This is a genomic window from Micropruina sp. (genome assembly GCF_047606365.1).
GTDB lineage: Bacteria > Actinomycetota > Actinomycetes > Propionibacteriales > Propionibacteriaceae > Micropruina.
This window is the reverse complement of record NZ_JASGEN010000109.1, coordinates 1-44401: the sequence shown is the minus strand read 5'-3', so window position 1 is coordinate 44401 and position 44401 is coordinate 1. Positions and strand designations below refer to the sequence as shown.

40 protein-coding genes are annotated in these 44401 nt (G+C 69.2%); 18 read left to right on the top strand and 22 right to left on the bottom strand.

Annotated elements, in window-relative coordinates:
* Positions 1-227: 227 nt before the first annotated feature.
* The 5 genes from QM624_RS13030 to QM624_RS13010 all read right to left on the bottom strand — a co-directional run bounded on the left by QM624_RS13030 (position 228) and on the right by QM624_RS13010 (position 3675).
* Positions 228-923, bottom strand: coding sequence for a DUF6498-containing protein (locus QM624_RS13030; RefSeq protein ID WP_415092478.1), 696 nt, complete (start codon positions 921-923; stop codon positions 228-230).
* Positions 924-1074: 151 nt separating this feature from the next.
* The gene (locus tag QM624_RS13025; protein WP_415092476.1) at positions 1075-1962 is read right to left on the bottom strand and encodes a DUF4031 domain-containing protein; all 888 of its coding nucleotides are present in this window, start codon (positions 1960-1962) and stop codon (positions 1075-1077) included.
* A gap of 1 nt (position 1963) precedes the next feature.
* Entirely contained in the window at positions 1964-2524 is a 561-nt protein-coding gene (locus tag QM624_RS13020; RefSeq protein WP_415092474.1) for an NADPH-dependent FMN reductase, read from the bottom strand.
* A gap of 157 nt (positions 2525-2681) precedes the next feature.
* Entirely contained in the window at positions 2682-3209 is a 528-nt protein-coding gene (locus QM624_RS13015) for a DinB family protein (protein WP_415092472.1), read from the bottom strand.
* Between the two features lies 1 nt (position 3210).
* Entirely contained in the window at positions 3211-3675 is a 465-nt protein-coding gene (locus QM624_RS13010; RefSeq protein ID WP_415092470.1) for a YbhB/YbcL family Raf kinase inhibitor-like protein, read from the bottom strand.
* A gap of 45 nt (positions 3676-3720) precedes the next feature.
* On the opposite strand from QM624_RS13010, the gene QM624_RS13005 reads away from it, so the two are divergent.
* The 6 genes from QM624_RS13005 (at position 3721) to QM624_RS12980 (ending at position 10870) form a co-directional block, all read left to right on the top strand.
* Positions 3721-4323, top strand: a complete 603-nt coding sequence (locus QM624_RS13005) for a hypothetical protein (protein ID WP_415092468.1) — start codon at positions 3721-3723, stop codon at positions 4321-4323.
* A 142-nt stretch (positions 4324-4465) separates the two neighbouring features.
* On the top strand, positions 4466-5392 hold the full coding sequence (locus tag QM624_RS13000; RefSeq protein ID WP_415092466.1) for a hypothetical protein: 927 nt from the start codon (positions 4466-4468) through the stop codon (positions 5390-5392).
* Positions 5393-5481: 89 nt separating this feature from the next.
* Complete coding sequence (gene pgi, locus QM624_RS12995) at positions 5482-7155, top strand: glucose-6-phosphate isomerase (RefSeq protein WP_415092464.1); 1674 nt, start codon at positions 5482-5484, stop codon at positions 7153-7155.
* Between the two features lie 172 nt (positions 7156-7327).
* Positions 7328-8170 (top strand): ABC transporter permease, encoded by an 843-nt coding sequence (locus QM624_RS12990; RefSeq protein WP_415092462.1) that lies wholly within the window; start codon positions 7328-7330, stop codon positions 8168-8170.
* A complete protein-coding gene (locus tag QM624_RS12985) occupies positions 8163-8927 on the top strand; it encodes an ABC transporter ATP-binding protein (protein WP_415092460.1) in 765 nt (254 codons plus the stop codon). Before QM624_RS12990 ends, QM624_RS12985 begins: the two co-directional genes overlap by 8 nt.
* A 14-nt stretch (positions 8928-8941) precedes the next feature.
* The gene (locus QM624_RS12980; protein ID WP_415092458.1) at positions 8942-10870 is read left to right on the top strand and encodes a CDP-glycerol glycerophosphotransferase family protein; all 1929 of its coding nucleotides are present in this window, start codon (positions 8942-8944) and stop codon (positions 10868-10870) included.
* Between the two features lie 85 nt (positions 10871-10955).
* Here the strand turns inward: QM624_RS12980 and QM624_RS12975 are convergent, their stop codons facing one another.
* The 4 genes from QM624_RS12975 to QM624_RS12960 are packed head-to-tail and all read right to left on the bottom strand — an operon-like array spanning position 10956 to position 17155.
* The gene (locus QM624_RS12975) at positions 10956-11645 is read right to left on the bottom strand and encodes a glycosyltransferase (protein WP_415092456.1); all 690 of its coding nucleotides are present in this window, start codon (positions 11643-11645) and stop codon (positions 10956-10958) included.
* A gap of 31 nt (positions 11646-11676) precedes the next feature.
* Positions 11677-14043 (bottom strand): hypothetical protein, encoded by a 2367-nt coding sequence (locus QM624_RS12970; protein ID WP_415092454.1) that lies wholly within the window; start codon positions 14041-14043, stop codon positions 11677-11679.
* An 11-nt stretch (positions 14044-14054) separates the two neighbouring features.
* A complete protein-coding gene (locus QM624_RS12965; protein WP_415092452.1) occupies positions 14055-15680 on the bottom strand; it encodes a fibronectin type III domain-containing protein in 1626 nt (541 codons plus the stop codon).
* Between the two features lie 17 nt (positions 15681-15697).
* Positions 15698-17155 carry a phospholipase D-like domain-containing protein gene (locus tag QM624_RS12960; protein WP_415092450.1) on the bottom strand — a complete coding sequence of 486 codons (1458 nt, stop codon included), beginning with the start codon at positions 17153-17155 and terminating at the stop codon, positions 15698-15700.
* A gap of 174 nt (positions 17156-17329) precedes the next feature.
* Here QM624_RS12960 and QM624_RS12955 point away from each other — a divergent pair, with 174 nt between their 5' ends.
* Positions 17330-18025, top strand: coding sequence for a copper resistance CopC family protein (locus QM624_RS12955; RefSeq protein ID WP_415092448.1), 696 nt, complete (start codon positions 17330-17332; stop codon positions 18023-18025).
* Between the two features lie 13 nt (positions 18026-18038).
* On the opposite strand, the gene QM624_RS12950 is transcribed toward QM624_RS12955, so the two are convergent.
* Positions 18039-19748, bottom strand: a complete 1710-nt coding sequence (locus QM624_RS12950; protein WP_415092446.1) for a glycosyltransferase — start codon at positions 19746-19748, stop codon at positions 18039-18041.
* Positions 19749-19848: 100 nt separating this feature from the next.
* Here QM624_RS12950 and QM624_RS12945 point away from each other — a divergent pair, with 100 nt between their 5' ends.
* Together QM624_RS12945 and QM624_RS12940 are read left to right on the top strand one after the other, a co-directional pair.
* Entirely contained in the window at positions 19849-21186 is a 1338-nt protein-coding gene (locus QM624_RS12945) for a Gfo/Idh/MocA family oxidoreductase (protein ID WP_415092444.1), read from the top strand.
* Between the two features lie 8 nt (positions 21187-21194).
* Positions 21195-23717 carry a CDP-glycerol glycerophosphotransferase family protein gene (locus QM624_RS12940; RefSeq protein WP_415092442.1) on the top strand — a complete coding sequence of 841 codons (2523 nt, stop codon included), beginning with the start codon at positions 21195-21197 and terminating at the stop codon, positions 23715-23717.
* Between the two features lie 126 nt (positions 23718-23843).
* Here the strand turns inward: QM624_RS12940 and QM624_RS12935 are convergent, their stop codons facing one another.
* Both QM624_RS12935 and QM624_RS12930 read right to left on the bottom strand, forming a co-directional pair.
* On the bottom strand, positions 23844-25442 hold the full coding sequence (locus QM624_RS12935; RefSeq protein ID WP_415092440.1) for a fibronectin type III domain-containing protein: 1599 nt from the start codon (positions 25440-25442) through the stop codon (positions 23844-23846).
* 576 nt (positions 25443-26018) lie between these two features.
* Positions 26019-27416 carry an endonuclease/exonuclease/phosphatase family protein gene (locus QM624_RS12930; RefSeq protein WP_415092438.1) on the bottom strand — a complete coding sequence of 466 codons (1398 nt, stop codon included), beginning with the start codon at positions 27414-27416 and terminating at the stop codon, positions 26019-26021.
* 7 nt (positions 27417-27423) lie between these two features.
* Here QM624_RS12930 and QM624_RS12925 point away from each other — a divergent pair, with 7 nt between their 5' ends.
* The 3 genes from QM624_RS12925 (at position 27424) to moaC (ending at position 29564) form a co-directional block, all read left to right on the top strand.
* Positions 27424-27825, top strand: a complete 402-nt coding sequence (locus QM624_RS12925; RefSeq protein ID WP_415092436.1) for a hypothetical protein — start codon at positions 27424-27426, stop codon at positions 27823-27825.
* A 76-nt stretch (positions 27826-27901) separates the two neighbouring features.
* On the top strand, positions 27902-29095 hold the full coding sequence (gene glp, locus QM624_RS12920; protein ID WP_415092434.1) for a gephyrin-like molybdotransferase Glp: 1194 nt from the start codon (positions 27902-27904) through the stop codon (positions 29093-29095).
* 4 nt (positions 29096-29099) lie between these two features.
* Positions 29100-29564 carry a cyclic pyranopterin monophosphate synthase MoaC gene (gene moaC / locus QM624_RS12915; protein ID WP_415092432.1) on the top strand — a complete coding sequence of 155 codons (465 nt, stop codon included), beginning with the start codon at positions 29100-29102 and terminating at the stop codon, positions 29562-29564.
* 3 nt (positions 29565-29567) lie between these two features.
* On the opposite strand, the gene QM624_RS12910 is transcribed toward moaC, so the two are convergent.
* Both QM624_RS12910 and QM624_RS12905 read right to left on the bottom strand, forming a co-directional pair.
* Positions 29568-30065, bottom strand: coding sequence for a MogA/MoaB family molybdenum cofactor biosynthesis protein (locus QM624_RS12910; protein ID WP_415092430.1), 498 nt, complete (start codon positions 30063-30065; stop codon positions 29568-29570).
* Complete coding sequence (locus QM624_RS12905) at positions 30062-30712, bottom strand: spermidine synthase (RefSeq protein WP_415092428.1); 651 nt, start codon at positions 30710-30712, stop codon at positions 30062-30064. The genes QM624_RS12910 and QM624_RS12905 overlap by 4 nt, the downstream gene beginning before the upstream one ends.
* A 47-nt stretch (positions 30713-30759) precedes the next feature.
* On the opposite strand from QM624_RS12905, the gene QM624_RS12900 reads away from it, so the two are divergent.
* The 3 genes from QM624_RS12900 to QM624_RS12890 are packed head-to-tail and all read left to right on the top strand — an operon-like array spanning position 30760 to position 32365.
* Positions 30760-31290 (top strand): hypothetical protein, encoded by a 531-nt coding sequence (locus QM624_RS12900; RefSeq protein WP_415092426.1) that lies wholly within the window; start codon positions 30760-30762, stop codon positions 31288-31290.
* Positions 31287-31841 carry a hypothetical protein gene (locus QM624_RS12895; protein ID WP_415092424.1) on the top strand — a complete coding sequence of 185 codons (555 nt, stop codon included), beginning with the start codon at positions 31287-31289 and terminating at the stop codon, positions 31839-31841. The genes QM624_RS12900 and QM624_RS12895 overlap by 4 nt, the downstream gene beginning before the upstream one ends.
* Positions 31838-32365, top strand: coding sequence for a hypothetical protein (locus QM624_RS12890; RefSeq protein ID WP_415092422.1), 528 nt, complete (start codon positions 31838-31840; stop codon positions 32363-32365). The genes QM624_RS12895 and QM624_RS12890 overlap by 4 nt, the downstream gene beginning before the upstream one ends.
* Before the next feature lie 19 nt (positions 32366-32384).
* Here the strand turns inward: QM624_RS12890 and QM624_RS12885 are convergent, their stop codons facing one another.
* On the bottom strand, positions 32385-33629 hold the full coding sequence (locus QM624_RS12885; RefSeq protein WP_415092420.1) for a hypothetical protein: 1245 nt from the start codon (positions 33627-33629) through the stop codon (positions 32385-32387).
* Between the two features lie 13 nt (positions 33630-33642).
* Positions 33643-34257, bottom strand: coding sequence for a phosphatase PAP2 family protein (locus tag QM624_RS12880; protein ID WP_415092418.1), 615 nt, complete (start codon positions 34255-34257; stop codon positions 33643-33645).
* A gap of 81 nt (positions 34258-34338) precedes the next feature.
* Here QM624_RS12880 and QM624_RS12875 point away from each other — a divergent pair, with 81 nt between their 5' ends.
* Positions 34339-34881: a DUF4245 domain-containing protein gene (locus tag QM624_RS12875; RefSeq protein WP_415092416.1), complete on the top strand. Its 543-nt coding sequence runs from the start codon at positions 34339-34341 to the stop codon at positions 34879-34881.
* Here the strand turns inward: QM624_RS12875 and QM624_RS12870 are convergent.
* Complete coding sequence (locus QM624_RS12870) at positions 34878-35261, bottom strand: DUF4440 domain-containing protein (RefSeq protein ID WP_415092414.1); 384 nt, start codon at positions 35259-35261, stop codon at positions 34878-34880. The genes QM624_RS12875 and QM624_RS12870 overlap by 4 nt on opposite strands.
* Positions 35262-35384: 123 nt before the next feature.
* Here QM624_RS12870 and acs point away from each other — a divergent pair, with 123 nt between their 5' ends.
* Positions 35385-37274 carry an acetate--CoA ligase gene (gene acs, locus QM624_RS12865; RefSeq protein ID WP_415092412.1) on the top strand — a complete coding sequence of 630 codons (1890 nt, stop codon included), beginning with the start codon at positions 35385-35387 and terminating at the stop codon, positions 37272-37274.
* 132 nt (positions 37275-37406) lie between these two features.
* Here acs and QM624_RS12860 read toward each other — a convergent pair whose 3' ends face one another.
* The 3 genes from QM624_RS12860 to xseA form a co-directional block, all read right to left on the bottom strand.
* Positions 37407-38627, bottom strand: a complete 1221-nt coding sequence (locus QM624_RS12860) for an MFS transporter (RefSeq protein ID WP_415092410.1) — start codon at positions 38625-38627, stop codon at positions 37407-37409.
* A gap of 463 nt (positions 38628-39090) precedes the next feature.
* Positions 39091-39309 (bottom strand): exodeoxyribonuclease VII small subunit, encoded by a 219-nt coding sequence (locus QM624_RS12855; RefSeq protein WP_415092408.1) that lies wholly within the window; start codon positions 39307-39309, stop codon positions 39091-39093.
* Positions 39302-40531, bottom strand: coding sequence for an exodeoxyribonuclease VII large subunit (gene xseA, locus QM624_RS12850; RefSeq protein WP_415092406.1), 1230 nt, complete (start codon positions 40529-40531; stop codon positions 39302-39304). The genes QM624_RS12855 and xseA overlap by 8 nt, the downstream gene beginning before the upstream one ends.
* Positions 40532-40705: 174 nt before the next feature.
* Here xseA and QM624_RS12845 point away from each other — a divergent pair, with 174 nt between their 5' ends.
* Positions 40706-41665, top strand: a complete 960-nt coding sequence (locus tag QM624_RS12845; protein ID WP_415092404.1) for a 4-hydroxy-3-methylbut-2-enyl diphosphate reductase — start codon at positions 40706-40708, stop codon at positions 41663-41665.
* A 6-nt stretch (positions 41666-41671) separates the two neighbouring features.
* On the opposite strand, the gene ilvA is transcribed toward QM624_RS12845, so the two are convergent.
* On the bottom strand, positions 41672-42943 hold the full coding sequence (gene ilvA, locus QM624_RS12840) for a threonine ammonia-lyase IlvA (RefSeq protein ID WP_415092402.1): 1272 nt from the start codon (positions 42941-42943) through the stop codon (positions 41672-41674).
* Positions 42944-42964: 21 nt separating this feature from the next.
* Positions 42965-44401 (bottom strand): DNA recombination protein RmuC (locus QM624_RS12835; RefSeq protein ID WP_415092400.1); only part of this gene is annotated, 1437 nt, incomplete at its 5' end.

Below are 44401 nucleotides of genomic sequence, written 5' to 3'. Positions count from 1 at the left end.
GGTGCCGGACGGGACGGCCGGGCTGGCCGAGGCAGCTGGCGACGGGGGAGCCGGGGCGGTGCTGACGGCCGGTTGCGCGACCGCGCAACCGGTGAGTGCGGCGGCTGCGAGCGCGGCGAGGCAGACCCGGAGGCGTCGTCGATGGGTGACGGGCGGAAGCACGGCGTCACGATAGTCCGGCGTTCCGCAGCCGGCGGATGGTGTTCGCGCGCCCGGAGCCGGCCGGTTCAGTCGGCGGGGCGCAACCGGCTGGTCCAACCGCGGATCGTGGCCAGATCGGCCACCGTCTTGAGAATCATCAGCAGCGCGACCAGCAATACACCGGTGCTGAGCGAGTAGCCGAAGGACGCCAGCCAGGCTCGCACTCCGTCGACGGCGGCCGACCAGGGTGCCCGGGCGAGACCGCCACTGCCGAACGGGAACGCCACGAAGAAGCCCAGCAGGGTGGCGACGTGCAACACGATCAGCCGCGGATAGGGCGACCAGAATGCCTGCTCGGCGTTCACCCGGCGGCGCCGTCCGCCCAGGAACCAGTCCCGAACCAGATCGACGACGTAGCGCAGCGCGATCAACAGTGCCGGCATGCCGAGCGCCCAGAAGCTCCACTCGACCCCGGCCCCGATCGCCAGGATCGTCACGAAGACGAGATGGACGAACGAGAAGATCCCGTAGTGGACGACGAAGAAGCCGACCCGGCCCCAGGTGGGGAACCTGAGTATCGAATCGGACCGGGGTTGCCCCTCCACGGGGCCCTCGGCGGTGGCGATCCGCACCGCGGTGGTCACCCCGAGGATCGCGTTCTCGATCCAGAACACCAGGAAGACGTTGCCCGCCGGCCAGTCCCAGACGATGACGCCGGCCAGCACGAACAGATTGGTCGCCAGCACCCAGCCGATGTCGAGGAGTCGGTAGCGGGAGGTCATGCGGAAACGGTAGAGCGCGGTGGGTCAGGCCGCGCCCAGGCCAGCCGGAGGTCAAGGACGTACTGACCCATCGCTGATCGAGCTTGTCGAGATCCCTTCCTCCGGGTTTCGACAAGCTCAACCAACGGTGGTCACGTTGGTCAGCGTTTCCTCAACGGGTCAGCCGGGCCTGCTCCTCGGTGAGGTTGACCTCGGCGCGGGCGGCCCAGAGCCGGCGTCCGGTCTCGGTGGAGTACAGCGGACGCCGCGTCAGCAGCCCGCGCACCACCGCCAGCCGGCCCTGCCGGAACTGCTCATCGTCGTAGCGGGCGTACTCTTCGCGCACGTCGCGCAGATAGACGTGGTAGCGGCCGCGCAGCTGGCCGAGGATGGACAGGTCGGCGTCCACCAGCAGGGCCGCGTCGAGGTCGCCCGGATCGGGGTCGTGGGCGATCGTGGTGCGCACCAGCCGGCCCACTTCAGCGGCTTCTGCGGTGCCGACCAGCGGGGTCAGCGAGTCCTGCGCCAGCTCTGCCGAGGCCTCCTCGTCGCGCTGCGGTTCGCCCTGGTGCACCGCGTCGTGGAACCAGGCGGCCAGCGTCACCGGGCGTGGCACAGCGGTGTCGGCCGCCAGCTGATCCAGCGCGGCCAGGCATTGCGCCAGGTGCCGGACGTCGTGGTAGCGCCGGTGTGGCTCCGACCAGCGTGCGAGCAAATCGTCGGCCAATGCCGGGGCGTTCGGCAGCAGCGCCTGCCAGGACGCCTGGGCCGAGGCGAGCGCGACGGTTCGCTTGGGCGTCCGATCCCGCGGCCGGACGCGCAGCCCGGCGTCCACCAGGCGGCGCAACAGCTCACCGGACGGCACCTGCAGCGCGCCGGCGTCGATCAGATCCGGGTAACGCGCGACCGGGACGTCGTAGTGGTCGTGGTCGAACGCCCGGGCCGGTACGCCGGCCGCCTGGGCGAAGGCGTGCAGCTCGTCCAGCGAGGAGTCGGACACCAGGTGGCCGAACTCGGTGCCGTGGGCCGGCCACCGGGGCGGATCGAGCAGGATGGCCACGTCAGGCGCCGGTCAGCCCGCGGGTCAGGGTGAGCAGTGCGGTGTGGGTGGCCTCGATGGCCTGGTCGACCTGCGGGTAGCCGACGAAGCGGCCGTCGCTGAGGTGCGACTGGACCATCGGAATCGCCACCGCCACGTTGGACACGATCATGCCGAGGGTGACCAGCACCTCGGTGATCGCGGACGCCGCCCGGGTGCCGCCGCTGACGCCGCCGTAGCTGGCGACGGCGACCGGCTTGCCCCGCCATTCGGCGTTCAGGTAGTCGAGGGCGTTCTTCAGCGCCGCATTGAACGAGTGGTTGTACTCGGGCATCACGATCAGGTAGGCGTCGCCGCGGCTGATGGTGGCGCTCCATGCCTTGGTGTGCTCGTGTTCGTAGCGGCCCAGCCGCGGGTGGTGCGGCTCGTCGAGCAGCGGCAGGTTGACCTCGGCGAGGTCGACCACCTCGATCTCGAAGCCGCCGTGGGCGGCGAATCGTTCGACGATGTAGTCGGCGACCGAGCGTCCGACGCGGCGAGGGCGGGTGCTGGCGACGATGACCTGCAGGGTGGGATTGGGCACGTCCGGAGCCTTTCTTGAAATCTCAACCACAGTATCGTGAGCGACTCGGAGAGTGCCGTGTCGCTCGCTGGTTGAGCTTGTCGAAACCGGGTCTGACGGTGGTGGGTCTCGACAAGCTCGACCGGCGGGGTCGAACTCGACCAGCGGTGGCCGGGGCTCAGCCGTCGACGTCGACCAGGTGATGCTCCAGGTCGTGCAGGAAGTACGCACCCAGGGTGGCGACGGTGAACAGCGAGCCGTTGCTGCGGGTGCCCTTGCGTTCCCACTGATCGGCCCGGACGGCGGCGAAACCCGAGGCGATCTGCTCGGAGTCGCGTTCGTAGTCGTCGGCGACCCCGGCCGGATCCTCGGCGTAGTAGCGGCCCTCGTGGGCGGCGGCGTCCTGATCCCAATCGGCGAAGGTGGGGTTGTCCTCGGTCAGCAGCTGGTCGAGCCGGCCGGCGAAGACCCGGCAGACGTCACGGACGTGACAGCCGTACTCCAGCGCCGACCAGCGTTCGGGCCGGGTCCGGACGGCAACGTCGTCGCGGTTCAGCACCGCTCGCCAGCGCGGAACGGTGGCCCGGACGCGGGGCGCGATCTCGGCGGACGGCGGTGGCGTCCAGCCACATTCGGGGCAGCCCTGGGCGATCACCCAGGTCCAGTCCTTGGAGTCGGCGGGAAGGGCGGGCGGCTCGGCAGGCATCTCAGCCGGCCACGGCGAAGGTCGCGGTGAACGAGGCGCTGGCCAGCACGTGGGCGAGCAGGTTGAACCGGCAGACCGCGCTGGTGGCGCCCTCGGGGACGCCGAGTTCGGCCACGTCGAGGGCGTACACGGTGAAGACGTAGCGGTGTGCTGGGCCGGGCGGGGGACAGGGGCCGCCGTAGCCGTCGTAGCCGTAGTCGTTGCGCCACTCCCGGGCCGCCGCCGGGAGTGGCGCACCCGCGTCCAGCGCGGTGACGTCGGTCGGGATGTCGAAGGCGATCCAGTGCCACCAGCCGCTGCCGGTCGGGGCGTCCGGGTCGTAACAGGTGAGCGCGTAGCTCGCTGTGCCCTCGGGTGCCCCCGACCAGCGCAGGTCGGGGCTGATGTTCTGGCCGCCGCACGAAGGCTCGGCGTAGGCGGGCTCGATGGTCGAGCCGGCTGGGATGGCGTCGCTGCTCAGTTCCATGACGTCACATTAGTGCTGCCGGCCGGGCCACTAGCCTGATGCCCCATGGAGTGGGTGGAGGTGCTGGCGGGCAGCCGGATGATCGTGGAATTGCCGGTGGGTGATTCCGACGACCTGGTCGCCGCCGGCGAGGTGCTCGTCCAGGAGGGGCTGGCGGCCTGGACCGTCCCCTTCGAACGGCGCGCCGAGCTGGTCGGCTTGCGTGAGGTGTTCGGACGCCGGGTGCGGCTCGGGGTGAGCAACCTGCGCACCGCCGATCAGGTCCGAGTGGCCGCCGGGCGCGGCACGGCCGACCTGCTGCTCTCGCCGTTCGCGTCCGCCGGGTTGCTGGCCGCCGCGGAAGGGACCCCGGTCGTCCTCGGTGGCCTGACGCCCGCGGAGGTGGCCGCCGCGCTGGAGCTCGAGCCGGCCGCCGTCCAGGTGATTCCGTGCGACGCGCTGGGTTCCCTGTACGCTCAGACGCTGACCGCGATGTTCCCCGGTGAACCGCTGATCGCCACCGGCAAGCTGGAACGCTTCCAATGCGAGATGTGGCTGGAGGCCGGAGCGTTGGCGGTCTGCCCGGTGGGCGCCTTCGGTGCCGACGACATCACCGAGCCCGACCTGTCAGGGCTGCGCCATCGCTGCCAGGGCTATCGCTTGGACTGAGCGGTGGTCCGGCTGCCCGGCGGTGTGTCGTCGAGTGCGCGGTGCGGGCCTGCCCGGGTGAGGGGGCACCTCGATTTGGGGTGAGACCAATCCTTAGAGTAACTTTAGAAATCGTCCTAGATTTCTCAGGAGGTTGTGCCGTATGTACCAGCCGCGACGGGCCGGGGGCCCCGCTGCCACCGAGTCGCACCTGGAAGAGGCACCAGAAGCTTCGAAGCCGAGCCGCCGTGGCTGGCACCTGAACGCCGCCGACCGGATCGGCGCCGCGTTCCTCGGCCTCGCCGTCACGGCGACCGCCGGTGCGCTGGCGATGTCCGGGACGGCCGTGGCCGCCCCGATCGCGGCACCGATGACCACGCCGGACGTGTCCGGCCGCGATGCGGCCGCCGTCTCGCGCGACGTGTCGCGTCCGCAGATCGCCGCCGAGGACACCCTCGCCGTCGCGGCCGCCAGCAAGGCGGTGAAGAGCCCCACGCTGCAGCCCACCCGGACGATGTACGCCAAGGACAAGGCGACCGCGGTCTCCGCCCCGGCGTCCGGCGCGTCGAAGGTGGCCAGCCTGGATGCGGCCGACAAGGTCGTCGTCACCCCCGAGGTGAACGGCAAGTACCGCATGGTGCGGGTGAAGAACCGCCAGGCCTGGGTGCTGAACTCGGCGCTGTCGAACTCCAAGCCGTCGCCGAAGCAGGTGGCCGACGCCAACGCACCGGCCGCCAAGCGCAAGGTGCCCAAGGGCTCGGTGCTCGGCCTGCAGCCCGAGGCGATGGTGGTCTACCGCGCCGTGATGGCCCGCTGGAACGTGAAGAACGTCGGTGGCTGGCGGGCGCACAGCCTGTCGGTGCACCAGTTCGGCCGGGCGATCGACTTCATGACCTACTCCAACACCTCCCAGGGCTACGCGATCCGTGACTTCCTGGTGGCGCACGCCAAGGAGTTCGGGGTCGACCACATCATCTACCGGCAGCAGATCTGGACGCCGTACCGGCCGACCTGGCGGCATATGGCCGACCGGGGCAGCGCGACCGCCAACCACATGGACCACGTCCACGTGGCCGTCAAGGATCGCTGACCTTCCCACCTTCGTGCTCCGCGTTCAGCGGGCGGGAGATTCCGCCCGCTGGGCGTGACCAGCCCGGGTCACCTGGTTAGGCTGCGGCCATGCAGACACCCGTTGATCCCACCACGACCCAGGCCTGGACGCGGCTCCAGCAACTCCACGACGGGCTCGTCCCCGATCTGCGCGGCGCCTTCGCCGCCGATCCGGAGCGTGCCTCCCGGCTCTCCTTCACCGCGGCCGACCTCTACGTGGACCTGTCGAAGAACCTGATCGACGACGACATCCTGAACGCCCTGGTCCAGCTGGCCGACGAGACCGGCGTGGCCGCCCATCGCGACGCGATGTTCAGTGGCGAGCACATCAACGTGACCGAGGACCGCGCCGTCCTGCACACCGCGCTGCGGCGTCCCAAGGGCGACGTGCTCGAGGTGGACGGCGTCAACGTCGTCGAGCAGGTGCACGAGGTGCTCGACTCGATGTACGCCTTCGCCGAGCGGGTCCGCTCGGGCGAGTGGGTCGGCGTCACCGGCAAGAAGATCAGCACCATCGTCAACATCGGCATCGGTGGCTCCGATCTCGGCCCGGTGATGGTCTACGAGGCGCTCAAGCCCTACGTCACGCCCGGCATCGAGGCCCGCTTCGTCTCCAACATCGACCCCACTGACGTGGCCGAGAAGACCCGGGGCGTCGACCCCGAGACGGTGCTGTTCATCGTCGCGTCCAAGACCTTCACCACCCTGGAGACCCTGACCAACGCCCGGATGGCCCGCGACTGGCTGCTGAACGAGCTCACCGAGTCGGGGGCCATCGACGGCTCCGACGAGCAGCGCGCGGACGCCGTGGCCAAGCACTTCGTCGCCGTCTCCACCGCGCTCGACCGGGTGGAGGCGTTCGGCATCGACCCGGCCAACGCGTTCGGCTTCTGGAACTGGGTGGGCGGCCGCTACTCGGTCGACTCCGCCGTCGGCCTGCCGCTGATCCTCACCCTCGGCCCGGACAACTTCGCCGACTTCCTGGGCGGCTTCCACGCCCTCGACCAGCACTTCGTCAGCACCGAGCCGGCGAAGAACGTGCCGCTGCTGATGGGCCTGCTGAACATCTGGTATGTGAACTTCGTCAAGGCGAAGTCGCACGCGGTGCTGCCCTACGCGCAGTACCTGCACCGGTTCGCCGCTTACCTGCAGCAACTCACCATGGAGTCCAACGGCAAGGGTGTGCGGCTCGACGGTTCGCCGGTGACCACCGAGACCGGTGAGGTCTTCTGGGGCGAGCCCGGCACCAACGGCCAGCACGCCTTCTACCAGCTGATCCACCAGGGCACCCAGCTGATCCCGGCCGACTTCATCGCGGTGGCCAACCCGACCCATGCGTTGAAGGACGGCGACGTCGACGTCCACGAGCTGTTCCTGGCCAACTTCTTCGCCCAGACCAAGGCGCTGGCCTTCGGCAAGACCGCCGAGGAGGTTCGGGCCGAGGGGACGCCGGAGGCGATCGTCAGCGCCCGGGTGTTCCAGGGCAACCGGCCCACCACGTCGATCATGGCGCCGGCGCTCACCCCGTCGGTGGTCGGCCAGCTGATCGCGCTGTACGAGCACATCACCTTCGTGCAGGGTTCGATCTGGGGCATCGACAGCTTCGACCAGTGGGGTGTCGAGCTGGGCAAGCAGCTCGCCCTGCAGATCGCGCCGGCTGTCGCCGGCGATACCGCCGCCCTCGACGCGCAGGATCCGTCGACCAAGAACCTGGTCAGCTACTACCTGCAGAACCGCTCCTGACACCACGACGAGCCGCCGCCGGGACCATTCCGGCGGCGGCTCGTCGGCGTCCGGTTCCCGAGTGCGCCACCCCGAAGCGTGAGCGCGACAGTCTCAGCGGCCTAGGCACTAGACTGCACGAGGCGTGGCGAGGCAATCGGCTTCGCCCTGAAATCGGAGGTCCCGTCCATCCATGACCGTGGCCCAACTGGCAGCTGACCGTGGGCTGCACCGGGTGGGGGCGCGCCCTCCGCTGGCTTCCTATCTGAAGCAGACCTGGGCCCGTCGCCAGTTCATCGTCAAGATGGCGCAGTTCCGGCTGCGAGCCGATCTGGACGACAACCGGCTGGGCATCGTCTGGCTGCTGCTGCAGCCGGTGCTGAACGCAATCGTGTACGGCACCATCTTCTACTTCCTGCAGAGCGACCGGCGGCCGACCGACTACGTGGCGCACGTGGTGATCGGCGTCTTCCTGTTCCAGTTCTTCTCCAAGAGCCTGTCCGACGGGGCCAAGTCGATCACCGGGAACCAGTCGCTGGTGCAGTCGCTGGCCTTCCCGCGGCTCACCCTGCCGCTGGCCGAGGTGATGGAGCACTTTCTGTCGCTGCTGCCCTCGATGGGGCTGCTGCTGCTGATCCTGCCGCTGCTCGGCCACACACCGGACTGGAGTTGGCTGCTGCTGCTGCCGCTGCTCGCGCTCTACACCCTGTTCAACGCCGGCATCGCGATGATCGCGGCCCGGCTCACCGTGCATGTGCGCGACCTGACCCAGGTGTTGCCGTTCATCTCGCGGATCCTGTTCTACACCTCGGGCGTGCTGTTCGACGTCAACCGCATCTTCGACTCACACCCGTGGGTGATCGCGGTGTACGACTTCCACCCGCTCTACCAGGTGCTCACCATCGCCCGGCATTCGCTGATGGGTGGCTCCTACAACCCGTACTACTGGCTGTACTTCTCGCTCTACGCGGTGATCACCTTCGTGGTGGGGCTGGTCTTCTTCTGGGTCGCCGAGGAGAGGTACGGACGTGACTGAAGCCGCCTTGACGCTCGACCCGAACCGCCGTCCCGCGGTGATGGTCGACGAACTGCACGTCGTCTACCGCGCCTACGGCAGCGGCAAGGTGGCCCGCAACACCCAGGGCGGCTTGTTGTCCCGCACCCGGCGCGGCGTCCGCGAGGTGCACGCCCTCCGGGGCGTGTCGTTCGTCGCCTACGAGAACGAGTCGATCGGCGTGATCGGGTCGAACGGTTCGGGCAAGTCGACGCTGATGCGCGCCATCACCGGGCTCACCCCGCCCGAGTCGGGCGCCGTCTACGCCTCCGCCCGGCCCAACCTGCTCGGCGTCGGCGCCGCGCTGATCCCCAACCTGTCCGGCGAGCGCAACATCGTGCTGGGCGGCCTGGCGATGGGCTTCTCGTCCAAGGAGATCGGCGAGATGCGCGACGACATCGTCGCCTTCTCAGAGCTGGAGGAGTTCATCGACCTGCCGATGAAGACCTACTCCTCGGGCATGCAGGCCCGGTTGAAGTTCGCCATCGCCGCGGCACGCCATCACGAGATCCTGATCGTCGACGAGGCGCTGGCCGTCGGCGACCGGCGCTTCCGGCAACGCAGCGAGGCGCGGATCCGGGAGATCCGCGACCAGGCTGGAACCATCTTCCTGGTCTCGCATTCGATGAAGTCCATTCGCGACACCTGTGAGCGGGTGCTGTGGCTGAACAAGGGCGTGCTGATGATGGACGGCCCCAGCGACGAGGTCGTCAGCGCCTATGAGGAGTCGAAACGGTGATGTCGGAGGACGCGATGAGTGACCAGGAAGCCCAGCCGAGCGCGACGGCGCCCGAGCCGACGGTGACGGTCTCCACCCCGCCCAAGACCGCCGAGGCGGAGCAGCCGGTACGGATGCCGCGCTCCTTCGAGTTCGCCGGCGCGGTGATCGGGGAGCGTCCGCTGGCCCGCTGGCTGGTTCCGGTGTCCGACCTGGTCAACCGGCACTTCCTGGTCGCCACCGTGGCGCTGTGGGTGGTGCTGGTCGTCTCGGCGCTGCTGGGCTGGTTGTGGCCGGCCGTCGTCGCCTACGGACTGACGGCGTTCATCGACTACCTGGCCAGCCGCGAGCTGCAGCGCGAGACGCTGCTGATGCGCCGGCTCGGCATGCCCAGCCACGTGCGGCTGCTGCTCCGCGGCATTCTGCTGCTGGCCGTGCTGGCCAGGATCGAGCACCCGGTGGCCGCGCTCGCCTGGGCCGCGATGCTGCTGATCGTGCTGCTCGCCCAGTTGGTGCAGGTGGCCGGAACGGCCTGGCTGGCCGCCAAGCAGCCGCCGCTGATCTACCGGCCCGAAGGGCAGCAGCCGGCGTCCACCATCGCCTTCGCCCGGCTGTACCGGCAGTCCAGCTGGATGCCGAAGTGGCTGGTCACCACCGATGTCGTCGCCGCGGTGCTGGTCGGCATCGCAGCCACGCTCGGCCTGGGTTGGCTCATCGTGCTGCTGATCGGCATCGTCTTCGTCGCCGCGATCGCGGCGATCTCGGCCGGCTACGCCCGCCGGGTACGGAGGCTCGGCTCGGAGGAGTCCCAGGCGAGGATCGCCCGCGAGGTGACCGACGAACTGGACGCCTTCGGCCCCGAAGCGGTCGTCTACATGTCCGCCGACGCCGGGCAGTCGCAGTACATCCTGAACCAGTGGGTGCCCACCATCGAGAAGATCCACCAGCGGGCGTTCATCATGGTGCGCGAGGCCAGCCACCTCAAGCCGATCCGCCCCACCACGCTGCCGGTGGTCTACGCCCCCAGCACCCGGCATTGCGAAGAGCTCACCAGGCCGAGCGTGAAGCTGGCGTTCTACCTGGCCAACGCCGGGAAGAACGTCCACCTGCTGCGTGAGGCGCGGCTCAAGCACGTCTTCCTGAACCACGGCGACAGCGACAAATCCACCTCGGCGAACCCGGTCGCCCGAGTCTACGACGAGGTCTGGGTCGCCGGTGAGGCGGCCGTGGAGCGTTACGAAGCGGCCGGCATCCACATGCCCCGCAAGCAGTACGCGATCGTCGGACGCCCCCAGGTCGAGTCGCTGCGCGTGGGACCGCTGCCCGCGGGTAGCCCGTTCACCGTGCTCTACGCGCCCACCTTCGAGGGCTACTACGAGGAGTCCAACTACTCCTCGCTGGAGCGGATGGGCCCGCAGATGATCGAGCGGATCCTGGCCCAGTACCCCGACGTCCGGGTGATCTTCAAGCCGCACCCGGCCAGCGGCGTGCAGCGTCCGGGCATGGTGGAGGCCCGGGTGGCGATCGTCGACCTGCTGGCCAGGCATCCCGGCAACCACCTCTACGTGGGTCCTGAATCGGAACTCACCCTGTACCAGTGCTTCGACATGGCCGACGCGATGATCTCGGACATCTCCAGCGTGGTGACCGACTTCCTCTACACCGAGCGGCCGCTGGTGACCACCAACCCGCGGCGGCTCTCCCGGGAGCTGTTCTTCCACACCTTCCCGACCCAGCGCGCCTCGTACATCATGGAGCGCTCGCTGGAGAACTTCACCGCCGTGATGGACGACGTGGTGAGCGGCGACAGCCAGCGCACCCAACGGCTGGAGATCAAGCGCTGGGTGCTCGGCGATCATCCGAACGGCCCGACCGCCACCTTCGTCGCCGAGGCCGACCGGTTGACCGCCGAGGCGGTCGCCCACGCGGCCAGCATTCGCAACGAGTTCCGGGTCAAGTCCTGAGCCGGATCACACCGCTGGTTGAGCTTGTCGAAACCAGCTTCTCCACCCACTGGCTGAGCTTGTCGAAACCAAACCAGCCCCGGGCTCAGTCGGTGACGGCCGGCAGCTGATCGATGACGCGGACGTGGTGGCCGTCGAACCAGCCCGCCACGGTTTCCTTGCTGGCGTCGCCCGAGCGGGCCTTCTTGAACGCCTTGCCGCTCTTGCCCCAATGGTGGACCAGCACGTCCTCGTAGTCGCGGACGGCGCTGACCTGGAGGCCGTCGCGCAGCAGGCGTGCCTCCAGCGCGGTCACCGACCACCACCACTGGAACTGCTCGTCGAGGCCGTCGCCCCAGGCGTCGCGGTCGACCAGCAGGCAGAACCCGTCGCTGCGCGGCCAGGGGCCGCTGGTGACGTAGCGCAGGCCGGTGGCGCCGCGCTCGTGCACGGCCAGCATCCGCCGCAGCCAATCGGGATCCCGCACCTCGGTGTCGGTGTTCAGCAGAAGGATGTGGCTGGCGTCGCGGGGCGCCATCGCGACACCGATGTTGCAGCCCTCGGCGAAGAAGGTGTTGCGGTCCAGCAGGGCCAGCCGGTTGACCCGGCCGAGGAACCGCATCGCCGTCCAGAACAGTTTGGTCTTGCGCCCGCTGTTGTTGTCGACCACCACCAACTCGTAGTCGACACCCCGCGTCGTGCGCAGGCTCTTCAGCATCTTCCTGGCGTACGACAAGGCGTTGTAGCTGACCACGATGATGGCCACCTTGGGCGGCGCGGCGGGGGCGTCGGACATGGCGTCGAGGCTAGCAAAATCCGTCATGCGGTCAGCTCCCGGTCAGCGTGGACGGGCGGATCCGAGCCGCGCCCGCACCCAGCAGTACGACGGCGTCCGGATCGTGCCGCTCCAGGGCGACCCGGGTCAGCGCGTGGCTCGGCAGCGGCTGGAAGTCGCCTGCGGTGACCACGGCCAGGGCTTCGGCGAAGCGTGCCGAGTAGGTGCCGATCAGCTCACCGGCCAGGTCGGACCAGCCGGCGGCGCGCAGGGCGGCGACGTCGATCACGCAGGCCCGGGCGTCCGGCACCTGCCGGCCGTGCCCGCAGCGCCGGTGCGCGGACGCCACGAAGGCCAAGGCCCGACCCGGTTCGTCACCCTGCCGGGCGGAGACCCGGCGGATCAGCACCGACAGACTCTGCCGGGCACGACGGACGTCGAGTTCGGCGGCCAGTCCGGACGCCGACGTGGGCGTGTCGAACAGAGCCGCCGGGTCGTCGCGCAGCACAGCGTCGGAGGTCAGCACCAGGGCGCGGGTGGCGTCCGGAAGGGCGTCGAGCACCGCGGCCATGGTCAACTCCTGGCCCGCCGGCGCAGGCACGACGTGAACACCCTCGCCGAAGTCGGCTTCCGCGCCGACCACGATCACGTCGTAGCCGGCCGCATGGCGGGAGACCGACTCGAGCAGCCGGCGCAGCGGCTTGCTCGCCCGTGGTGCGTTGACCACGATCACCCGGGCACCGACGCTCGGCAGGGTGACCTGCGGAAGCGGACGGCGTCCGAAGCCGAAGGAACCCAGGAACTCCTGCGCGGCGGCGACATCGGGTGCGCACAGCTCGCGCCAGTGTCGGTAGACCTCCGCCTCGTCGGTGTGCTGCGCCAGCAGCGGCAGTATCGCGGCCAGCTTGTCCAGGATGCCGTGGCGGATGCGTTCGTAGGCCGCGTCGTCGATGCCGATCAGGCCGCCGAAGCGCGGGTCGCTGGGATTCTTCGGACGGAAGTCGACCCGGCAACCGACGGAGCGCGCCGGCAGGTAGCTGTGCAGCCGGCTGGTGCTCACCTCGGCGTATTCGGCGTGGTAGCGCTGCACCCATTCCCGGGCCAGCGCCAGATTCTCGGCCAGCGGCAGCGGACGGATGTCGCCGACCGACTGCTCGATCTGCTCACCCTCCTCGGGTGCCTCCTGGGCATCGATGTAGGCGGTGCCGGTGCGCTCGTCCGGGCCGGTGCGGGCGAATACGGTGTCGACGGTGGTGGTGATGCAACCGGAGAAGAAGGCCGGGACGCCCGCGGCGTCCAGCAGCGCCACCGTCTGCCAGTCGCGGCAGCCGATCGGCGCCCACCGCCGCAGGTAGTCGATCGCGTCGGGGGTGAGCGCGTCCGGCTTGTTCAGGTGGAACGACACGAACAGCGGCCGCAGATTCCGATGGAACGGCAGGTTGTAGCCGCCGGAGAAGGTGGGATGCAGGTACCAGCCGAACATCACCGCCCAGGTCGGCGCCGGAAGATCCTGATACACGCTGCCGTCCCGCTGCACCTCGACCAGCTGAACCCGCGCTGACGGCCCCTCGATCAGCCGCTCGGGCTTCACCGTGCCTCGCAGCGACCGCATGGCCGCGACCACTTCGGGATCGCCGTCGAACTCGAAACCCTGCTGGCGGACGAGGTGGCCCAGGCTGGCCAGGGTCTGGATGTAGTCGCCGACGTTGCGTGAAGCGTTGTCGGGCTGCTTGTAGTCGAGCACCCCGAAGCGGAAGTCGGCCTTCAGGCCGGGTTGGGGTGCCCGCCGGAAGCCGTCGGTGAACCAGCTGCGCAGCCGGGTGAACTCGCTCGCCCAGTAGTCGGTGAGTTCTCCGAATCCGCCGGCCTCGGCGACGTCGGCGGTCAGCCGGGCCAGCGGCTCATGCCCCACCGAGAAGGCGTGACGGGCGAGCACCAGCGCGGGATAGCCGGTCAGCGAAGCGGGTGCCTCGCCGACCAGGGCGGTGCAGCGTGCGGCGCAGCCGTCCGGATCGGCACCGAAACCGGCGATCGCGTACTCGGGGCAGGCGGCGCCGCGCAGCTCGACGTCCTGCACCGCCTCGAACTCGGCCCAGGCCTGCGCCGGGGTCGAGGTGGCCAGGTGGCACAACCCGAGCACCGCCCGGCCGGCCTGGGCCGTCGCCGGCTGCTGGAGCAGCCCGTACCCAAGCTGCAACGCCTCCGCCGTGGAATCGGCGGCCAGCGCCTCACGAGCGACGGCCAGGGCGGCACGGCCGGACGACTCACCCGTCGCCACGCGTTGCCGGTAGCGGGCGGTCGCGTCGGAATCAGCGGACGGCGGCGTGGCCGGCGCCACCGTCCCCCGGGCGCCGACCAGGGTGGCCAGCGCGCGGCGTCCCCGCCCCAACGCCTTGCGCCACGGCGATGACGTCACCACGCGGTGGCCCTTCAGTTCGGAAGCTTCATGGTGCCGACACTCTTGTCGTCACCGGCGGCCGGCGTGGTGATCAGCGCCGAGGACGCCGCCCCCCGGCCGATCAGCGAGCCGTTGATCCGGATGTACACGCCCTTGCGCGGCGGCAGCCCACGCAGGGTGAACTCGCCGGCGCTGTTGGTGGCGAACTGCGACACGACTTCGCGGTCCTTGGTCCAGCCCGTGCGGGCGGCCACGAAGACGTCACGCACCGGCTTGCCGTTGCTGCCCTCCACCTTGCCGGTGAGGATGCTGCCCTGACCGATGCTCACCGTGTCGGCGGTCACCGGGGTGTTGCCGAGCTTGGCCTTGACCACGGTGCCCTCCTCCCGGGCGTACGCGGTGCCCTTGGTGTTCACCCACTGGGTCGTGTAGTTGCCGCTGCCCACGTAGGCGAGTTGGACGTAGTAGTCGCCGGGGCGCACTTCGAGCTTGTACTTGCCCGAGGTCGAGACCGGCACCTGGGCGTTCACGTCGCCGGACGACTTGGAGTAGGCCACCGCCACGTAGTCGGCGAGGGTGCTGCCGCCGGCGCCGGTCACGGTGCCGGAGATGAAGCCCTTCGGCGAACGGGTCTTCGCCATGATCGCCTCGGTGCGGTCGGAGACCGCCACGGTGGTCACCTTGCCCTTGGCGTCGGTGAAGTTCTGCACCATCCGGATCCGGAGGTAGTAGTTGGTGTTGGAGCTGAGCTTCTTGACCTTGCCGGAGGTGCCGGTCAGATTGGCGTAGGCGTCATGATCGGTCATCTCCTGGTTCTCGGCCCAGTAGACGCGGAACAGGTGCTTGTCGGCGTCGTAGCCCTGCGGCGCCTTCCAGGACAGGCTGATGCTCTCGTGATCGGTGTCGGTGACCTTGAAGCTGGTGGGCTGGTCGTACATCGGGGTGGTGGTGCCGTCCGGCAGCTTCACCGTGGCCGGATTGGTCGACTTGGTGGACTTGGCGCTGGAGTAGCCGCTCATCCGGATGCCCGGCAGGTCGGTGTTGCCCGCCACGGGAAGCCGGTTGGCCACCGTGAACTTGTAGCTGACACCCGGCTTCAGCCCGGTGAACACCGCCGAGCCGTCGAAGCCGTACTGGTACTTGGTCTTCTCACCCTTGGCTTCGGCCCGCAGCACATAGCCCGGGGAGCCGGTCACCGTGCGCCAGGTGATCTCCATGCTGGTCTTGGTCGGGTTGACCGCTTGGATCGCGATCGGCGCCTTGTAGGAGAACTTGGACGTCTTGACCTTGACCGCCGAACTCACCGCGCCGGTCGAGGAGCCGCTGCTGGAGGCGGCGCTCCAGGGCTGGACCCAGACGTAGTAGGTCTTCGAGGTGCTCAGTGCCGACAGCGTCAGCGGGGATCCGGTCACATACTTCGACGAGGCCTTCGATCGGCTCGAGCTGGTGCCGTAGTAGACCCGGTAGGCGGCCGGCTTGCCGTCGGAGGGGGCCTTCCAGGTCACGGTGACGCCGTTCGAACCCGAAATGGCCTTGGCGGAGACGCTGGTCGGTTTGCCGAGCGCCGCGTTCGCCCGCGGCGTGGGAGCGACCACGCTGAGGGCGAATGCGAGGGTGCCGATGATCGCGACGATCAGGCTGCGGTGGCCCAGTCTCATTGTTGTGCTGCGGTTCGTCACTTGCAGGCCCTGTTCCCTTGGTTCAGTTCGTTCCAGCCGGCCTGGTAGACGCCGATCGCCCGGCGCATGTCCTCGGCGGTGGCGTTGTTGGCGCGGCGGGTGTCCATGGTGATCACGTGCTCTTCGCTGTAGCGCAGCCCGGACGTGGTCATGTTGGCGGTGCCGAACAGAGCCCGGCCGGCGTTGCTGGTGGCCGGGGTGATCAGGATCATCTTGGTGTGGATCGGCACCTTGGTGCAGCGCACCATGGTGGTGGCGTTGTATTTCTTCAGCACCTTCACCACGTCCTTCGACACGGTCTGCGCACCGCCCTGCTGGGAGAGCAGGATCTTCACGTCACAACCCCGGTTCTTGAGGCTGACCAGGGATTTCACCATGATCGTTGCCCGTGTGATGGTGAGCCGGTACATCGCCACCCGGATCTTGTTGTCGACCAGGCAGTCGACGTCGTTGAACTGCGCCGAGTAGTAGTCGTCGACGTCCTTCGGCTGTGGACTGAACGAGACCGAGGTGCCGCGGCCCGAGTCGGTGTAGTGCCGGTAGAGGGTGTCGATCCAGATGCCGCGGTCCTTCTTCAGCGTCGGCTTGACGTCGCCGACGGTGACGAACTTGCCCTTCTTGCAGTCGGCCGAGCCGGTGGTCGAGCCCGAGCAGATCTTCATGTTCTGGTAGCGGGCGGAGAAGTTGTCGTACAGCTTCTGGTCGCCGTAGATGAGGGACGCCTCCTGCCAGTAGGTGCGCACCTGGCTGCGGGCGAACTGACCCGACGACGAGAACACCGCGGGATGCTTCTTGTCATCGCCGGCCCAGAGGGTGTCCGAGATCGTCATGAACTTCTCGTGGTTGATCGCGTACGGGTACACGCTCGACTTGTTGGTGTTGAAGCAGCCGTTGTAGCACCAGTAGATCTTGGCGATCTTGCTGCTGACCAGTCGCTTGACGATGTTGGATTTCGCCGAGGCCGGGGTGATGCTGCCGCCGTCCATCACGAAGCCGATGTTGACGTTGCGCTTCTTCTTCACGTACTCCATCGCACGCCAGATGATCTCGCTGTCGGACTCGGGCCGATCGGTGGTGCCGATCGCCCGGATGAAGTACATGCCGATCATGATCGTGGAGTTCTTCTTGGCGCCGCAGACGATCTGGGCCATCCGGTTGGCGTAGCTCCACGGCGACTGGTTCTTGGCGTCCAGGTAGCCCCGGTACTCCATGTCGTCGGTGTTGAACCAGGCCTCGAACGCACGCGGTTCCGAGGTCAGCGTCGGACACTCGCTGAGGTCCTGCGGGACGGCCTGCGCCTCACCGGTGTTGTCGTCCATGGTGAACGAGATGGCGCCCGCCGGGGTCGCCACGATCGCGGTGAGCAGCGTGGCGACGCCCAGCATCGCGAGAAGGCGTTGTTTCCAGCTGGATCGGTTGGCCGAGAACGGCATCCATACCCCCGAGTTCGTCACACCGGCGAGAATCCGCCGGCGCGGCGAAATTCAGCGGTGCCTTGATTAGGATTTCCTGAGGATGATAACCCAGGAAGCCGTGGGTTCCCGCTTCGCCACTTCGTACCCCGGTACTGTGGTGGGCCCGAGGATTCCAGGGTGCACACCGCGCCCGTGTGACGAAGGGTGGCCTCGATGCGTTACCGCCGACTACTCGCCGCGTTGCTGATCGGCACGCTGTCGGTGCTCGCACTGGGGGGCACCCGGGCCCGCGCGGCCGATGACTATCTGGTCGGCAGCGACCCCCAGCCGCGCCAGGAACTGTCCGAGGTGCCCGGCTGGGTCACCCTCGCCTTTCGCACCAAGGCCAGCGCGAAGCTCGCCAAGATCCTGGTGTTCGACGCGGGCGGTCGCAACGTGACCACCGGCGCCCTGATCGTCGAGGGCACCAACGTCACCAGCCAGCTGGACTTCGACCTGCCCAAGGGCACCTACAGCGTCTACTACCGCACCAGCGACGCCTCCGGGAAGCCGCGCGGCGGTGCCTTCCAGTTCGCCTACGGCAAGGGCAACTGGACGCCGCTCGACAAGGAGGTCTGGGTCGGCGAGGAGGAGCAGCCGCCGGTACTGGCCAACCCCGACCCCAACGCGACCGAGCCGGCGAAACCGGGAGAGTCCACGCCGGCCAGCCCGTCGACTTCCGCTTCGCCCAGTGAGCCGGCGGCGACGCCGCAACCGTCGGATTCGCCGACCGCCACCGCACCCGCCGAGCAGCCGGCGGCGTCCGACAATTCGGCAGCCGGCTGGCTGGTCGCCGGCGGCATCGTGGTGGCCGGGCTGATCGGCTGGGGCGCGGTGCTGATGGTGCGTCGCAACCGGGCCGGCGACTGACCCTCGCCCGCGGTCAGGACGGCTCGGTCCAGCCCTGGGCGTCGAGTTCGTTGTAGAGGCCGGACCAGCGGGCGACGCACGACTCCGGCGTGAACGGCCGGACGGCCGGCACGGTGCCCGAGGAGAGCCGGGCGAGCAGCCCGGGTTCGGTCAGGCACCGGACGATGGTGTCGGCCATCGCCCGCTGATCGCCGTAGGGCACCAGGAAGCCGTTGACGCCGTCCTCGATGATGTCGGAGGGGCCGTAGCGCAGGTCGTAGCTGACCACCGGGCAGCCCAGGGCGAACGCCTCCTGCAGGGTGAGCGGTGCGCCCTCGTACTTGCTGGTCATGATGCACAGCCCGGCCCGGCGGTAGACGCCGTGCGGATCGGTGGTGAACCCCGCCAGCGTGACCGACGAACCCAGGTTGAGCTGTTTGATCTGCTCGGTCAGCTGGGTCAGCAGCGGGCCGCGGCCGTAGATCTCCAGCCGGGCCTCGGGCAGCCGGCGGTGCACCCGTGCCCACGCCCGCAGCGCATGGTCGATCTGCTTCTGCGGATCGAGCCGGGCCATCATCACCACGAGATTGGGATCCCGCTCCACCGTCGGGTCGGGCGACACCGCGGGCGCCGCATGCGGCACCACCCGGAAGTTCTGCTGCTTTCCGTACACCGCCTCCGCCTCGGCCCGCTGGGTGTCGGTGAGGAAGACGGTGGCGTCCACCTCGTCGTGGTGGGCGAACAGTGCCTGATAGCTGGGCCGGATCCGCTTGATGTTGTCGTAGGGCGCCCGGACGTGGGTGTTGTGCAGCACGAACAGCCGCTTCACGTTGGGGCGGCGATAGGACAGCATCCACGGGTCGACGTCGCGGGCCTCGGTGCAGATGAAGGCGCGCCGTCCGGCCAGGTAGTTGTCCAGGCAGCTGTGCAGGATCTCCTCGTACCCGCTCAGCACCCGGCTCGGCCGGCCCTCGGCGTCGAACAGGGTGACCTGCTCGATGTAGTGGCGTCCGGTCTCGGGCTCGGTGACTCGCCACAGGTTGAAGTGCGGGGTGCCGTCGTTGCGGTAGTAGATGTCCTGCCGCGGCCGGTTCTGCACCAGGTCCATGTAGACGGTGCGCCGGATGGTTCCGTCGAGCCGGAACTCGTCCCGCCTGGTGCGGTTGCGGTTGACCGTGAACCAGTCCCGGACGATCAGCCGGCCGGCGTAGTCGAAGCGCTTGTAGATCCGGTAGACGCCCTCGTCGTCGTAGAACCGGTAGAGCTCCTGGTCGGCGTCCTTGATCGGGTGCAGGCCGGGTTCGTCCAGCTGATGGCTGACCGGCGGGCCGACCCGGGTGCTGTCGTCCGGCAGGTGGTCCAGCAGGTTGACGGTGGTGATCCCGTCGATCAGCGAGCCGCGTTGCCGGAACAACTGGGTGACGTCGTCCAGTTCGGAGGAGTGGTTGAAGGTGAGTACTGCCGAATCGACGCCGGCCAGTTCCTTGAACAGCCGGGCCTTGGCGAAGATCGACGACGTCCGGCCGGCGAAATTCCGCGGCAACCCGCCCACCGCGAACAGGTACAGCGCATCCGGGAACGGCTGCATCGCCGGTATCGGATCGGATCGCTTGGCCAGTGCCGGGCCGCCGGTGCCGGCTGCGGGTGCCTTCTTCTTCGCTGGACGGGCCTGCTCCGGGGTGCCACTGAGCGCTCGCCACGCCGCACGTCCCCGCCCCGCCGCGGCGCGCATGATGCGATCCATCGATACCTCTCCGACTCCTGCGATACTTGAGTCCGCCCCAGCCTGCCATGTCGATGCCCGTGCGGCAGTCCGGGACGCGAATTCTGCGAGGAGGACATCGGTGAGGGTCATCACCTACGGCACGTTCGATCTGTTCCATGAGGGTCACCGCCGGCTGCTGGAGCGTGCGAAGGAGCTCGGCGACTACCTGATCGTGGGTGTCACCACCGATAACTACGACGATTCCCGCGGCAAGCTGAATGTGCGGCAGAGCCTGATGGATCGTATTCGCAATGTGCAGGACAGCGGCCTCGCCGATGAGATCATCATCGAGGAGTACGAGGGCCAGAAGGTCCAGGACATGCAGAAGTACGACGTCGACATCTTCGCGATCGGCTCGGACTGGCTGGGCAAATTCGACTACCTCAACGACTACTGCAAGGTCGTCTACCTGGACCGCACCAAAGGTGTGTCGAGCACCCAGCTGCGCAATGAATCCGGCGGGGTGATGCGGGTCGGCATCGTCGGCGCCGGACGGATCGCGGCCCGCTTCGTGGCCGAGGCGCGCTACGTCAGCGGGGTCAGCGTCGAAGCCGTCTACACCAGGAACTACGACAAGGCGAAGGCGTTCGCCGAGCGCTGCGAGCTGCAATGGGCCAACGAGACCTTCGAGCACCTGCTGCAGCATGTGGACGCCATCTACATCGCCTCGCCGCACGCCAGCCACTACGACTACGCCAGGGCGGCCATCGAGGCCGGCGTCCATGTGCTGTGCGAGAAGCCGATGACGCTGAGCAAGCAGCAGACGACCGAGCTGTACGAACTGGCCGCCTCCCGCGAGGTGGTGCTGGTCGAGGCCATCAAGACCGCGTTCGCGCCCGGCTTCCAGCGCATGGTGGCGGTCGCCCGAATCGGCACCATCGGCACCGTCCGGTCGGTCGACGCCACCTTCACCAAGCTGGTCCACGAGGGCCGGGAACTGCACGGTGAGGACGGCGGCAGCATCTCCGAGCTGGCCACCTATCCGCTGCTGGCCATCGTCAAGCTGCTCGGCACCGACTACGTCGACGTACGCACCTACTCGTATCGGCCGGAGGGCAGCGAGGTCGAGCTGTACTCCCGCATCGACATCGTCTACAAGCATGCGATCGCCTCGGCCCGCACCGGTATCGGGGTGAAGGCTGAAGGCGAACTGGTGGTGGCCGGCACCAAGGGCTATGTCTATGTGCCGGCGCCGTGGTGGCTGACCGAATACTTCGAGGCGCGCTTCGAGAATCAGGCGCACAACAAGAAGTACTACTACAAATTCGACGGCGACGGCCTGCGTTACGAGCTTGCCGAGTTCGCCTGGATGATCCGCAATCAGACCCCGGAATCGTTCAAATTGCGCACGGCTGAATCGATCGCGATCGCCGACATCATCGAGCGGGCCCGTTCGCAGGCCACCATTTTCAACTGAGGAAACATATGGCGTCGCGGATCGACTTCTACAAGCGTGCGGTCTATCTCACCCTCCGGCGTATCAACGACAATCCGGACTCGGTGCTGCACAAGGTGTACCGCACCACCCTGCTGGGGTCGCGGCGCCTGGTCAGCCTGGTCGCCCGCAAGCCGGTCGCCTGGGTCGCCCAGCTGCAGAGCGCGCGCTGGCTGAACGACCACCAGTTCGAGATCACCGGCTTCGCGTTCGAGCGGGGGATCGGGTTCCCCGATCAACCGCCGGTGGTGCGGGTCTGGCTCGCCGGGCCGGGTCGGCTGCGGGTGCCGGCGACTGTCGAGTTCCGCCGCGACCTCGCGGCCAGCGGGCGGACCAAGGACAGCGACTTCGACTACTCCAACACGGGTTTCCGCGCCGTGTTCGACCTGGGTGGCCTGTTCGGCGGCGAGCCGATGCAGTTGCGTGCACAGGTCAGCGTTTTCGGGCGCGGACGCACCCGCACCGGAGGCTTCGAGAAGCGTTTCGGCGGCGGCTCGGCCAAGTTCCCGTCCGCTCGGGCGCTGGACGGCGTCCAGGTGGTGCCGCGCTGGGTGGCCGACGAAGGCCTGGTCATCGACGTCCGCAAGCCCGTCGCGACGCTGGGTTCGCTCGAGTTCTCCGGTCGCCGGATGCTGCTCGAGGTGCGCGGCGAGGGCCTGACCGGCGGTGAGCTGGTCAACGAGACCGGTGTGGTCCCGCTGGCCGCGGCGGGCGACGCGTCCGGGGTGCTGCGACTGGAGGGTGAACTGCCGCCGCCGGCACCGGCCGGCGCCACCGGCGCGGGACTGGTCGCCGAAGACGTGGACGGGTTGCACGGATGGGTGCGGCACGCCTGGTACGAGGCGTGGGTCACCGACCGTGACGGCCGTCGGCTGCAGGTGGCCGTCAACCGGCCGGGTCCCGAACTGGGCGAGGGCGGTGAACTGAGCGGTTACGTCGCGGACGGGTGCCTGCTGATCCGGGACACGCCGGTGTCGTTGCTGGTTTCGTCGGTGGCGTTCGAGACCGAGCCGGAGTTGGGCGTCCGGGTCGCCGGGCGGGTACGGGGCGATGCCACCGGGGCGTCGCTCCAGTTCGTCGGTGCCCACCAGACCCTTCCGGCGACACTGCAGGTGGAGGACGGACGGTTCGAGGCGTTCTGCCCGCTGATGAGCAGCACCTGGGGTAGGCCCCCGCTGCCGCCCAAGGCGAGCGCGTACACCCTGCGCGGACTCACCGCCGGCAACGAATGGTTCTGGATCGGCACCGACAGCGATCTGATCGACCAGTTGCCGCGCGAACCTCAGCACCCGCTGTTCCGCTTCCGGTTCCAGGTGGACGGCGGGCGCCGGCTGCAGTTCCGGGTCAAGGCGCCGCGGGCCGACGACGAGCTGGGCTTCTACCACCAGCGGGTCCTCGAGGAGGAGTACCGCAACACCACCTTCGAACCCGAGGACAGTGTCTTCTTCGAGTCGTTCTACGGGCGTTCGGCCGCCTGCAACCCGCGGGCCCTCGATGCGCTGATCGCCGCGGAGCATCCGGAACTCACCCGCTACTGGGGTGTGGTGGACAACTCGGTCGGGGTGCCGCCGGGCGCCGTCCCGGTGGTCTACAACACGCGGGCCTGGTGGAACGCCCGGGGCCGGTCCCGGTGGGTGATCGCCAACGACTGGCTGCGGGTCAAATTCGCCCACCAGCCGCATCAGGTGGTGCTGCAGACCTGGCACGGCTCGATGTTCAAGCGGATCGGTCTCGACCGGCCCGGCTTCGATCCGATCCAGGAGCGGGCGCTCAAGAAGGAGCGGGACAAGTGGGATCTGCTGCTCAGCCAGAACCGGCACAGCAGCGAGATCTTCCGTTCGGCGTACGCCTGGGAGGGGCCGATCCTCGAAGAGGGCTATCCCCGCAACGACGCGCTGGCCGGCGGTGACGGCCGTCCGATCCGAGAACTGCTCGGGATCCCGCTGGAGGACACGGTGGTGCTGTACGCGCCGACCTGGCGCGACGACCAGACCAAGGCCGAGTTGCTGCTCGACGTGGCCGCACTCGCGGCCGAACTCGGTGACGGGTACACATTGCTGCTGCGGGGGCACACCCGCACCCACGAGATCAGCGAGGCGGTGACCGCCGAACATCTGCTCGACGTGACCACCTACCCCGACATCACCGAGCTGTTCCTGGCCTCGGACATCCTGATCACCGACTACTCCTCGGTGATGTTCGACTTCTCGGCCACCGGGCGTCCGATGATCTTCTTCGTGCCCGACCTGGACGACTACCGCGATTCGCTGCGCGGGGTGTACTTCGACCTGGAGGAACTGGCGCCCGGACCGGTGATCTACGACCCGGCCCTGGTCGCCCCGGCGGTCCGCTCGGCAGCAGCCGAGCGCGTCGATTCCTACGCCGCGAAGTACGACGAGTGGCAGGCCCGGTTCAACCCGCACGACGACGGCGAGTCCGGACGGCGGGTGCTGGCCCGGTTGTTCGCCACCGATCCGCCCCGGCTGCGCCCGGCGTCCGCCGACCCCGAATAGCCCTCCCTGGGGAGGTACTGATCCAGTCACGTCATCCCGGGCTCCGACCCGGGATCTCAGGCGGGAGAGATCCCGGATCAGGTCCGGGATGACGATCGAGGGCCCTGCGGGCCCGATCGGTGAGGATCAGGGCAGGTAGGCGGTGATCCGCACCATGTTGTGATCGGACGGCGGAGTGCCGTTGAACTTGCCGGCGGCGTCGACATCCACCACGGTTTCCCACTCGCTGACCCGGACGCCGCGCGACACATAGATGTAGTCGATCACGGAGCCGTTGATGTAGGCCGACTTCGGAGCCGTCGCGGCCAGGTTGTTCTTGGTGTTGAACTCGGTGCCGATCCGGTGTTCGACGATCGCCGAACGGTCGGGGACCGTCGACTTGTAGGTGTTGCCGAGCGGATCCAGGTAGCCGGCGTCGGTGATCACGTCGTAGGGCGCATTGCTGGGCACGGCGTGCTTGCTCGACTTGAAGTCGCCCAGGATGATCACCGGCAGCCCGGACTTGTTCTGCTTCTTGATCGTGGCCACCAGTTCGCGGGTCTGCGCGGCGCGGGTGTTGTGATGCAGGCTGGAGCCCGCGCTGTCGTCTCGCGGGTCCAGGTGGGTGTTGACCACGAAGAAGTGCTTGCCGGTGGAGCGTTGCCGCAGCTCGGCCCAGGCCAGGAAGCGGGTGGTGTCGTCGGCCACCTGGGCGTCGAACTCGAGCGAACCCTGGCGCACGGCCGCGATCCGGTCGGAGTTGTAGATGATCCGGACGTCGTGGGAGGCGCCGCGATCCTTCGGCTTGCAGTTGTTCGGGCTGGTCGATTTCTCGCAGTTGTAGCGGTAGGAGTTGGTGATCGCGTACCGCGAGCCGAGCAGGTCGAGCAGGTCGTCGAACTGGGCCTTGTCGGTGCCGTCCGCGGCCCGCGTCAGGCCCTGGGAGCTCTCCTGGGTGCCGAGCACGTCCAGATCCTGGTCCTTGATCGCCTTCACCAGGGTGGAGCGGCGCTTCGCCCACGGATGGCTGGAGGAACAGTTGGCGCAGAGGATGTTGTAGCTGGCGGCGCGCAGCGGCGCGACCACGCTGCCGGCGGTGGTGGACGCCTTGAGCGAGGTGCTGAAGGTGGTGGTCGTCTTGCCCTTGGTGGACTTGGCCCGCAGCTTCACCCAGTAGTCGGTGTTCTTCTTCAGCCCGGTCAGCTTCAGCGTGGTGTCCTTGGTGCTGACGTACTTCGCGCCGGACAGGCTGGAGTTGGCGGCGTACTTCACCTGGTAGCTGCCGATGCCCGAGCGCGCCCGCCAGGTGAGGGTGAGCGAGTCGGAGTCTCGGGCGACCAGCTGCAGGCCGCCGGGGGTGAGCGAGACGTAGCTGCTGCCCTTGCCGCGGGTGAGCACCTCACCGGTCTTGCCGTAGGGGCTGAGCAGGGCGCCGGTGGTCTTCGCGACGGCGACCGCGACGTAGTAGCGGGTGCCGGCCTTGAGGCCGGTCAGTTCGGCTTCGGGTTCAGTGGTGGTGAGGTAGGTCGGCGAGCTGAAGGTCTTCTTCGTGGAGTACTTCACCTTGTAACGCGGGGCGCCCCATACGGGCGTCCAGGAGATCGCGGACGCGGTGGTCGACCGCATGCCGCCGGCCGGTGCGCCGGGCGCCACCCAGGCGCCGATCGCCTGAGTCGGTGGGCCGAGCAGGGTGACGGCCGCCAGGGTGAATGCGGCCAGGGCGAGGCTGAGAAGGCGACGGCTCATGACCGCACCGCCTTGGGGCGCGGGTGCCGATCGAGGGCGGGGTTCGGGTAAGGGGTGGCGTCATGGGTAACGGGGGGCATGACAGTCTCCTCTTCTGGGACGGGAACGACTCCCGGTCGACGAGCAGGTCGTCGACGCGGGATAGGGGGACGGTCCTCGGTCGGGGAAGAACCGGCCAGCCCTGACGGCCCAGGTGGTGACTTGTAGAGCCGAACGGTGGGCGGGGGACCCACGGCTCGGACGGCGATGCCTCCGTGGCAGGGAACGACGGATCCGCTGCGATCGCGCGCCCCAGCGCCACGGGAGCGCGGCGGAGCGCGAAAAGGCATGCGGGCATGGTCACCTCAGGAATCCTTGGGGGTGGACGGAATCCGGGACGCGACGAACCTTACAGGGAGCCGTTGTCAAGCGTCACACGCACCCTCAATGCTGGGATGAGGATGAGAAATGCTCAGAGATTCCGCATGTAGGGCTGTTGAGTTGGGCGTCGTTCCGGCCCCGACCCGGGACCTCAGGCGGGGAGAGGTCCCGGAAGATCCCGGATCAAGTCCGGGACGACGATGGAGAGGCTCAGGTTCAGGGCAGCAGGACGGTGGCCCGGATCAGGTTGTGGTCCGAGGCCAGCGGGCCGCGCAAGCTGCCGTCGCTGTTCAGGTTGACCACCGTTTCGTAGTCAGTGACCCGCATCCGGGTGACGAAGATGTAGTCCGGGTTGCTGCCGTTCACGCCGCTGGTGCGCCGGCCGTCCCGCTGCAGGTTGTTGTAGCTGGAGTACTCGGTGTGGATCCGCTTCTCGACCGTGGCCGAGCCGCTCGGGCTGGTGGACCGGTAGCCGTTGCCCAGCGGGTCGACGAAGCCGGCCGCCCGCATGATGTCGTAGGGCGCATTGGTCGGCACGTCCCACTTGGTCGAGTTGTAGTCGCCGACGGCGATCGCCGGTAGCCCGCCCCGGTGCGCGGCGATGGTCTGGACGACCTTGCGCGCCTGCGCATTGCGAATCGTGTAGAAGGTGCGCGATCCGGCGGTGTCGTTGCGCGGCTCGAGGTGGGTGCTGGTGAACAGGAAGCGCTTGCCGTTGATCCGGTGCTCGAAGACGGCCCAGGCCACATACCGGTCACGGCCGATGCCCGGCAGGTCGGCCAACTGCTGTGAGCCCTGGCTGATCAGCCGGACGGTGGCGGTCCGGTAGGCGATCCGGACGGCGCCCGAAGCGCCCCGCTGCACCGGCTGGCACTTCTTGGGGCGCTCGGCGTTGCGGCAGTTGAACCGGGTCAGGTTGGTGAGCCGATAGCCGGCCGGCGCGAGCAGCCGGGCGACGTCCTCGAACTGGGTGCGGTTGGTTCCCTTGAGCAGCGCGTGGGACGCCTCCTGCAGGCCGACCACGTCCAGGCCCGAGTTGACGATGGTCGAAACCACGGCCTGCCGGCGCGGACCCCAGGCTCGGCAGTTGGCGCACTGGATGTTGTAGCTGCCCACCCGCAACGGGTCGCCGTCCGGGGTGGTGAGGCGCTGGACGCCGCTCCAGTCGCTCTGCGGCCCGCGGGCGTTGAGCAGCCGGGCCCGCACCCGATAGGTGGTGCCCGGACGCAGTTGCGGGGCGACCAGCCGGGTGCCGGTGGGCGTGCTGCGCTTCGGCTTCTTGCCGGGCGCCGTCCACTCCAGCTGCAGCTTGGTGCCCTTCATCGGCTTGATCCAGGACAGCTCGCCCCGGACGGACGAGGTGGCGCGGGTCTGCACGATCGGAGCCGTCAGCGGGTAGGGGGTTTGCACGGCCAGCTCCACCGAGGCCGATCCGAGCGGCAAGCCTGCGGCGTCCGCGGCGGAGACCTGCACCCAGTAGCGGGTGTGCGGCTTCAGCCGGCTGAACGCGGCCGCCGTCCGGGTGGCGATCAGGGTCTGCAGCGGTGCCCCGGCGCGGGCGCTCTTGAGCTGGACCCGGTAGCCGGCAGCGCCGGGGACGGGCGTCCAGGACACGGCGAGAATGTTCGATCGGGCGGTGGAGGCGTCCAGCGCCGGACGCGGTGCGGACGGCACAGCGGTGGACGGTTCGGCGGATCCCGAAGCGGCCGGACCGGACGGCGAGGCGCCGGACGGTGATCCGGTTGCCGGCGTGGTGTCCGTCGGCGGTTGCGCCGAGGTGGTGTTGTCGGCACTCGGTGCCGGGCTGCCCGATGCGGGTGCGCTGGGAGCGGGGCTGCCGGCGGGTGCCGGAGCGGACGCGGTGGGCGGCGGCGTGGTGGGCTCGGCGGCGGCGGAGAGTGCGGTGCCGGACAGGGCGAGCATGACGACGAGCGTCGTCAGCGGCGCATGCCAGACCCTTCTGCTCAACGCGGTTCCCCCCGAAGTCCACGAGTGCTGGCGTGACGTTATCAGCCTGCGATGAGGGGAACCTGAAGCTAGGTTGAGCGTATGCAGAGTGAGGGCTCCCGGTTGCCGATTGGTGACCACCTGGAGGCGCGATGATCTCCGTTGAGGACTACCGGGAACGGGTGCTGGCCCTGGTCGCCGGACGCCGGCTCGACGCGCAACAGGTGGCGTTGGCGCAGGCTGCCGGACGGGTGCTGGCCGGCGATCTGATCGCGCGGGTCGCCGTCCCGCCGTTCGACAACTCGGCGATGGACGGCTTCGCGGTGCGTGCCGCCGACGTCGCGGACGTGCCGGTCGAGCTGACCGTGGTGGGCGAGAGCGCGGCCGTCGGCGGGGACATTCCGGCGGTGCTGCCCGGCACCGCCGTCCGGGTGATGACCGGTGCCCGGGTGCCGTCCGGTGCCGACGCCGTGGTGCCGGTGGAGCTCACCGACCAGCCGGCCGGCGCGACGCCGCTGCCCGCGCGGGTGCGGATCACGGAGTCGGTGCCGTCCGGACGCCACATCCGCCGGGCGGCGGACAATCTGGCCGCCGGCGACCTGGTGCTTCCGGCCGGGACGATGCTCACCCCGGCCGCGATCGGCGCGGCGGCGAGCGTCGGCTACGGCGAGTTGTCGGTGTGCGCGCGACCCACGGTGGCGGTGATCGCGACCGGTGCCGAACTCGTCGAACCCGGACGCGCGCTGGCCGCGGGCGAGATCCCCGACTCGAACTCGGTGATGGCCGCCGGTCTGGTGACCGCGGCCGGTGCCGAACTGGTGACGGTCGCCCGCTGCGGCGACGAGCCGGGTGCGCTGGCCGAGCTGCTGGCCGGTCTGCCGGCGGTCGACGTCATCTTCACCACCGGTGGGGTGTCGGCCGGTGCCTACGAGCCGTTGCGCCAGCTCGGGGCCGATCTGGACTTCTGTGCGGTGGCGATGCAGCCCGGCAAACCGCAGGGCTGCGGGCTGGTGGACGGCGTCCCGCTGGTCGCCTTCCCGGGTAACCCGGTCAGTTCGTTCGTGTCGTTCCAGATGTTCGGACGGCCCCTGCTGGACGCGCTGACCGGCGCGTCGGCGTCCGTGGTGCGCCGGCGGGCGGCGGCCCTGGACAGCTGGCCGTCGCCGCGCGGACGGCGCCAGTACGTTCCGGTGGTCACCGAACTGGACGGGGTTCGGCTCACCCATCCGCTCGGCTCGGGCTCGCACCTGGTCGCTTCGCTGCACCGCGCCGACGCGCTGGCGATCGTTCCCGAGGAAAGCGAGGCGGTCGCGGTCGGCGACATCCTCGAAGTCATGGCAGTGTGACCGGATGCGTTTCACCCACTTGGACGACGCCGGCGCGGCCCGGATGGTCGACGTCACCGGCAAGCAACCCACCGTGCGCGAGGCAACGGCGACCGGGCTGGTGACCTGCTCGCCCGAGGTCGTCGAGGCATTGCGCAGCGGCACCGTGCCGAAGGGCGACGTGCTGGCGGTGGCCCGGGTCGCCGGCATCGCGGCGACCAAGAAGGTGCCGGAACTGCTGCCGCTGGCGCACGTCATCGGCGTGCACGGCGCGGTGCTCGACCTGGAGATCACCGACGCCGGCGTGGCGATCACCGCCACCGTCCGGACCGCCGACCGCACCGGCGTCGAGATGGAGGCGCTCACCGCGGTCACCGTCGCGGCGCTGGCCATCGTCGACATGGTGAAGGGCGTCGACCGGTCCGCGGTGATCGCCGACTGCCGCATCGTCGCCAAATCGGGCGGACGCAGCGGCGACTGGAAGCGCTGACCCCTACGGGTTGTGGTCGCCGCCGTCTAACTGGTCGACGATGTGGGCGACCAGCGGGCCGACCACGGCGATGGTGTCGCGGACGCCGCCCGTCGACCCGGGCGCGTTCACCACGAACGCGGACGGCCGCTTGGTCGAGGTGACGATGCCCGCTTCGGCCCGGGAGATCACGGCCGTCGGCACCTGCTCAGCCCCGCGGCGGCGGATCTCGTCCACCACGCCCGGCAGTGGCAGCGAGAGCAGCTCGGTGGTGACCTGCGGGGTCACGTCGCGCGGGCCGATGCCGGTGCCCCCGGTGGTGATCACCACCCGGGCGCCGTGCTTGATCGCCGAGCGGATGCCGCGCCGGATCGCTGTCGGCTCGTCCGGGACGACCGCCAGGGTGGCGTCGATGCCGTGCGCGGCGAGCAGGCTGACCGCGAGCGGCCCGGACCGGTCCGGGTAGGCGCCGGCGCTGGCCCGATCGGAGACGGTGAGGACGGCACCGGGGATGCGGTTCATGGGTTCACGCTAGTGCGCAGCTGGTAGAGCGCGTAGCCGAACCGGCGTCCCTCGCGGTCCACCTCGATCACCGTCTCGGTCAGATCACCCAGCCCGGCCAGAGCGCGAGCCAGCTCAGGGGCGGCGTCCTCGGACCAGATCACCAGCACCCCGCCGGGCGTCAGCCGTTCGGACGCCGTCCGCAGCCAGTCGGCGGCGTAGACCCGGGCATTCCGGTCGTGGATCAGGAAGCCCGGGCCGTTGTCGACGTCGAGCAGGATGGCGTCGAAGCTCTCCTCGCGCCGCGGCAGCCATTCGGCGATGTCGCCCTGGTGCAACTGGACCCGGGGATCGTGCGTCACCCGCTCCAGCTGAGCGGTGACGCCCTGCATCGCCCACTCGATCAGCGGCCCGGCCAGCTCCACGACGTCGACATGGCGCGCGCCGTTGTCGAGCAGCCGGGACGCGGTGTAGCCGAGCCCGAGGCCGCCGACCAGCACCCGTCCCGGTGCGGCACCGGCGGCGTCGGCCAGGGCGAGTTCGCTGGTGACCTCGGTGGAATCCATCGCGAACACGCCGTTGACGATCAGTTCCACGACCCCGCCGCGCGTGCGCAGCACGACCTCGCCCTGGGGTGTCGTCGCCCGGGCGATCTCGCTGGTCCGCATCCGGTTATCGTGACCCAGTGGTGCGGGATCGGCAACGAGCCGCGTGGGTGTCGTGGGCACGCACGCTCGGCGTGCTGGCCGCGGTGTTCGGGGTGATCGCGCTCGCCGGTGGCTTTCAGCAGGCGCCGACGGCACGGCGCAGCGCCGGGGTGGGCGTCCCGGTCGATGGTGGACGCGCACTGTGGACCGTCCGGAGCGCTGAGCTGACCACGACCGCAGCCGCCGGATACTCGATCGACCCGACGCTGCGGGTGCGATTCAGCGTGGTCAACACCACTCGGCGCACCGACGGCTACGTGGATGCCCGGGCGGTCGAACTGGTGCTGCCGGACGGCACCGTCGTCGACGACCTGAACTGGCGTGCCTGGCCGCGCTCGCTGGCCTTCCAGCCGGGCATCCCGGCCGATGCCTTCGTCGAGGTCGAGGTCACCCCCGACATGGTCGCGGACGCCGTGGTCACCGTCCGGATCCATGATCAGCTGCCCGCCGACAGCATGGTCAGCACCGACGCCTGGCGGGTCAGCAGCGACGCCACCGACGTCCAGGTGCGGGTGCAGGACCTCCGAGGTGCGCGGTGAACAGACTTCGCGGGCCGGCGGTGCTGGTCGTTTGCCTGGCATTGGTCGCGGTGCTCAACGGCTTCCGCGAGACGGGCATCGCCCAGACCCGGTCCTACCTGGCCGGCGCGGACGGCTGGGCGCACGCTCCGTCCGCGTCCGGCTTCGTTCATCGGGCGCGGTTGGCCCGCGGCCTGCTGCGGCCCACCATCGAGGAGCCGCTGCTCACCGACGCCGTCTTCGTGGTCATCGAACTGGAGGTGCAGGTCCGTGACCGGGCACTGCCGTTGAGCACCCTCACCCTGGAGACGACGGACGGCTACCGCTACAGCCAGCTCACCGACGCGGGCCTGGCCGGGCTGAGCCTCACCCAGCCGGGCTGGACGAGCTACGGCACGGCGGTCTTCGAAGTGCCGCCGCAGCGGGTGCCGGGCGCCCGGCTGGTGGTCGGCGCCCAGTCCGACATGCTGGTGATCTACCGGGCCCAGTTGGCCTTCGACGCGGTGGTCAGCGACTTCACCGTCCACGATCGGGTCGCGATCACTCCCGCTCGCAGCGAGGTCACCCGATGACCGCGCGGCTGTGGGCGGTCGCAGCCGTGCTGTTCGCGCTGGTGGTCACCGGCGGCGTGGGCTGGAGTCACTACGCCACTCTCCGGCCGCCGAGCGCGGGCGTGGCGACCCGGGACGTTCCGTTGACCGTCGGCGGCGTCCGCTACCAGGTGCTCGACCTGCAGCGTCTGCAGCGGATCACGTTCGCCGACCACGAGCCGCTGGTCGCGCCCGAGGGGGCGGTCTGGGTGCGGCTGGACGTCCGGCTCGAACTGTTGGATGCCGGCATCGAGATGGACACGCTGCGCTGCACCGGCTTCCTGGTCTCGGGCGGCAGTGAATGGTCCGATGACTACGACCCGGCCAGCTACAGCGACGATCTGGCGTCCCGGCAGTGCCATACGGTCGGTGACGATCGCCCACTGACCGTCGGGGTTCCCAAGACCCTCACCCTGCACTGGCTGGTGCCCACCTGGGCGGCGGAGCAGCCCCAGTTCTTCCTACGGTTCGTCACCCCGCCACGCGGCCTCGAATTGCGGCCCTGAGTAGCACTTTCGGCTTCCGTCATCCCGGCGAACGCCGGGATCTCCGAACCCGTTCGGACGCGACGTCGCCCGGCACTCCGGACGCGCCGGCGGCCTCGACCCGCCGATAGGCCGCCGTGTAGCAGGCGAGCAACGCCGTGGTGGTGAGCAGTGTCACCAGGTAGGTCAGGGTCGGTGCATACAGCAGGGTGTCGGGCAGCGGCCGCGGTCCGATCAGGTGCTGGATGCCGCGCTCGATCAGACTGCCGGCCAACTGAACGGACGCCACCAGCACCAGGAAGACACCCATGAATCGGACGCCGGCCTCGCGCAGCAGCCCGAGCGTGGCCGCCATCGGCAGGTACTTCTCCCGCAACTCGCTGCCGGCCAGCCGGGCCATGCTCCGGGCCGGGTGGTGCCGGCCGCGGTCCAGCAGCCGGGCGGCGCGCTCCCCAGGGGTGCCGCGCAGCAGTGGCTCGACGCTGAACTCCCCACGGCCGAACACGGTGCCGACCAGGGCCACCCAGATCAGTGGCAGCAGCACCGCGTTGGCGAAGCCGGGGACGACGAAGTCCCAGAGCCGGTCGCCGAACAGGCGCAGGGCGTCCGGCAGGGTGAGCTGGAACCAGACCGGAACCTGGGGCAGCACGTCCAGGAAGCCCTCCCAGCCGGACTGCAGCCAGCGCCACGCCACGCGCGTAGTCAGCCAGTCGAAGCCGCGTCCGGCCCATTCCCGCAGCACGAAGAACGAGGCGAAGATCCAGGCACCGTCGACCACCGCGCCGGCCAACTGCAGGCCGCGGGACGGCCGGCGTCGGGCGATCAACCGAAGCGCCAGCTGCAGCAGCCAGGCCACGATCGCGAAGCCGAGGAAGAAGCCCCAGTCGCCGGCGTTCACGCTGAACTCGTCGGCGTCGATGCCGTGCGCCATCAGATTGGCCTGGATCAGCCGGTCGAACTGTTCCTCGGCCAGGCCCCAAGCGCCGTAGACGGCCATGAACGGCCCGAGGCTCGCGGCCAGTACGTCGAGCCGCGTCTCGCCGTTGCCGTCCGTGCCGATGGAATGCACCGCCAGTACCAGGCAGGCCACCCACGCCACGATGCCGAGCAGGATGATCGTGGTGCCCAGGATCCGCTGCCCGCCGCCGAGCACCGTCGAGACGTGGCCACACAACTCATTGACCGCGTAGCCGAGGCTGAACCAGCCGATCAGCTGGGCCAGTCGGCCCCACCACAGCGCGGCGGAGTCCCGGACCAACCGGGTGAACTCCGCCCACGTGCGCATGCCCGGACGACGGTCAGTCCGTGCCGCGCGTCGCGCGCAGCGCGATCAGGGCGGCGAGCGATCCGTTGAGATAGCCGGCCAGGACGTCGCTGGCGTAGTGCTGGCCGTTGTACAACCGCGACCAGCCGAGCAGTCCGAGATAGCCGACCAGCCCAGCACGGAGCGCCACTCGCGCTGGGCGCGGCAATCCCCGTCCGGCGTGATCGAGCGCCACGGCAAGGGCGGTCATCGCTCCGACGTGCCCGCTGGGGAAGCTCGACGTGGGCTGCTTGGTGCCGAGGCGCTCCAGCGCCGGCCGGGGGCGTCCGACCAGTAAGGAACTGATCACGTGGGTTGCCGAGGCCAGCGCCATCGCCAGGCCCGGTTCGACGGCGGCGCGACGATGCCCGCGGGCCAGCAGCACGCCGGTGAGGCCGACGCCGATGCCGAGGGCGCGCGAGGTGTCGGAGCTGTGTGAGACGGCATGGGCCAGGCGTGCGGCGGGCAGACCGCCGCGACGGCGCAGGTCGTGGTTCAGCCGGTGTTCGGCGGGCAGATCGTTCAGCGGTCCGGTGATCAGCCGGCCGGCCGCCACATTGGCGGCGACCAGTGCGCCGAGAGCGACGGCGCTGCGCAGGACCGGTGACATGGCTGGGAGCGTAGTGCGCTGACTCGCGCCGTGGGGCGGCAGGTCGTCGGGGGCCGTCCGGAAGTAGTGGAGAATGGGCGGGTGGCAGCCCGTCGTCCGAGTCCCACCGTGCCCCAGATGCTGGTCGCCGTGGCGGCTCTGCTGATCCCGGTCGTGCTGATCTACCTGTGGTTCAGCCGCATCCCCGAACCCAAGGCGACTGCTGTCGAGTGGCAGCCGGTGGTCGCCCAGGCGCGCGCCGAGGCACCTTTCCCGGTGCTCGTGCCGAAGGATCTGCCCGACACCTGGACGGCGGTCCGCGCCCGCTGGACGCCGCAGGGCGAGCCTGGTCTCGACCAGAAGCCGGCGATCGGCAACACGCTGCAACTGGGCTTCCTCAACCCCGACCAGATCTACATCGGGCTCGACGAACGGGACGCCGACCCGCAGGGACTCATCCGCGACGCCACCCGCGGCGGCACGGCCGACGGCGAGAGCCAACTCGGCGGCGAGCCCTGGCAGCGCTTCGTCAGCGACGACGACCGGACCCGTGCCCTGGTCCGCAGCGGCCCGGACAGCACCGTGGTGATCAGCGGCGATCTGCCCTATGAGGCCCTGGAGGCGTTCGCCACCACACTGGGTTAGGACTGGCGCAGCGTGCCCTGGTGATAGAGCGCGCGCCAGCCGTCCGGCGTCCGTTCCCACAGGGTCGAGCGGCGCGAACTGCGTTCGCCCTGCAGCAGCAGATAGGTGGCGAGCCAGACGCCGTCCGCGAGATGTCGCACCGCGAAGTCGTCCACCGCCCAGGCGCTGTCGTCGGGGTCGACGCCGGTGGCGTAGCGCTGGGTCACCACCTCGAGCACGAGGTCGCGGCGGTAGATCGCGCCGGAGGCGCCTACCTCCCAGTACGCCGGCGCGATCAGCGCTTCGACCGCGGCCCGGTCCGCTCCCGGCGGCAGCCGGTGAGTCAGCGGCTCCAGCGCCAGCAACTGTCGGCGCGCGGTGTCCGGGGTGATCGCCTCCATGCGCCCAGGTAGGACTCGGTGTGCTGCATGGCAGAACACCGAGCGGAATCCTTTCGCGTGGCCGCTCGGCGCGGTTAGTCTCGCCATAACCCGTACCAGGCTCCAACGGAGGAGATCCCCGCAATGGCACAGCTCGAAGGCGACGTCGTCTACCCCGATCCCTCGATCGCGGCCGAGTCCCACGTTGCCGACCCCGACAAGCTGCGGGCCGAGGCGCTCGCCGATCCGGAAGGGTTCTGGGCCGACCGGGCCCGCGAGCTGGAGTGGTTCTCGCCCTGGGAGAAGGTCGTCGACGACTCGAACGCGCCGTTCTTCAAGTGGTTCACCGGTGCCGAGGTCAACATCGTGCACAACTGCCTCGACCGGCACGTGGCCGGGCCGAACAAGAACAAGCTGGCGCTGATCTGGCAGAGCGAGGACGGCAAGGAGCACCGCACCTTCAGCTACTTCTCGCTGCACCGTCAGGTGAACCAGATGGCCAACGTGCTCAAGGCGATGGGGGTGGTCAAGGGCGACCGGGTGACGATCTACTTGCCGCGCATTCCCGAGGTCTTCTTCGCCATGCTGGCCTGCGCCAAGATCGGCGCCATCCATTCGGTGATCTTCGCCGGCTTCTCCTCCGACGCACTCACCGACCGGATCGACGACTCCCAGTCGAAGCTGGTGATCACCGCCGACGGCTCGTGGATCAACGGCAAGGTCTTCCCGCTGAAAGAGATCGTCGACAAGGCGGTGAAGTTCTCGCCGACCGTCGAGAACGTGATCGTGGTGAAGCGGACCGGCTCCGAAGTGATCATGGATCCGCTGCGCGACCACTGGTACCACGATCTGCAGGCGCTGCCGATCGCCAAGGGCAACTGCCCGACCGAGAAGCTCGACTCCGAGCACCCGCTGTACATCCTGTACACGTCCGGCTCGACGGGTAAGCCGAAGGCGATCCTGCACACCCACGGCGGGTACATGGTCGGCATCTACACGACGCTGAAGTACTCCTTCGACATGCGTCCTGAGGATCGCTGGTGGTGCACCGCCGACCCCGGCTGGGTGACCGGGCACTCGTATCTGGTGTACGGGCCGCTGCTCACCGGTGCCACCACGTTCATGTTCGAGGGCGGCCCGACCTACCCGTACCCGAGCCGCTGGTGGCAGCTGGTCGAGTACTACGGGATCACCCAGTTCTACACCGCACCCACCGCGATCCGGTCGCTGATGCGCTTCGGCGAGGCCTGGCCGAACCGGCACGACCTGTCGTCGCTGCGGCTGCTGGGCACGGTCGGTGAGCCGATCAACCCCGAGGCGTGGCGCTGGTTCCACCGGGTGATCGGCAAGGACCGCTGCCCGGTGATCGACACCTGGTGGCAGACCGAGACCGGCATGTTCCAGATCACCCAGGTGCCGGGCGAGCCGCAGAAGCCGGGCTCGGGCGGCAAACCGTTCTTCGGTCAGGACGCCGCCATTCTCAACGAGGCCGGCGAAGAGGTGCCGGACGGCGACGAGGGCTTCCTGGTGCTGAAGAACCCGTGGCCGGGCATGTTCCGGACGCTCTACGGCGACGACCAGCGCTACATCGACACCTATTGGTCGAAGTACCCCGGCGTCTACCTGGCCGGGGACGCCGCCCGCCGCGACGCCGATGGCTACTTCTGGATCATCGGCCGCACCGACGACGTGATCAACGTGTCCGGTCATCGGCTCGGCACCGCCGAGGTGGAATCGGCGCTGGTGTCCCACCCGGACGTCACCGAAGCCGCCGTGGTCGGGCTGCCGCACGAGGTGAAGGGCCAAGCCATCCACGCCTTCGTCACCCTGCGGGTGGGTGTCGCGGGCAGTCAGGAACTGGCCGAGCAGTTGCGGGCGCATGTGGCGTCCCACCTGTCGCCGATCGCCAAGCCGGACGCCATCGACTTCCCGGACAAGCTGCCGAAGACCCGTTCGGGCAAGATCATGCGCCGGGTGCTGAAGGCCCGCGCGCTCGGCCAGGACGAGGGCGACCTCACCACCCTGGAGGACTGAGGGAGTTCCGGCCCGTCCCCTCCGGCTGACGCCGCGGTGACGTTGCCACCTTTTGGTGTCTTTGCACTGGTTTGAACCGGGGCAATGCCGTCGAAAGGGGGCAACGTCGAACAGAGACGCGTCGGACGGCGCTCAGCGGCGTCCGAGCGGGGCCAGGGCGACCACCAGCAGGATCACCGGCAGGGTGAGCAGGGCGAGTCCGTCGAAGCCGATCCAGCCTAGGATGCCGCCGGCCGCGATCGCGCCGAGTGCGCCGAGCAGGCTCATCGCGGCGTCGTTGCGGCCCTGCCGCCGGACCCGCAGCGCCGGAGCGGACGCCTCGGTCAGCAGTGCCGCGCCGGCGACGGTGGCGGCGCTCCAGCCGAGGCCGAGCAGGATCAGCGCCACCGTCACCCAGCGGGCGTCGGACGCCCCGAGTGCGATCACCGCGACGCTGGCCGCCAGGATCAGGTAGCCGAGTGCGATGGTCCGCAGCCGTCCCCAGCGGTCGGCGAGCAGGCCGAAGACGGGGGAGAGCGCGTACATGCCGGCGATGTGCAGGCTGATGGTCAGGCCGACGATGGTGAGCGTTGCGCCGTGGTGCAGCAGGTGGATGGGTGTCATCGCCATCACCGACACCATCACGCTGTGGGCGCCGACGACGGCGAGCATCGCGTAGCGGGCCGCCACCGGACGGTCGGCGCGCTCCGGTAGGGCGTCCGAGCCCTGTCGGCTCAGCGCGATCTGCCGGGACAGCAGCAGCGGGTCGGGCCGCAGCCCGAACCAGTACAGGGCGATGCCGGACAGCTGCCCGACAACGGTGAAAAGGTAGGGACCGGTGAGTTCCGGCATGCCGACCAGGTGGCCCAGCGCCTCGCCCGGGCCGACCAGATTGGGGCCGAGGACGGCGCCCAGCGTCGTGGCCCAGACCACCAACGACAGGTCGCGGCCGCGGGAGACGTCCGTGGCCAGGTCGGTGGCGGCGAACCGGGCCTGCAGGTTGGCGGCCTGTCCGGCGCCGATCAGCGCGAACCCGACCAGCAGCATCGGAAACGAACCGACGGGTACCGCACCGATCACTAGGCCGACACCGACCAGCGCCACCGCCATCCCGGACGCCAACGCCGCCGCTCGGCCCCGGCGTCCGGCCAGGGCAGCGAGCGGCATCGAGGTGGCAGCCGTCCCGAGCGTGATGGCCGCCGTCGCCAGGCCGGACAGCGCGTCGTCCCCGGAAATCACCGCTGCCAGGACGGCGCCCAACGACACGGTGGCACCGAAGCTGATCCCGCTCAGCACCTGACCCGCCGACAGCACCGCCAGCGTCCGGCGCCGGCTGCGGGTCAGATCAGGCATCTCCTGCATCAACTCGGGCACCCGCGACACCTTAGCTCCCGGGTCACAGGTCTGAGTTTCCGGATCCGAAGCAAGACTAGGGAAGCACTGATATTCACGTCCCATCCCGGGCTCATCCACGTCATCCCGGGCTTATCCGCGTCATCCCGGGCTCCGACGCGGGATCTCAGGCGAGGACAGAGCCGGATGAGATCCCGGATCAAGTCCGGGATGACGATATGAGATCCCGCATCAAGTTCCGGATGACGATGAAGGTGCTTTGATCAGCGCGTCTTAGAGATTGAAGCGGTGGTGGGGGATGGCTGCGGCAGGTAGGTGGGCGTCTGGAGGCACGCGTCAGCGGGCCGTAAGCGGGCGGCGCAGCCATCCCCCACCACCGCGGCGACAAAAGTTGACCACAGGCAGAAGAACTCGACCGACACGAAGGAGGTCTCGACAAGCTCGACCAGCGAGTGGGGGACCGACCAGCGAGTGGGGCCCGACCTCAGTCCTCAGGAGACTCCGCAGATTGAGCGGGAGCACTGGCGGCTTCGATAGTGGCGCGCGCGCCGTCCAACCATTCCTCGCAGCGACGAGCCAACGCCTCGCCCTCCTGCCAGAGTTCCATCGCCTTCGACAGTGGCACGGAGCCGGATTCGAGGGTCTGGACCACTTCGACCAGACGCTGCCTGGCCTGCTCGTAGCTCTGCGGCTGCTCAGCCATCGGATTCCCTCCTGGTTTCGACTGACGTGACCTCGGCGCGGAAAAGGCCGTCGGCAAGCATCGTGACGACTGAGTCGCCGGGCGATACAACGGTGGTGGAGTCGACCGGTTCGCCGGTCTCGGTGCTCACGATCGCGTAGCCGCGCAACAGGGTGGCCCGCGGCGACAGCGCGCGGATTCGTCCCAGCGCGTGTTCGACCCAGGACGCCTCTTCACGCAGCCGGGCCCGGACGGCGCGTTTGCCCCGCGCACGCAACTCGGTGACCTGGCCGGCCTGGACCGTGATCGGGCCGAGCGGGTCGGCCAGCACTGGCCGGGTGCGCATGGTGGCGACGAATTGGGTCTCGCGATCGAGCATCCGCAGCATCGCGGCCCGTACCCGTTGGCCCGCCTGATGCACTCGGGCGCGTTCCTCGGTGACGTCGGGGACGACCCTTTTGGCGGCGTCGGTGGGGGTGGCGGCACGGACGTCGGCGACCAGGTCGAGGATCGGGGTGTCCGGCTCGTGCCCGATCGCGCTCACCACCGGGGTGCGGCAGGCGAACACCGCGCGGGCCAGCGACTCGTCCGAGAAGGGCAGCAGATCCTGGAGTGAGCCGCCGCCCCGGGCGATCACGATCACCTGGACGTCCGGGTCGCGATCGAGGGCGGCCAGCGCGTCCCGGACCTGTTCGACGCAGGAGGTTCCCTGCATCATGGTGTGCTTGACGGTGAACCGGACGGCGGGCCAGCGGCTCCGCGCCACCTGCAGGACGTCGCGCTCGGCGGCGCTGCCTTCGCCGGTGATCAGCCCGACGGCTCTGGGCAGGAACGGCAGGGTTTGCTTGCGGGCGCGATCGAACAGCCCTTCGGCCTGCAGCATCCGCTTGCGCTGCTCGATCTGGGCGAGCAGCCGCCCCTCACCGGAGGCGCGCAGGTCGCTGCATTCGAAGCTGAGCGACCCGTTGCGGCTCCACACGGTCGGCCGGACCAGTGCGACGACCTCCATGCCCTCGGCGATCGGCCCGGCGGCGTCCAGCACGCCGGTCGACGCGGTGACGGTGACCGACACCTCGGCCAGCGGATCGCGCAGAGTGAGGAAGTGGGTGGCGCCGGAGCGACGCTTCAACTCCAGCAACTGCCCGGCGACCCATACGCTGCCGAGCCGCTCCACCCAACTCTTGGTGGCAGCCAGGATCGTCCGCAGCGGCTGCGGCTGCTCCGGACTGCTGGACATCGGCATGGCCTGACCCTACTGGCCGTCACTGACAAGACTTGGCGAACGCCGTCCTCGCAGCCACCGCTCGCCGAACTAACTACCGCTCGCCGAATTCAGCGAGCCCTGAATAGTTCGGCGAGCGCGAGCGGGGTGACCCCAGCGGACGGGCCGCGGATCCCGGTCGATAGACTGGCCGCCATGACCGAATCCAAGCGCGTCGTCGTCGCCGCACCCCGCGGATACTGTGCCGGCGTCGACCGGGCGGTGGTCACCGTCGAGCGGGCGCTGGACCTGTACGGCGCACCGGTCTATGTGCGCAAGCAGATCGTGCACAACCGGCATGTGGTCGAAGATCTGGAGGCTCGCGGCGCCATCTTCGTCGACGAGCTGGACGAGGTTCCCACCGGCTCGACCGTGGTCTTCTCGGCGCACGGAGTGTCGCCGGCGGTGCACACCCAGGCCGCCGAGCGCGGACTGAAAACCATCGATGCCACATGCCCGCTGGTCACCAAGGTGCACAGCGAGGCCCGGCGGTTCGCCAACCGCGGTCTGCAGATCCTGCTGATCGGCCATGCAGGACACGAAGAGGTCGAGGGCACCACCGGCGAGGCCCCCGAGCACATCACGTTGGTGGAGCGTCCCGAGGATGTCGCGGACGTCGAGATCGCCGACCCGACCAAGGTCGCCTGGCTGTCGCAAACCACGCTCAGCGTCGATGAGACCTGGGAGACGGTCGGCAAGCTGCGCGAGAAGTTCCCACAGATGATCGACCCGCCCAGCGACGACATCTGTTACGCGACCCAGAACCGGCAGTCCGCGGTCAAGCAGATCGCCTCGGACGCCGACCTGGTGATCGTCGTCGGCTCACGGAACTCGTCCAACTCGGTGCGGCTGGTCGAGGTGGCCCTGGAGGCCGGTGCAAGAGCGTCCTATCGGATCGACAACGCGGGCGAGATCGACGAGGCCTGGCTCGAGGGAGTGCAGAAGGTCGGCGTCACCTCAGGTGCCTCAGTGCCGGACGAGTTGGTGCAGGGGGTGCTGGCCTTCCTGGAAGAGCGCGGCTTCCCGGCCGCCGTCGAGGAACGGCTGACCGAGGAGAACCTGGTGTTCGCGCTGCCCCCCGAACTGCGCAAGGACATGCGCCGCGCCGAGGCCTGAAGGAGCTCAGACCAGGAAACGGTAGAACGGGCTGTCGGGCGCGATCCGGTCGACGATCAGGCGGCTGCTCTTCATCCGATCGAGCAGGCCCTGCAGATCGGTGGGGTCACCCAGTTCGACACCGACCAGCGCGGGCCCGGTCTCCCGGTTCGACCGTTTCACGTACTCGAACAGGGTGATGTCGTCGTCGGGACCCAGCACATCGTCGAGGAAGCGACGCAGCGCCCCCGGCTCCTGCGGGAAGTTCACCAGGAAGTAGTGCTTGCGACCCTCATAGACCAGGGCCCGTTCGGCGATCTCGGCGTAGCGGGAGAGGTCGTTGTTGCCGCCGGAGATGATGGCGACCACCACCCGTCCCGGCGACGGCTTGTAGAGGCCGAGCGCGGCGCTGGCGAGCGCGCCGGCCGGTTCGGCGATGATGCCGTCCACCTGGTACAGCTCGAGCATCTCCGAACAGATCCGGCCTTCGGGCACCGAGAACATGTGCGGCTTGAGCCGGCGGGCGATGTCGAAGGTGAGTTCACCGACCCGGCGCACCGCGGCGCCGTCGACGAAGGTGTCCAGTTTCAGAAGATCGCGCGGCCGGCCCGCCTCCAACGCGACCGCCATCGACGCCGCCCCGGACGGCTCCGCCCCCACCACCTTGGTGGTCGGGTGCCGCTCGGCAAGCCAGGTCATGCAGCCGCCGATCATGCCGCCGCCGCCGACCGGCACGATCAAGGTGTCGGGCGCCTGGCCGAGCTGACGGGCGATCTCGGCCGCCACGGTGCCCTGGCCGGCCACCGTCCGTGGGTCGTCGAACGCCGGCACCATGGTGCGGCCTTCGGTGGCGACGATCTCGTCGGCGCGGGCGGCAGCCTCGTCGTAGGTCTCGCCGTGGACGATCAGTTCGACCCAGCCCTCGCCCAGCTGGCGCATCCGCTGCCGCTTCTGCCGCGGGGTGGTGGACGGCACGACGACCTTGGCCTCGATGCCGAGCTTGGCGCAGGCGAACGCGACGCCCTGGCCGTGGTTGCCGGCGCTCGCACAGACCACCCCGGCGGCCCGCTCGTCGGCACCCAGCTGGCTGATCAGGTTGTAGGCGCCGCGCAGCTTGTAGCTGCGGACGGGCTGAAGGTCTTCGCGTTTGAGCCAGACCTGGGCGCCGGTGGCGTCCGAGAGCCGCTTGTTGAACTGCAGCGGGGTTTCGATGATGACGCCGGCCAACCGGTCGGCCGCCTCTTCAATGCTCTGCGCGGTAACGCTGACGCCCGTGCTGTCCTGCGTGGTGACGCTCATTGATCCATTCTCGCGCTCACCTCAGCCGGCTGTTCGCCGACGCCGAGATGCGGGCGGATCGACGATCTCACCGGCGATCAACTCGTCGAGTGCGGGCTGCGGCCGATTCAAGCCCTCTGGGTCGCTGACCCTGGCCCCGATCATCGGCGTGACCTGGACGGCGTCTTCGACCAGCTCGGACGCCGTCAGCGGCCGGACGGCGGCTTCCACCGCGTTCACCGTCGCCAGCTCCTTGCCGCTGACATGCAGATCGCGCAGCTTGCGGGCGGTCGGGAACACCCGCCCCTCGATGGAGCCGACCGCCTGGTTGTAGGCGGTGACGGACGCGGTCAACGACCGTCCGATCTTGTCGAAGTGGCCGCCCAGGGTGCGCAGCCGGTCGTACAGCTCACGAGCGACCTCGGACACCTCCGCGGCCGATTTGGCGAGAGCGGCCTGCTTCCAGCCGTAGGCCACCGCCCGCAGCAACGCGATCAGGGTCGTCGGCGTGGCCAGGATCACGTTGCGCTGCGAGGCGTACTCGTGCAGATCGGGCTGGCGGCTGAGCGCCTCGGCGGCCAGCGCTTCACTCGGAATGAACATCACCACGAACTCCGGGGTGCCGAAGTCGGACTTGAAGTAGGCCTTGCCGGACAGCTGATCGACATGGGTGCGGACGTTCTTCGAGAACGAGGTCAGCGACACCTCACGGGCCTGCTCATCGTCGGTCTCGTGGGCGTCGAGGAAGGCGGCCAGCGGCACCTTCGAGTCGACCCAGACGAACCGGTCGCTGTCCAGCAACACCTTCAGATCGGGCCGGATCACCTGGCCGGCGGAGGTGCTGGTGGTCTGCTGGGTGACGAAGTCGCAATGCTCGACCATGCCGGCCAACTCGACCACCCGCTTGAGCTGCTGCTCACCCCAGTTGCCGCGGACGTGCGGCTTGCGCAACGCGGTGGCCAACGCCCGGGTCTCGCGGCGCAGCTGCTCACCGGTGGCCTGCACATTGCGTACCTGGTTGGCCAGTTCGTTGGCCAGCACCGCCCGCTGCTGCTCGACCTCGCCGAGCCGGGTGCGGAACGCCTCGAGCGTCTCGTGCACCGGCTTGAGCAGCAACTCGGTGGCCCGCAACCGCTTCTCGGCCGTGTCGTCGGCCGCCTTGCCCTGCCGTTCCAGGGTTTCGGCGGACAGCACCTTGAACTGAGCCACCAAAGACTCACGGTCGGCCGTCACCTCGACGGCCCGTTGGACGGCGGCGTCGCGTTCGGCGACGGCGGCGGCCAGATTGGCCGAGACCTCGGCGGCTTCGGCCTGCGCCGCCGCGGCGACGGCACGGGCTTCGGCAGCTTCGACCCTGGCACGCTCCACGTCGGTGCCGGCCCTGGCCAGTTCGGCGCGCGCCGAGGCTGCCTCGGCCCGGGCGTCGGCGGCCTCAGCGCGGGCGTCGGACGCCTCGCGCTTGGACTCGGAGACTTCGGT

What these genes read in the sequence shown, in the direction of transcription:
- QM624_RS12950 (WP_415092446.1), bottom strand. Translation starts at nt 19,748, where the DNA reads ATGGATCGCATCATGCGCGCCGCGGCGGGGCGGGGACGTGCGGCGTGG.
- QM624_RS13030 (WP_415092478.1), bottom strand. Translation starts at nt 923, where the DNA reads ATGACCTCCCGCTACCGACTCCTCGACATCGGCTGGGTGCTGGCGACC.
- QM624_RS12955 (WP_415092448.1), top strand. Translation starts at nt 17,330, where the DNA reads ATGCGTTACCGCCGACTACTCGCCGCGTTGCTGATCGGCACGCTGTCG.
- acs (WP_415092412.1), top strand. Translation starts at nt 35,385, where the DNA reads ATGGCACAGCTCGAAGGCGACGTCGTCTACCCCGATCCCTCGATCGCG.
- QM624_RS12965 (WP_415092452.1), bottom strand. Translation starts at nt 15,680, where the DNA reads ATGAGACTGGGCCACCGCAGCCTGATCGTCGCGATCATCGGCACCCTC.
- QM624_RS13000 (WP_415092466.1), top strand. Translation starts at nt 4,466, where the DNA reads ATGTACCAGCCGCGACGGGCCGGGGGCCCCGCTGCCACCGAGTCGCAC.
- QM624_RS12890 (WP_415092422.1), top strand. Translation starts at nt 31,838, where the DNA reads ATGACCGCGCGGCTGTGGGCGGTCGCAGCCGTGCTGTTCGCGCTGGTG.
- QM624_RS12925 (WP_415092436.1), top strand. Translation starts at nt 27,424, where the DNA reads ATGTTCGATCGGGCGGTGGAGGCGTCCAGCGCCGGACGCGGTGCGGAC.
- QM624_RS12845 (WP_415092404.1), top strand. Translation starts at nt 40,706, where the DNA reads ATGACCGAATCCAAGCGCGTCGTCGTCGCCGCACCCCGCGGATACTGT.
- xseA (WP_415092406.1), bottom strand. Translation starts at nt 40,531, where the DNA reads ATGCCGATGTCCAGCAGTCCGGAGCAGCCGCAGCCGCTGCGGACGATC.
- QM624_RS12870 (WP_415092414.1), bottom strand. Translation starts at nt 35,261, where the DNA reads ATGGAGGCGATCACCCCGGACACCGCGCGCCGACAGTTGCTGGCGCTG.
- QM624_RS12880 (WP_415092418.1), bottom strand. Translation starts at nt 34,257, where the DNA reads ATGTCACCGGTCCTGCGCAGCGCCGTCGCTCTCGGCGCACTGGTCGCC.
- QM624_RS12855 (WP_415092408.1), bottom strand. Translation starts at nt 39,309, where the DNA reads ATGGCTGAGCAGCCGCAGAGCTACGAGCAGGCCAGGCAGCGTCTGGTC.
- QM624_RS12975 (WP_415092456.1), bottom strand. Translation starts at nt 11,645, where the DNA reads ATGTCCGACGCCCCCGCCGCGCCGCCCAAGGTGGCCATCATCGTGGTC.
- moaC (WP_415092432.1), top strand. Translation starts at nt 29,100, where the DNA reads ATGCGTTTCACCCACTTGGACGACGCCGGCGCGGCCCGGATGGTCGAC.
- QM624_RS13005 (WP_415092468.1), top strand. Translation starts at nt 3,721, where the DNA reads ATGGAGTGGGTGGAGGTGCTGGCGGGCAGCCGGATGATCGTGGAATTG.
- QM624_RS12990 (WP_415092462.1), top strand. Translation starts at nt 7,328, where the DNA reads ATGACCGTGGCCCAACTGGCAGCTGACCGTGGGCTGCACCGGGTGGGG.
- QM624_RS12935 (WP_415092440.1), bottom strand. Translation starts at nt 25,442, where the DNA reads ATGAGCCGTCGCCTTCTCAGCCTCGCCCTGGCCGCATTCACCCTGGCG.
- QM624_RS12910 (WP_415092430.1), bottom strand. Translation starts at nt 30,065, where the DNA reads ATGAACCGCATCCCCGGTGCCGTCCTCACCGTCTCCGATCGGGCCAGC.
- glp (WP_415092434.1), top strand. Translation starts at nt 27,902, where the DNA reads ATGATCTCCGTTGAGGACTACCGGGAACGGGTGCTGGCCCTGGTCGCC.
- QM624_RS12905 (WP_415092428.1), bottom strand. Translation starts at nt 30,712, where the DNA reads ATGCGGACCAGCGAGATCGCCCGGGCGACGACACCCCAGGGCGAGGTC.
- ilvA (WP_415092402.1), bottom strand. Translation starts at nt 42,943, where the DNA reads ATGAGCGTCACCACGCAGGACAGCACGGGCGTCAGCGTTACCGCGCAG.
- QM624_RS13015 (WP_415092472.1), bottom strand. Translation starts at nt 3,209, where the DNA reads ATGCCTGCCGAGCCGCCCGCCCTTCCCGCCGACTCCAAGGACTGGACC.
- QM624_RS12980 (WP_415092458.1), top strand. Translation starts at nt 8,942, where the DNA reads ATGAGTGACCAGGAAGCCCAGCCGAGCGCGACGGCGCCCGAGCCGACG.
- pgi (WP_415092464.1), top strand. Translation starts at nt 5,482, where the DNA reads ATGCAGACACCCGTTGATCCCACCACGACCCAGGCCTGGACGCGGCTC.
- QM624_RS13010 (WP_415092470.1), bottom strand. Translation starts at nt 3,675, where the DNA reads ATGGAACTGAGCAGCGACGCCATCCCAGCCGGCTCGACCATCGAGCCC.
- QM624_RS12885 (WP_415092420.1), bottom strand. Translation starts at nt 33,629, where the DNA reads ATGCGCACGTGGGCGGAGTTCACCCGGTTGGTCCGGGACTCCGCCGCG.
- QM624_RS12940 (WP_415092442.1), top strand. Translation starts at nt 21,195, where the DNA reads ATGGCGTCGCGGATCGACTTCTACAAGCGTGCGGTCTATCTCACCCTC.